Genomic DNA, 53,616 nt, shown 5'->3' on the forward strand with positions numbered 1-53,616 from the left:
CGAGTCGAGCATCGGCCACATCCGCGATCTGCCGGAGAAGGCCGACGACATCCCCGAGAAGTTCAAAGGGGAGTCGTGGGCACGCCTCGGCGTGAACGTCGAGCACGACTTCGAGCCGTTGTACGTGGTCAACCCCGACAAGAAGTCTCAGGTCAGCAAGCTGAAGCAGCTGCTGAAGGACGCCGACGAACTCTACCTGGCGACTGACGAGGACCGCGAGGGCGAGGCGATCGCCTGGCACCTGCGCGAGGTGCTCAAGCCGAAGGTGCCGGTGCACCGGATGGTGTTCCACGAGATCACCCCGCAGGCCATCCGCGACGCCGTCGCCAACCCCCGTTCGCTCAACCTGCGCCTGGTCGACGCCCAGGAGACCCGCCGCATCCTCGACCGCCTCTACGGCTACGAGGTCAGCCCGGTCCTGTGGAAGAAGGTCAAGCCGAGGCTGTCCGCCGGCCGCGTCCAGTCGGTGGCGACCCGGCTGGTGGTGGAGCGCGAGCGCGACCGCCTGGCCTTCACCGCCGCCCACTACTGGGACCTGCAGGCGCTGTTCGACAGCGGCAAGCCGGAGGAGCGGCCGCGCGACTTCAGCGCGACGCTGACCGGCGTCGACGGCAAGCGCGTGGCCCAGGGCCGCGACTTCGCCAGCACCGGGCAGTTGAAGAACGCCGACGTGCTCCACCTGTCGGAGCAGGCCGCCGGCGAGCTGGCCGCCAGGCTCGGCGACTCGTCGTTCGCCGTCAAGTCCGTCGAGCGCAAGCCGTACACCCGCAAGCCGTACGCGCCGTTCCGGACGACCACGCTGCAGCAGGAGGCCAGCCGCAAGCTGGGCTTCTCCGCCAAGTACACGATGCAGGTGGCGCAGCGCCTCTACGAAGAGGGCTACATCACCTATATGCGGACCGACAGCATCACGCTGTCGGAGACCGCCGTGCAGGCCGCGCGCTCGCAGGCGATCAAGCTGTACGGCGCCGCGTACGTCCCCGACAAGCCGCGCCTCTACAGCAGCAAGGTCAAGAGCGCGCAGGAGGCCCACGAGGCGATCAGGCCGTCCGGCGAGGAGTTCCGCACGCCGGGCGAGACCGGGCTGAGCGGCGACAGGTTCCGGCTCTACGAGCTGATCTGGCAGCGGACCGTGTCGTCCCAGATGAAGGACGCGGTCGGCGAGTCGATCCAGGTCAAGGTGGGCGGCCGGTCGTCGGCGGGCGAGGACGTCGAGTTCGCCGCCTCCGGCCGGACGATCACGTTCTACGGGTTCCTCAAGGCGTACGTGGAGGGTCACGACGACCCGGCGACCGACCGCGACGACTCGGAGAAGCGGCTGCCCAACCTGGCGGAGGGCGACGCGCTCACCGTCTCGCGGCTGGACGTCGCCGCCCACTCGACCAAGCCGCCGGCCCGCTACACCGAGGCGTCGCTGGTCAAGGAGCTGGAGGATCGGGAGATCGGCCGTCCGTCGACGTACGCGTCAATCATCGGCACGATCCTCGACCGGGGCTACGTGTTCAAGAAGGGCACGGCGCTGGTGCCGTCGTTCCTCGCCTTCGCCGTGGTCAACCTGCTGGAGCAGCATTTCGGCAACCTGGTCGACTACGACTTCACGGCCGACATGGAGAAGGTGCTCGACGACATCGCCAACGACCGGGCGGAGCGGGTGCCGGAGCTGCAGCGCTTCTACTACGGCGGCGACGGCGACGAGGGCCTCAAGGAGATGGTCACCGACCTGGGCGACATCGACGCCAAGGAGATCAGCTCCTTCCCGATCAGGGGCACCGACATCGTCATCCGGGTCGGCCGTTACGGCCCGTACCTCGACCGTGAGGGCACGCGCGTCAACGTCCCGGAGGACATGACCCCCGACGAGCTGACCGCGGAGAAGGCCGAGGAGCTGATCTCGCGCCCGACCGGCGACCGTGAGCTCGGGCCCGATCCGGTGACCGGTCACATGATCGTGGCCAAGGACGGGCGGTTCGGGCCGTACGTGACCGAGGTGCTGCCCGAGGAGGCGCCGCCCGCCGAGGGCGAGAAGAAGCGGCGCACGAAGAAGGCCGACGCGCCCAAGCCGCGCACGAGCTCCCTGTTCAAGACGATGTCGCTCGACACGATCACGCTGGAGGACGCGCTCAGGCTGCTGTCGATCCCGCGCGTGGTGGGCGAGCTCGACGGTGAGCAGGTGGTGGCGCACAACGGCAAGTTCGGGCCCTACCTGAAGAAGGGCTCCGACTCGCGGTCGCTCGGGTCCGAGGAGGACCTGCTCACGGTCACGATCGACCAGGCCAAGGAGCTGTTCGCGCAGCCGAAGCAGCGGGGCAGGGGGCGGGCCGCGGCCGCGCCGCCGCTGCGCGAGCTGGGCGATGACCCCCACTCCAAGAAGCCGGTGGTGGTCAAGGAGGGCCGGTTCGGTCCGTACGTCACCGACGGCGAGACCAACGCCTCGCTCCGCAAGGGCGACACGGTGGAGGAGATCACCATCGAGCGGGCGGCGGAGCTGCTGGCCGAGCGGCGCGACCGCGCGCCCGCTCCGAAGAAGACCTCCACCAGGAAGGCTCCGGCGAAGAAGCCGGCCGCGAAGAAGAAGCCCGCCACCAAGTCCTGAGAGGGTTCTCAGGGGGCGGACCGCGCCGGTTCGGGGCCGCTCATAGCATGACGGCGTGGCGTTCCTGTTCGTGGTCCTGGGCGTGTTAGCCGGGGTCCACTTCTACCTGTGGCATCGGCTGGTGCGGGCGACGACGCGGCCGGGGGCGGCGCGCGGGCGGCTGACCTTCGCGGTGGCCGGGCTGTTCGTGCTCGTGGTGGTCACGTTCGTGGCGCAGCGGGTGCCGTGGCTGTCGTGGCTGGCCTGGCCGGGCTTCATGTGGGTCGCGGTCATGTTCTACCTGTTCTGGATCCTGCTGGCGCTGGAGGTGCCGCGGGCGGTGCTGGCGGCGGTGCTGCGCGCGAGGGAGCCCGTGCCCGCGGGCGGAGCCGTCCTGGTCGCCGACGCGCCCGCCGACCCCGGCAGGCGGCTGTTCATCGGGCGGGCGACCGCGCTGGCCGCCGGGGTGGGCGCGCTGGGCACGGTCGGGTACGGGGTGACGCGGGCGCTCGGCGACCCCGTGATCGAACGCGCCTCGGTCACCCTGCCGGGGCTCGACTCCCGGCTGAGCGGCCTGCGGTTCGCCGTGGTGAGCGACATCCACCTGGGCCCGCTCACGGGAAAGGCGCACACCGAACGCATCGTCCGCATGATCAACGGGCTCGAGGCCGACGTGGTGGCGATCGTCGGCGACATGGTCGACGGCACGGTCGAGGCACTCGGGCCGCTGGCCAGGCCGCTGCGCGACCTGGAGTCCCGGTACGGGTCCTACTTCGTGACGGGCAACCACGAGTACTACACGGCCAACGGGCCGGGCGAGTGGGTCGAGGAGCTGAGCGACCTGGGGGTGCGCTCGCTGCGCAACGAGCGGGTGGAGATCCGCCACCAGGGCGCCGTGCTGGACCTGGCCGGGGTGAACGACGTCACCGGCACGGCCGGGGGCGACGGCCCCGACTACGCCGCGGCGCTCGGCGGCCGTGACGAGAGCCGCCCGGTCGTGCTGCTCGCGCACCAGCCCGTGCAGGTGGCCGAGGCCGCGCGTCACGGCGTCGACCTGCAGCTGTCCGGTCACACGCACGGCGGGCAGATGGTGCCGTTCAACCTGATCGTGCCGCTGCAGCAGCCCGTGGTGTCAGGGCTCGCCGCGGTGGACGGGGTCCAGGTGTACGTGACGCGCGGCGCCGGGTTCTGGGGCCCGCCGGTGCGGGTGGGGGCGCCGCCCGAGATCACGCTGCTGGAGATTCGCTAACCGGCTGCGTTCGGTCGGCTACATGCTGTAGTATCCCGGCGGATACTTCGGAGGTGGTCACTCATGTCTTCCCCCGGTGGAGGGCTGCCCGACGTCACTTTCTGGGCCGCTCGCGGCGCCCTGCTGCTGAAGCAGGCACGTCACGAGGCCAGCATGCGCCAGCAGCAGCTGGCGGGGGTGTGCGGCACGTCACGCACCACGCTGTCGGCCTACGAGCACGCCCGCAAGTCGCCCACGCTGGAGACCGCGGGCCGAATCCTCGACGCGGCGGGGTTCCGGCTGGCGCTGGAGCCGAAGGTGGAGTTCACCGGCGGCGTCCCCAACAGGCTGCCGCGGTTGCCGGTCGGCCAGGCGCTCGGCCGGGTGCGGGTGCGCGAGCGGGCCTACGACCTGTCCGTGCGCGAGCAGCGCCGCCAGGCATACTCGGCGCTGCTGCGCGACGGCGACTCCGAGCAGCTGCTCACGTACGTCGACGAGCTGCTGCTGGTCGACCTGTGGGACGAGCTCGACCTGCCGGCGGGCGTGCGGTCGCGCTGGGCGCCGGTCATCGAGCGGGCCAGGGCGCGGATGTGAAACGGCGGCGTGCCCCCGGCGATGTTGTTGGTGGGGCCCATTCGCCCGGTGTGCCATGCGCACCAGGCCATGGACGTACTACCCTCAGCGACGACCAGTCCGTTATTTCCGGACTCGTCGCTGTCATCCCACTCCCAGAACACCTGGATACGCTGACATCATGACCGCCATCGGCCGAAGCCGTCAGGCTCACGTGCTGGCCAACGCCCCCTTCCGCAGGTTGTGGGCGGCCATGTCGGTGTGCAGCCTGGGCGACTGGCTCAACCTCCTCGCGCTCACCGCGCTGGCGGGAAACCTCACCCAGGGCGACTTCCGCACGCAATCGCTCGCCATCGGCGGCGTGTTCGTCGCCAAGATGCTGCCCGCCGTGCTGCTCGGGCCGCTGGCGGGGGCCTTCGCCGACCGGTTCGACCGGCGGCTGACCATGGTGTTCTCCGACGTGGCCCGGTTTGCCGTGGTGCTGTCGATCCCGGTGGTCAACAGCTACCAGTGGGTGATCATCGCCACCGTCCTGGTGGAGTGCGTCAACCTCTTCTGGGTGCCGGCCAAGGACGCCACCGTTCCCAACCTGGTGCCCAAGCAGCAGCTCGAGTCGGCCAACCAGCTCAACCTGCTGGTCACGTACGGGAGCGCGCCGGTCGCGGCGGCCGTGTTCGCGATGCTGTCGGTGGTGGCCGACGTCGGCCGCAGCGTGGTGCCGCTCCTGGCCGGGCTCGACCCCACCGCCCTGCCGCTGATCGTGAACGCGGGCGCCTACCTCGTGTCGGCCGCCCTGATCTTCACGCTGCGCGACATCCCCAAGCGCGACGGGGCGATCTCCACGCCGTCGGTGCTCAGGCAGATCGTCGACGGGTGGCGGTTCGTCGGCGGCAACCGCCTGGTCCGCGGGCTGATCATCGGCATGCTCGGCGCGTTCGCGGCGGGCGGCGCGGTCATCGGCGTCGCCAAGCTCTACGTCGAGGACCTCGGCGGCGGCGACGCGGCCTACGGCGTGGTGTTCGGCGCGGTCTTCGTCGGCATGGCGCTGGGCATGTTCTTCGGGCTGCGGCTGCTCAGCGGCCTGTCGCGGCGGCGGCTGTTCGGGCTGTCGCTGGTCGTGGCCGGGTTCGTGCTGGCCGCCATCGCGCTGGTCCACAACCTGGTGATCGTGGTCATCCTGACCGTGATGCTCGGGGCGTGCGCCGGCATCGCCTGGATCATCGGCTACACGCTCATCGGCCTGGAGGTCGAAGACGGCCTGCGCGGGCGCACGTTCTCGTTCCTGCAGTCCACGGCACGGGTGACGCTGCTGCTGGTGGTCTCCGTGGCCGGTCCGCTCGCGGCGCTGTTCGGCCGGCGCGGCGTGGACGTGGGCGCGCTGAGCTACGAGTTCAACGGCACCAACCTGGTGCTCCTGCTCGGCGGCGTGCTGGCGGTGGTCGTCGGCGTGCTCAGCCTGCGCCACATGGACGACAGGAAGGGCGTGCCGATCCTGACCGATCTGATCACGGCCGTGCGGGGGAAGAGCTTCCGCGGCGAGCCGGCCGAGCGGATGCCGGGGCTGTTCGTGGCCTTCGAGGGCGGCGAGGGGTCGGGCAAGACCACCCAGGCCAGGATGATCGCCATCTGGCTGCGCGACCAGGGCTACGACGTGGTGCAGACCCGCGAGCCCGGCGCCACCAAGGTCGGCATGCGGCTGCGCGCCATCCTGCTCGACGCCGCCGAGCGCGGGCTGTCGGGGCGGGCCGAGGCGCTGCTCTACGCGGCCGACCGGGCCGAGCACGTCGAGAAGGTCATCCGGCCGGCGCTCTACCGGGGCGCGATCGTGGTGTGCGACCGCTACGTCGACTCCTCGCTCGCCTACCAGGGCGCGGGCCGCTCCCTCGACCCCGACGACGTCTCCAAGGTCAACGCCTGGGCGACCGGCGGGCTCGTCCCGCACCTGACCGTGCTCATCGACACCCCGCCACAGGTCGGGCTGACCAGGCTCGGCGGGGCGGCCGACCGGATCGAGTCGGAGCCGCTGGAGTTCCACGAGCGGGTGCGCAAGGAGTTCCGCGCGCTGGCCGCCGCCGCCCCCGACCGTTACCTGGTCGTCGACGGCACGCTGCCGCCGGAGCAGATCACCGCGGTCGTCCAGGACCGGGTACGCGAGATCCTGCCCGACCCGGTGCCGCGCGAGGCCGAAGACGTCACGGGCACGATGCCCGCCATCCGCGACTAGCCTTGTCGCGTGGGCGTCTTCGATGACCTGGTGGGGCAGGACCGGTCCGTCTCCGTGCTGTCGCGTGCCGCCGCGGCGGCGGCCGAGGTCGTGGCGGGCGGGCGCGGCGCGGGCATGACCCACGCCTGGCTGTTCACCGGCCCGCCGGGCTCGGGCCGCGAGGACGCGGCGCGGGCGTTCGCGGCGGCGCTGCTCTGCCCCGACGGCGGCTGCGGCCACTGCGACCAGTGCCACCAGGTGCTGATCGGCTCCCATCCCGACCTGGAGCAGGTCCGTCCCGCCGGGCTCTCCTACGGCGTCAAGCAGACCCGCGAGCTGATCCTGCGGGCGGCGGGCGCGCCGACGCAGGGCCGCTGGCGGGTGATCCTGTTCGAGGGCGCCGACCGGGCCACGGAGTCGGCGGCCAACGCCCTGCTCAAGGCCATCGAGGAGCCACCGCCGCGCACGGTGTGGCTGCTCTGCTCCCCGGCCCCCGACGACCTGATGATCACCATCCGGTCCCGCTGCCGGCTCGTCACCCTGACCACGCCGACCACCGAGGCGGTGGCGCACGTCCTGGCCACCCGCGACTCCGTGCCCCCCGACATCGCCCGCTTCGCCGCCCGCGCCGCCCAGGGGCACCTCCCGCGCGCCCGCGCGCTGGCGCTGGACGAGGGAGCCAGGGCCAGGCGCGAGGCCGTCCTGGCCATCCCGCGGTCGCTGACCGGCGTCGGCGAGTGCGTGACGGCCGCCGAACGCCTGGTCAAGACCGCCGAGGAGGAGGCCGCCGCGGCCACCGCCACGCTCAACGAGTCCGAGACGAGCGAGCTGCGCAAGGTCTACGGCGAGGGCTCCACGGGCAAGGGCCTCAACCGCGGCCTCGTACGCGGGGGAGCGGGCGCCCTGAAGGAGCTGGAGGACCGGCAGAAGTCCCGCGCCACCCGCATCAAGCGCGACTCGCTCGACGCGGCGCTGCTGGAGCTGGTGTGGTTCTACCGCGACGTGCTGGCCATGCAGCTCGGCGCCACGGTCGAGCTGGCCAACGACGACCTCCGCTTCGACCTCGACCAGCTCGCCCGTACGACCACGCCGGAGGAGACGCTGCGCCGCGTCGACGCGGTCATGCGCTGCCGCGAGCGCCTCGACCTCAACGTCAACCCGCAGATCGCCGTCGAGTCGATGATGCTGGCACTTCGCGTGTGAAGGCGTGTCGATTCCCCGTTCTCTCGTTCGACGCGTCGGTGAGTCGAATGAGAGGACGAGATCATGCGAAAGATCATCGAGCAGGGTGTCGTGACGCTGGACGGGGTCATCAGCACCCCGCAGGAGTGGGTCGTGCCCAACTGGTCCGGCGAATACGAGGCCATCTCACGGGACCTGCTGTTCTCCGTGGACGCCCTGCTGTACGGGCGCGTCTCGTACGAGGCGCACGCGCAGGTGTGGCCGGGCATGGAGGAGGGGTACGGCGAGTACGCCGTCAGGATGAACAGCCTGCCCAAGCACGTCGCCTCGCGGACGCTCCGCGAGACCACCTGGAACGCCACGCTGATCGACGGTGACGTGGCCGAGGGGGTCGCCAAGCTCAAGGAGCAGCCCGGCGGGACCATACTCAAGGTCGGCACGGGCGGCGAGCTGAGCCGCACCCTGCTCGAGCACCGGCTGGTCGACGAGTACCTGTTCTGGCTGTTCCCGACGATCGCCGGCGGCGGCGAGCGGCTCTACGACGGCATCCCCGCGACCCACCTGAAGCTGGTGGACGTCAAGCGGATCGACTCCGGCATCCTGGGGCTCACGTACGTCCCCAAGTGAGGCAGCAGATGCGGGGGTGAAGCGTCTCTGTGATGTGGAAGTCGAACTCGTCACCCAAGGAGAGGCGCTGACGCGCGAGCGGGTCGATGTGGCGGCGATCTTCGCCGAGCACCAGGTCGGCCTCGTCCGCCTCGCCTTGATCATGGTGGGGGATCAGGCGACGGCGGAGGACGTCGTCCAGGATGCCTTCGCCCGCACCCACGCCGGCCGCGCCCGGCTGCGCGATCCCGGCAGGGCGCTGGGCTACGTGCGCTCGGCCGTGCTCAACGGCTGCCGGTCGGTGCTGCGCCGCCGGGCGACCGTGTTCAGGCGGGCGGTCCCGTACGAACCGCCCGTCTGGTCGGCGGAGAGCGCCGTCATGCTCTCGGAAGATCGGCGTGCGGTGCTGGCGGCCCTGCAGGGGCTGCCGCGAAGGCAGCGGGAGGCGCTCACCCTGCGCTACTACCTGGATCTCACCGACCAGGAGATCGCCGAATCCATGCGGATCGGCGCGAGCACCGCCAGGTCGACGATCGCGCGAGGGCTGGCCGCCCTCGGCCGGGCTCTTGGGGAGGACTCATGAACAGCTCTGTGGAAGACCGTCTGCGCGGCGCGCTCGCGGAGGCCGGGGAGACGGTCCAGGTCGAGACGATCGCGCCGTTGCGCGGTGGCCGCCGGAGCCGGGTGCGCCCGCGCTGGATCGCCACGGGGATCGCGGTGACGGTCGGGGTGATGCTCGCCGTGATCATGGCCCCGCTTCTGCCAGGCGGCGACGGGCCCTCGGTGGCGGTGGCACCGCCCCGGGACCAGGCCGACCTGGCCGTCTACCTGTGCAGGATCGCGGCGGACCCTCAGTGTGATGCCGATGAACGGGTTGTCGAGAACGCGCTGCGCGGCATCCCGGGAGTGGACGAGGTCCACTTCGAGGACCGGCGCAGCGCCTACGAGGCTATGCGCGCCTTCTACTCGGACGACCCTTCCCTGGTCGAGGGCATCACCCCGGACGACCTTCCCCAGGCGTTCCGGCTGGTGACGCGGCCCGGAGCCGACATCGAGAGCATCTCCCGCCAGGTTGGGCAGGTGCCGGGTGTCGCCGAGGTGGTGGCCCTGGGCGAGCTCAAGGCGGCTCTGTCCGATGCCGACATGGAGCTGTCGGTCTTCCTGTGCACGTCCGAGAGGGAGCGTTGCGGCGGGAAGACCGCGAGCGGCGCGCAGAAGGCCGCGGTGTCGCGGGCGCTCGCGGCCCTGCCGGAAGTCCAGTCGGTCACCTTCGAGGACCAGGAGGCCGCGTTCGAGAACTTCCGTGAGTCGTTCGCGCACAACGAAGCGCTGGTTTCGGCGACTCGGATGAGCGACATGCCTGAGAGCTACCGGGCCGTCCTCCGGCCCGGCACGGAGTTCCGTACCAGGAGGAAACTCGCCGCCGAGCTTGGGCGCATGCCGGGTGTCTCGCAGGTCATCGACCAGAAGTGTCTCCTCGCCGAGCATGCCCTGCACGCCCGCTTCGGCATCCGCGCCGACGCGATCGAAGCCTGCGAATAGCGCCCTGCGCCCCTCACGCTCACGCGATCGCACACGTAATGTGTCAACGAAGGCCGTAAGAACCCCCGAGGCCGTCAGGAGGCGAGCACGAGCCCATGGGAATGATCATGGCCGTGAGCTTCACCCGCTACGGACGGCTCTACTACCTGGATCCCGGCGGGCACAGCCCGAAAGTGGGCGACAAGGTCCTGGTCCCGACCGACGCCGGGCCCGAGGTGGCGGAGTGCGTGTGGGCGCCGCAGTACACGAGCGAGGAGATCACCGGGCTGCCGGTGTGTGAGGGCATAGCGGGCGAGGAACACCTGACCCGCGACGAGACGAACAAGCGCCGCCGGGCCGAGGCCCGCAGCGTCTCCAAACGACTGATCAAACGCCACAGCCTGCCGATGAAGGTGGTGGGCGTCGACTTCCTGGACAAGGAGAACGTCTACACGGTCTATTTCTCCGCCCCGCACCGGGTCGACTTCCGCGCTCTCGTACGGGATCTGGCCCGCAACCTGCGGGCCAGGGTGGAGCTCCGCCAGATCGGCCCCCGCGACGAGGCCCGGCTCCAGGGCGGGATCGGGCCGTGCGGGCGGGACCTGTGCTGTGCGACCTTCTTGAAGGACTTCGAGCCGGTGTCGGTTCGCATGGCCAAGGACCAGGATCTTCCGGTCAATCCGCTGCGGATCGCCGGGGCCTGCGGGCGGCTGATGTGCTGCCTGAAGTACGAGCATCCGCTGTACGTCGAGACCCGGTACAGGATGCCTCGCTCCGGCAGCCGCGTGACCACGCCGCAGGGCGACGGAACCGTGATCGGGCACAACGTTCCGGCCGACACGGTCACGGTCCGTCTGGACGACGGGGGGCGGCGCTGCGCGTGCCCGTCGGCGTCCGTCTGCTCGCCGCGGCGGCAGCACGACAAGATGTACGGCGCAGGGGAGGATCTTACGGAGTAAGCGGCGTCACCGTTCGGTTACTGATTGTCACCCTCGGGTAGGCATGGCCTGTCGGGGGGTGAACGGTGAATTTCACGATGAGCGTGATCTTCCGCGCCATACCACTGGTCATGGGCGTCATCTGCGCCGCGTACGGCCTGTACATCTACGCGGGAGGCCCGGACTCCAACCATTTCGTGGCCGGTCACGTGGTCGTGGCCCTGGCCGCCATCTGCTACGCGCTCTTCACCACCGCGGCCACGATCATCCGCCAGCTGATCGACCGCTACAACAAGATCTGGCGCGTCGTCCTGCCCGTCAGCGGCTACGCGGTCGCCCTCTTCACGATCATCTACGGGATCGTCCTCATCACCCGAGGCGGGGAACCCCAGAACCTGGTGGCCGGCCACGTGGTCGCCGGCGTCGGCCTGATCAGCGTCTGCGTCAGCACCGTGGCCACCGCCTCGACCAGCTTCTCCCTCATCTCGGTCAACGACGCCCGGAAGCGGGAGGACGAGGCGCCCATGGAAGCCTATTCGGCGACCACGGGGAAGATCCTCATCGCGTTCCCTCTCGTCTGCGCCCTCATCGGGTTCATCTGGGCCTTCATCCTCATGGCCCAGCCCGACGCCGCCCACTACACGGCAGGCCACGTCGTCTTCGGCCTCGCCGCCATCTGCGCCAGCCTGATCGCCCTGGTCGCCAGCATCGTCCGCCAGGTGCGCAACGCCTTCGACGAGCCCGAACGCTTCCGCTGGAGCTGGCTGGTCATCGCCATGGGCACCATCAACATCCTCTTCGGCATCTACGTCCTCGCCGCCTCCGACGAGCCCTACCGCATCGCGCCCGGCTGCGTCCTCATCGGGCTGGGCCTGATCTGCTACAGCATCCTGTCCAAGGCCCTGCTCCTGGCCCTGGTCTGGCGCCGGTCCTTCCCGCTCGCCAACCGCATCCCCATGATCCCGGTGGCCACGGCACTGGCCTGCCTGTTCTTCGCGGCCTTCCTCTTCGAGGCGGAGGTCTCCGACGCTTCCTTCTTCGTGCCGGCCCGGGTGCTGGTGGGGCTGGGGGCCGTGTGCTTCACGCTCTTCTCCATCGTCTCGATCCTGGAGGCTGGTACGTCGGGGTAGGGGTGGATTGTCGGGAGCGAAGTACCCCGTGGCTCCTGTAGACTCTTGGCAGCCGTTCGCGGCATGCCGCCTTAGCTCAGTCGGCCAGAGCACTTCACTCGTAATGAAGGGGTCTCGGGTTCGAATCCCGAAGGCGGCTCCCAGGTGAAAGGCCCTCTCGGATGATCCGGGAGGGCCTTTTTCGATCTCGTACAGCAGCGCTGTACAGCAACCGTCTCTAGCGGTCTAGGCTCTCGTTGAGCTGGTCGAGCGCCTTGCGGGTCTCCGGGCTGGCGATCTGGGTGTAGACGTTCATGGTCACCGAGATCTGCGAGTGCCGCAGGATGCGCATAGCCACGCGCGGGTGTACGTCGAGGGCAGCCAGCATCGAGGCGCAGGTGTGCCGGGTGTCATGGACACGGATGCGCGGGACTCCGGCGGCCTTGCCGTGCAGTTCGAAGGATCGGTTGAAGTTCCGGGGTTCGACGGGTGTGCCGTACCGCGTGGTGAAGACGAGATCCGAGTCCTTCCACCTCTCGCCGGCCTCCTTGCGCGCGTCCTCCTGGACTCGGCGACGGTGCTTGAGCGCGGCGACGCAGAGGGCCGGGAGCGGGAGCGAGGCGTCCGAGTCGGTGGTCTTGGTGGTGTCGCGGTGGAGTAGCTTGCCGTGGACACGGTTGAGCTGGTGCGAGACCCACAGTTCCTGGCTGGTGAGATCGATGCTGCCCCAGGTGAGCCCGAGGACTTCACCACGGCGCAGGCCGAGGACGAGCATGAGCACGAAGGCCGCGTAGAGCGGTTCGTCGGTGGCCCGCAGGTGCTCCAGGTACTTCCGGGCGTCATCGACGTTCCACACGATGTGCTTGCGCTTCTTCGCGGCCATCTTGGGCAGCGTGGTCAGCGCCACGACGTTCTTGGAGATCAGTTCCTCGCGGATGGCGTGGGTGAGAGCCGAGCGGAAGACTCGGCGGATGCTCTCGATGGTGCCCCGTGATGGGTGGTCCTCGCAGCACTTACCGATGGAGCAGCACGGCTTTTTACGCTGCTTCTTCTGCGCACAGCAGGTGCATAGGGCCGGAAGGGTGTTGAGCCACGTCTGGACATCCCGGACGGTGAGCTTGTCGAGCCGCTTCTTGCCCAGGCCGGGGACGAGGTAGAGCCGAACGAGCGCCTCATAACCGGCGTAGGTCGTCGGCTCGCGGTTGGGCTGCACCACGTTGGCCAGCCAGCGGCTGAGGAAGGCGGCCACGGTTTCGTGCTTGGTGGCCACGGGTCCCTTGCGGGCCTGGTCGTGGAGCTTGAGCCACTTGTCGTGGGTTTCCTCGCGGGTCTTGCCGTAGGCCCATTTGCGGGTGCGCTTGCCCTCTGGGGTGGTGACCCATATGTAGCTTGCCCAACCGCCTTTGTACGGGAATATCGAACCTTCGCCGTTTGAGCGCTTGCCCATCAGGCGACCTCCTCGCACAGGCGGGTGACGTAGGCGTCCAGGGCGGACGACGGGATGCGGCGGCAACGGACGCCGACGACGATGGAGGGGAGTTCGCCGGAGCGGATGAGGTTGTAGAGGGTCCAGCGGCTGACCTTCAGCGCGGCCATGGCTTGGGGGACGGTGAGCAGTTCAGAGGTCATGTGGGCCTCCGAGCTGGTTTCCGGTCAGGGCGGCGGCGAGGAGTTGGTCTCCGAGGGAGTGGCCCTTGCCCGCGTACTCCCACTCACTGATCACGAGAACGGTGTCCTCCTCGAAGAGAGGAAGGCGTCCGTGGGTGACCTCTTCGGTGTGAACGAAGCGTTCTCTCGCTGCTCGGAGTTCGCCGAGGGTGGTGGAGTAGCGGCGGGAGCGGGTGGAGAAGTGGCCGCGGAAGCCGAGCATGTGCGCCCACTCGGCAAGCCGCAGTTCGGCCAGCTCCGGGAGGGCGCCGAGGTGCAGGCAGGTGGTGATGAGGCGGCGGGCGTGGTGGCGCAGGTTGAAGGCTTCCAGGGTGTCGGTTGAGTGGATGCGCCGGTCCAGGGTGCCGACGCATTCGGCGGCCTTGGTGGCGTACTTGGCGATGTAACCGGCGACGGCTTGTTCGGTGAGGTCGCCATCGAGGGTGATGGGGCGGATGTCGAGCTGATTGCCCCAGCGCAGGACGCGTTCGGGCTGGCCCTCGTGGGCGGGTGCGGTGGCCGAGACCGCACGGGCCGCGTGCTCGACGGCCAGGGCCAGGGCGTCGGCGGTGGCCCAGGCCGGTGGCGGCGCGGCGGGGCCGTTCGGGCCGTCGAGGCGGATGACGGCGTGGAAGTGGACGACGCCGCGCCGCTGGTATTCGGCGACCTTGGCGAAGGACAGCCTTAGGTGGTGGCGCAGGTCCTTGAGGACCAGGCCGCCGGCCTTCGCGAGGGCGCGGCGCAGGGAGTCGGCGAAGCGCTTCCACAGCAGCGGCGCGAGCGCGTTGAACAGGACGCTGCCGGTGTAGTCGTAGCAGTCCGGGCACAGCGGTTCGCCCAGACGCGGGTCATCCTTGCCGTGCCGTTCGGTGCAGGACATGACGCGACCGTGCGGGCAGGTCTCGGCGTTACGGCGGGCGTGGCAGGACTGCACCTTGCCGCCGTGCTCGCGGCGGGCGTGGACGGTGCCGAAGGACGGAGCCGTGAGCGTGACGAACAGCGTCGGATGCGCGGTGACGGTGTCCGGCACGCCCTTGCCGCCGATGAGACCCGCGCGGATGAGTTGGTAGGTGTCGGCGCGGTAGACCTCGGCGCAGGACGGGCACCGGGAGGCACGGCGGGTCTTGCACGGCACCCGCAGGACGCCGTCAGGCTCGCTGCGGGTGGTGTAGCGGTGGAGCAGGGCTCCGGTGGCGCGGTCGTAGTGTTCGACCTTGCCACGGAGGTGGATGGGCTGTCGGCAGCCGCCGGTGTGGCGGATCTGGGATGCCCAGCGGTCGTAGTCGTCTCGGTTGAGGCGCTTGATCATGCCGGGGATGGCGTGCGCGTTGGCATGGGTTGCGGGCAAGATGGAGACCTCCTCTCACTCGTTCGGGTGATGGGGATGGCCCCCGACCTGGCGTGTGTCTTGGCGGATGTGCGGCCAGGCCGGGGGCGCTGCGCTTATGCGCCGTGGTTGTCGATGCCGGTGCCGTCGCAGTCGCCGCACCGGTCGCCTTCGCCGGTCAGGCCGGTGCCGCCGCAGGTGCAGCAGCGGTAGCGGATCACCAGCGGGTCATCGGTCACGGCGTTACTTCCTTTCTCGCGGTCGGGTGGTGAGGTAGACGCGCCAGTGGTGGGGGCGGGCGCGGTCGGGGTAGGCGCGGGACACGGCGTAGACGGTGAAGTGCAGGCGCAGGCGGAACAGGGCGTCGATGATCTCGGCCCGGGTGCCGTCGATACGGATGCGCATGAGCGGTTCTCCTGGTCAGGTGGCGGGCGTGAGGTCGTCGGGCTGGATGCAGTCGCGGTAACTGTTCTGGGCGTCGTAGCGGGCACGAGCGGCTGTGAAGATGGCCACGGCGCGGTACTCGACGGGGCCGAAGAAGCGCGAGGTGGCGTAGTGGCCGTGCGGGAGGTCGTCGGAGTCGAGGAGCGAGCCAATGCGGGCGGCGATCTGGTCGATTTCGGCGCGGTTGTCGTCGTCGCTGGTGTGGCGCGGGAAGAAGTGCACGGTCGCGGTTCTGGCAGGGGGTTGGCCTCCAGGAACGTGGCGAGTTCGCGTAGGCCGTTGATGAGGGCGGCGCGGTGGTCGTGGGTCATCGGTGCGGGTCTCCCTTCAGGCGGTGCGCAGGGTGCGCAGCAGGTCGTCGGCGAGTTTGTGGGACACGCCCAGGTGGGCGCGGAGCGCGTCGCGGGTGACGGGTCGGCCGTGTTTGGCGTGGTGTTCGTCGGCGACGCGGCGGGCGAAGTCGACAAGGGCGGGCGCGAGATGCCCGTCTCGGTCGTCCTGCGGTTCGTCCTGGTCGCGGGTCTCATGCGGGATGAGTTGCGGGACCGGGGGCGAGGCAAGGACCGGCGCGGACGAGGACGAGGCCGCCGGGACGGTGGACGGCTCGGGACGGGTGGCGCGGCGTTCCAGCATCGAGACGGCGATGAGGAAGGCGGCGGCCGGGGTGGCGGCGGTGATCCAGCCCCAGACGGTTGGCTCTGCTTGGGCGAGGTTGGCGGCCAGCGATAGGACGATGCCGCCGGTCAGGACGAGGACGGGCCAGGTGATGCGGCCGGGCCGGCTGTTGCCGGTCTTCTTGTCTCGCTGGCGTTCGCGGGCGGCCATGACGCAGGTCAGGTCGATGCAGACGGCGACGGCCCAGGCCATCCAGCCGGTCTGGCCGTGCTCGGTGGCGGTGTCGCGGATGTGGGTGAACGATCCGGCACCCGCGATGACGGCCAGGACGAGAACCGGGCCAGTGTCGAGCAGCCAGCGGGCCAAGCGTCGCATCGTTCCTCCTTCATGAGTTCAGGCGGGATTCAGGCGGTGATGGATTCGGGCAGGTGGGCGGTGATCTCGTCCCAGGCCGGGGCGAGGTGCGCGTGTGTGTGGGCGGCGTGTTCGGCGGTGGCTTCGGTGACGTAGAAGGAGCGCGCCCGGTACCACTGGCCGTCCTGGCTCGCGACGATCGCCACGCCCGGCGTCTCGGAAGCGATGGCCCGCGCGGAGACGAGCGCAGCCGGGTCAAGGTCGCCGAGGGTCATCGTCGCGGTCTCGGGATCGTTGACCCGGTGGCAGATCCGGCCGGAACACTGGGCGCGCAGCGCGGTCACCCCAGGCCCGAGGTCGGAGCCGATGCGCTGGCCGCAGCAGAACAGGTAGAGGCCGAACGCCCGCCCGAGCTGGGCCACCCGCAGGAGCGCGGTCGAGGTCTTGGCGATCTCGTCCTTCTCGCTCTTGTCCGCCATCAGGTACAGCTCGGCCAGCTCGTCGATCAGGACCACGAGCGGGACGGGCCGGATGGCGGGCGGGAGTTGCCAGATGTTGCGGGCACCGGCCTGACGACACAGGCCCATGCGGTCGGTCATCAGCCCGACCAGATCGGCGAGCAGGCCGACCGACTCCGCGCGGGAGGTCGCCAGCGCCGACAGCCGTGGACTGTACGGGGTGAACTCCACCCCGCCCTTGAGGTCGAACCCGACCAGGGCGACCGGTTGCGGGGCCAGGCCGACGATGAGCGCGTTGGCGAGGTTCGACTTGCCGGACTGCGTCGCTCCGGCGTTGAGCCAGTGCGGCACCGTACGGAAGTCGATCACCCACGGCTGTCCGGTTTCCAACCGTCCGACCGTCACCTTCAGCAGCTCGGGCGAGGCCGGGAGCTGGGCGACGGTGACGAGCGGGTCGCGCATGGTGGCCATGAGCACGACACGGCCGGGCCGGGGCGAGGACACCCGCACCGCGTGCACGCCCCAGGAGTGCGCGAGGCGTTCGGCCGCGTCGGCGTAGTCGCCGGGGGTCTGGCCTTCGAGGGTGTGCAGGGTGACGCGCCAGCCGTGCCGGGTCGGCAGCGGGAGCCACATGAACGGTTTGGTGTCGACGGCGACCCGCTGGAAGCGGCGGCGGACCTTGACCAGGCCGGTGGAGGCGATCGCGCCGGGGACGGTGGTGAACCACCAGCGTTGCCGCTTCTTGGTCAGTCCGCAGCCGAGCGCCACCCGCCGCCACGAGGCGCGGACGGACAGGGCGACGATCGGGAAGCCGAGGGCGAGCCAGAAGGAGGGGTAGTGCCAGCGGCGCCAGGCCCACAGCCCCGCCACCATGACGGCGGAGGCCGTGAGCAGCAGGAGCGCGTCACGCATCGGCGGCCTCCCGCACGGGGAGCAGGGCGTTGGCGCGGTAGGCGATGCCCCACCGGCCGGCGATCTCCCAGACGTAGCCGAGCAGGCCGACCGCGTTGACCTGGTCGCCGACGCCGATGGGCGGTTCGCCGGTGATGCCGATCTTGACGAGTTCGATCCGGCCGAACTCGTCCTCGACCGAGACGGTGACTTCGTAGACGGTGTTGCCGTTCTTGTCGGTCTTGATCTCGCCGGTGTCGCGGTTGAGGACGCGCGGGCGGGGTGCTTTGACGCAGGTGATGGCGAGTTTGCTGACATCCACGGGGATGGGGACGGAACGCATGGGTGGTGACCTCCTCTTTCATCGTGAGCAACATAGTTAACCTAGTTGGCTCGGTTGTCAATGTTCCCTCGGTTGGCCAGGTCGAACATTCGTGGTGAGATAGAAGGGCGATGGTCAAAAACACCGGACGCCCCGCCTACCTCCAGATCGCCGACGACCTGCGCGCGCAGATCCGCGGCGGGTCCCTTGCGCCCGGAACCCCGCTGCCGTCCACCACTCGCCTTGCCGAGCAGTACGGCGCGTCCCTGTCGGTGGTGAAGCTCGCCGTGGGCGTGCTGCGTACCGAGGGCCTGGTGATCGGCCAGCAGGGCAAGGGCGTGTTTGTCCGCGAGGCCGGCGAACTTCCGCCGGACCCGAAGGCCGGTGACGAGCTGGCCGAGTTGCGCGCCACCGTCCAGGACCTGTCCGTCCGGTTGGCGAAGGTCGAAGAGCAGTTGGCTACGTCCACGACACGCCGCCCCGGACGTAGCAGCCGGTAACCCGCCGGGCCAGCGCCGCCGACGCCCCATCCGGGTTCTGCCGCAGGCTCAGCCGCTTGTCCTCCCGGCGGATGCCGACCAGCACCGCCACGTACCCGACCAGCAGCGCGACGCCGATGACTCCGGCGATAATCAGCGGGATCATGGTCATGACCAGATCACCCCCGCCGAGGCCAGGCCGCGCGGAGCGCGCGGGGGACGACGGGTCTCACCGCGCCGACCGGCACGCCGGGTGCGCTTGGCCGCCTGCTTCTTGATCCACCGCTCCCGCGCGTGGCACTTGCGGCACCGGCTCTGGCCCTCGTCGAGGTGTGCGCCGCAGGCGCAGATGGGCTCGGGGTAGATCTCGTGACTCATGTCCGATCGCCTCCTTCGGTTCGTTGTTCTTGCTTGCGAACCGAGAATGCGACGGAGTGTCAGGACGAGATCACTACACGACGGGACATGTTCAAGACGTCCGGCCTACGATGGCCAGGTCCCCGGACGTCCCATGGAGCGGGAGAGATGGCGAACGAACGGCTACGCGCGGCCCTGCTGCGAAAAGGCGTGTCCATCGCCGATCTGGCCCAGGCCATCCAAGTGGATCCCAAGACGGTCGAGCGGTGGGTGACCAAGGGCCGTGAGCCGTACCGAAAACACCGCTTTGCCACCGCTTCGTACCTGGGGGTGGACGAGGCGTACCTGTGGCCGGAAGCGCTCAGCCCCGAACAAGTGACCTCCGCCTCACGAAGCGAGATCATCGCCGTCTACCCGCACCGCTGGTCGGTACCCCGGGACATCTGGGGACGACTCTTCGCAGCCGCCTCACAGGAGATCGGCGTCCTGGTCTACAGCGGACTCTTCCTGGCCGACGACGGCGGCATGGTCCGGCTGTTCGGCGAAAAGGCCCGCGCCGGGGTACGGGTGCGCATCCTGCTCGGAGACCCCGACAGCGCCGAGGTCGCTCAGCGAGGCGCCGACGAGGAGAGCGGCGACGGTCTGGCCGCGCAGATCCGTAACGCCCTGGTGCTGTACCGGCCGATCAGCGGGCTGGACAACGTCGAGATCCGGATGCATCGCACGGTGCTGTACAACTCGATCTACCGTGCAGACGACGAGTACCTGATTAACACCCACGTGTACGGAACCCGCGCCGGCAACGCCCCCGTGCTGCACCTACGCCGGGTAGCCGGAGGAGACATGGTCGCCACCTACGCCGAGAGCTTCGACAGGGTATGGGACCAGGCCAAGCCGGTGGAGTCCTGACGATGGCACGACGCATCGACTTCCACCACGACCCCGACGCGCCCACGGCCAACAGCCTGGTTCCCTCGGTCAACGTCATCGTCACCAACGAGCACGGCGACGTGCTGATGATCCAGCGGTCCGACAACGACAACTGGGCCGTCCCCGGTGGGGCCATCGATCTGGGCGAGTCACTGCCGCAGGCCGCCGTACGGGAGACGCTGGAGGAGACCGGGATCACCTGCGAGATCACCGGCATCGTCGGCACCTACACCGACCCGGGTCATGTGATCCTCTACACCAGCAACGGCGAAGTCCGGCAGGAGTTCTCCATCGTCGTGACCGGCCGGGCGGTGTCGGGGACTCCGGCCACCAGCTCGGAGTCACGCCGAGTGCGCTGGGTGCCGCGTGACGAGGTGCTGGCGCTGCCCATGGCTGCGTCGATGAGGATGAGGATCGAGCACTACCTAGCCGGAACCGGCCTGCCGCACATCGGCTAGCGCCGCCTCCACCTCCCGCACCGACGACACGATGCACGGCGTCGCAGCAGTGATCGACCGGCTCACCACATGCTCGGGACCGTACCGGGAGTGAATCTCCGCCAGCCGGTCGCGCACATCCAGATGCCGCCCGTCCGGATCAGTGGTCATGTCGCAGTAAGTGAGCGCCCGCGCGAGATCGGGCCGCTCCTGGTCGAACTCCTTGGCCAGCACATCGAACAGGTCGCGTTGCCGGGCCTCGTTGTCCGCGCACGAGTGGTAGGCCACCAGGCGGCACAGCCGCTCATCAGCCCCGGCCACGTCACGCAGGTAGCGGGCGCCGTCGAGTTGATGCATGCCGGTGTCGACCAGATCCGGGGCGTAGCCGATGTCATGCAGCAGACACGCGGCGATCAACGTGTCGGCGTCCGCGCCGAGGATCGGAGCCAGGCGCTCGGCCTGCTCGGCGACCCCCTGGGTGTGTGCCCAGCGCCGGGGCAGCTTCGCCTTCAGCAGGTTCTTGGCCAGGCCGTAGGCCCACTCAACTTGTCCCACGTGGTTCACGATAGGCGGCAAGGCCGCCCGTGAATCCAGTGGGCGAGGCGAGACGTCCCCGGACGTCTCGCCAGAGGGTGTGTCAATCGCGGACGAAGCGGCCCCGGCCATGTTCGGCCACGATCAGCCCCTCGTGCTCTAGGACGGCCAGGGCTTGCCGCACGGTGTTGCGCGAGGTGGTGAAGCGGCGGCGTAGCTCGGCCTCACTTGGCAGCGCCGCACCGGGGGCGAGGTCGCCGGACTGGATTTGCCCGCGCAGTGTCGAGGCGATCTCCTGGTACCGGTACGAGGTGGTTCCGGGTTGCCCGGCGACCACGTGGCCCTTGGACGGGACGGTGACGATGAGCCCTTCCTTCTCCAGGAGGGCCAGGCCGCGCCGGACGGTGTTGCGGGCGACGCCGAAGGTCCGGGACAGCTCCGCTTCAGAGGGCAGGACCGTGCCGGGCGGGAACTGACCGGTGTGGATCTGGTCGCGGATGCGGCCGGCGATCTGGGGGTAGGCGCGCCCGCCGGTCAGCCATCGGCGCTCGGCCATCGTCTCAGCCGCGGTGGGCATCGAGGATCTGGTCCAGATTGATGCTGAGCTCGCCCTGCTCGCCGTCGTGCCAGCCGTCGCGGGCAGCCTGCTCGATCCGCTCCACCGCGCCGGCCATCTGGAGGAAGGAGACCCGTTCGTCGTTCTGGTCGCCCCAGTAGAACCAGCAGAACGACAGGTGCACGAACACCCGCCGCATCCGGCCCCGGCGGTCGGTCACGTCGAGGGCGGGGCGGCCGTCTGCGGTGATGATGAGCACCGCCGTGACGTCCCGTGCGGACAGGTGCTTGCCGAGGGCGGCCAGCAGCCGTTGGGCGTAGGCGCGTTGCTGGTCCTTGATGGTCTTGCTGGTCTGCATGGCGAGTCTCCCTGACGTCGGTGCGGGGTTCGTGTGCTGTGGGTCGAGGTTCGCCCCGGCGGGCGGGGCGGGAACACCGCAACTTGGGGACGTCTAGGGACGTCTGATGTTAACGTCGCAGCACAGGTCACCTTCCGGAAGGGGCAGGCGGTCGTGAACGACAACCTCCGCTACGCACTGGCCGCCGCCCGGCTCACCGCCACCGATGTGGCCGCCGCCTTGGCCGTCGACCCCAAGACCGTCAGCCGATGGCTTCAGGGACGTGTCCCGTACCCGCGCCACCGCTGGGCCGTCGCCGATCTCCTGCACGTCGACGAGGCCGACCTATGGCCGGAGATCGCGCCACGACACCAGGCACTCGCCGAAGGCGTTAGGGCGATCTATCCCCACCGCTGGGCCGTCCCCCAAGCGGTCTGGCGTAATCACTTCAGCGCGGCCCGACGCGAGATCGGGATCCTGGCTTACAGCGCGTTGTTCCTTGCCGAAGACCGGGCAGTCCTCGACGCCCTCACGGCCCGAGCCAAGGCCGACGTGAAGGTCCGCATCCTTCTGGGTGACCCCGAAGGGGAGGCCGTTGCCCAGCGTGGAGCCGACGAGGGCATCGGCGCCGAGGTGATGGCAGCCAGGGTCATGAACGCGCTGGCGCTGTTCCGGCCCCTGCTCCGGGTCCAAGGGGTGGAGATCCGGCTTCACCGCACCGTGCTCTACAACTCCATCTACCAGGCCGACGACGAACTGCTCGTCAACACCCACGCCTACGGCACGCCAGCAGCCGACACCCCGGTCATGCACCTCACCGGCACTGCCGACGAAGGGCCAGCAACGACTTACCTCACGAGCATGATCCGGATTTGGGCCACCGCCTCGCCCTGCCCCCAGTAGCTCAAGTACCACCAGACACAGCGGCGGACAGCCCAGAAAGCAACTTATCTGCACGTCATCAAGGGCAGTCCGCCTGCGGCGGCCTGCCGCGCGTTGGGCGGTCGCTGGCCGCGCTGCGGCTCTCCGGCCGGTCGCGGCCAGCACCGCCACGCGCTCAACCACCGCAGTCACAGTGGGTAGGCGCACGATCGTGGATTTCATGAACGAGAACGGACTACACCACGCTCCATAGTCGTATATGCCTAGAGCGGATCGTAGGCCACTGTCAATCGCCGTTTGCAGCCTCGTCCTTCAGCCTCTGAATAAGCTCGGTAGTGAAGCCCGGTCGCTTCAATCGATCCCGAGTAGGGATCGATCCCCCCGCCGAGGTTTCAATGAACTCAGCTGCTCTCTTAAATAGTTCTACGTGTTGCGGAGCGCGAAGTTCGGCAATGATTTTGTTTGCCTGTTTTTCGCTCGTGGGCGTGTGTAGCTGAGCAGGCGGCTCGCCCAGGATCTGATACGCAACAACCATAAGTATGTGGTATCTGATTACCTTGAAGCGTGAGTCGAGTCCACCTCTGAAGGCATTCTCTAGTCGATACGCCGCATAGGCGGCGACCACGTAGGGGAGGATTTTGTGCTCGTCTCGGAAAACAGAGTCGCCCGCCTCGGCATAAAGCTTACTGGGATATCTTGATGCGAGATGAGGGCGGTTGAGTAGCATCGCAGATACAGACTTAAGTTGGTCGGCGACGCTGACCAGGCGAGTTTTAGTTACAGTTAGTCCATAGAATTGGCCCGCGCGGCGCTCGTAAGTGAGGCCAATCTCGGCCGAGTCCATGCGGTAAAACTCTTCCAGTCGCTTCTGAAACTTGCTCAAAGCAACTAGGTCGTCCTCTTTGACTTCAGTTTGAGAATTAGTTGCTCTGATGATGCTGATTGCGACATCATCATCGTCTGTTATGACTAGACGAAGTGGGACAAACACGTTCTCGGCGTCGGCGCCCAGTTCGTCCTTGGCTATATAGGCACAATGGCTTGTCTGGCACCCGTTGACTATTTGATAACCCTCAACGAGAAAGTGGTCTGCGGGCAACGGGGTGTAGCTCTGGGCCACGACGGTGACCCCATTATTAAGGACAGGAAGCAGGCTCCTAGCATCCGATCCCAGCGTCTCGACGATCTTTCTGTTTACGGGGTTAGCGTCTCCTTGGAAGCCACGTACATTATCGAAGAAGACCTGTTCGTCGAGAGAGCCGTCTGGTCGACATATCATCTTCAGGAGCTCGGCGACAGATATCAGTCCCACGAACGCCTGCTTGATTCCGGGCATGGCTGGAAGGGAGACGCTTTTGGGAATTAGAAGGTCAACCTTGTTGGCATGAAACTGCCTTACGTGGAGGTCGTGTAGATCATCCGCACCAAAACAGCGCGCTGTGACTTCGCCAACGAAACCCACACTCTTAACCAGCTCCTTGGCGGATTCCAGTCGTTGGGTCACCGTCTTATCTGTGATCGTCTTCTGTGGTGCTGTAGTAACAAAAGACATGTGCACAGATGGTTGGGATCGAAGTTTTTGTGCGTGAGTGCTGAAAAGGTGATGAAGGGCTTCGGAGAGGCTTTCAAGTTTTGGTGAATCTGCGAGGTCCTCCTTTTGGAGGAAGCGCTTCACAGCCTCCCCGAGCGCCAATATGTCAGTAGAGTTTATGTGTTCCGACTGCTTGGCCTGCAAAGTGTGAATAGATACTTCTATGTGGGCCGCGCCATCACACACGTCATCCACATCATCTCGGTCCCATACGAGCTGGCCGTTGACTTCGATGGCTACGACATCGAGCCCAATCGTGTGCTTGTCAAGGAGGAGATCCGTGAGTTCCACTTGGCTTACAAGCTGATCGCCGAGAACTAGCGAGGCAGCAAATAGCTCAAAGACGTCACTACTGGACAGATCGCCTATCTCGTTGCTTGCACGGAAGCCTTTGACCAGGCCGTCAATCAAGGGATTCACGCTGCAAACGTAGCACCGCCGGAAGCTAGGAGGGAGGGGGAAGGCTTGAGCGGTCCTACTGGTCCACGCAGTGCATGCTGGGGCAAGGTTGTAGCCACGCAGTAACGACAGCGAAGCCTGCCAGCAGCGATCGCGGTCCTACGCGTGGCGTCCCTGATCTTGTTCGAGAGGCTGAGCAGGTTTCTTGCGCAAAGCGAGGCTGCCGCGCCGCTTCCGGTGCTCGGGCCTGGCGGCCCTGCGCTCCGGGTCGGCTTGCCACCGGACACGCGGGTTGCTGCGGTCTGCTGTACAGCAGGGAAGTACAGCAACGCCGCCTCACACAGCCTGATCGTCTCGTACAGCGTCACACGGTTGAGCAGCGGCGCAGGCCTCTCGACCACGGCCCTCCGCTTGACTCGTAATGAAGGGGTCTCGGGTTCGAATCCCGAAGGCGGCTCCCAGGCAAAGGCCCTCCCGGATAATCTGGGAGGGCCTTTTGTGTGGGCCTCAGCAGCGCCGTACGGAACAGGGAGTGATTCCTACTCGAAGAGGTCCTGACCTTCGCGACCCGAGGGATCCATGGCGAGCAGGCTCTCGTGGAGCCATTGGATTGGGCGGCCGGTGAGTTCGCCCGCCGCTGTGGTCTCCATCAGTCGCCAACCGGGAGAGCCGTCCGGTGCTTCATCATCCTGGCCAAGGGATCAGGCCAGGCCACGATGGTGGACCGGGTTGAGACCGGCGGCGGTGGCCGGGTACTCCGTTGATTGTCAGCCGCCGGGGCCCATGTCGGGTCAGGGCGGGTCGGCTCGGCGAGCCGACCGTGTGGCGGTGTCCGTCAGGGCTGGGATGGGAGGAGGGCTCGCAGGGCGATGTCGACGGAGGCCTGGAGGTCTTCACGGCTGGTGCCGGAGGCGGCGTGGACGGCGAATCCCTCGCTGAGCGCCATCACGAATCGTGCCAGTGCCCGGTGGTCCACGCCGGGTGGGAGGTCTCCTTCTCTCGCCGCGCGAGACAGCCGTTCTGCGACGGCGGCTTCGTTGGCGGCCCGGCCGGCGGCCAGGACCTCGGAGATGCGGGCGTTCTCGGGCGAGCAGGCCAGGCCTCCCTGGATGGAGAGGCAGCCCAGGGGGTGGTCGTCGGCGGTGAGGCCGTCGGCGCTGGAGCGCAGGAACGCTTCGATGGCGGCGTAGGCGGTGGGTTGGTCGAGTGCGGCGCGGACCTGGGCCAGCTGGGTCTCGCGGTAGCGCGCGAAGGCGCGCTCGAACAGTTGCTCCTTGCTGCCGAACGTGGCGTACAGGCTCGGTCGGTTGATGCCCATCGCGCTGGTGAGGGTGGTCATGGACGCACCCTCGTAGCCGTGTCGCCAGAAGACCTCGGCGGCCCGGTCGAGGACCGCCTCCTCGTCGAACGCCCGCGGTCGTCCAATGGTCGGCGTCTCGGTGCTCATGAGCCCATCGTACCGATCGGTAGAGATGACGACCCGGCCGCGAACCGATCGGTACAAAACGTGCTATGGTTGCTTCTTAACCGAGCGGTACAAAACATCCGCTCCGGTCGAACAGCCATCCCGGGTCAACCGGTCGGCATCGACACAATGGGAAAAAGATCATGAGCTCCGATGCGACGCGTTCGGGTATGTCGACCGAGGAACTGCGGGACTTCTACCTGCGGTACGTCGATCTGGCGAACAAGCGCGAGTTCCACCGCATGGCCGATTTCGCTCATGACGAGGTGATCATGGGCGGCACCCCGGTCAAGAGGGACGACATGGTGGCCGAGTTCTACAAGCACGTTGAAGCGGTGCCGGACTTCCATTGGGAGATCCAGGAGCTCGTCGTCGACGGTGACCGGGTGGCCGCCCGCCTGGTCGACACGGGAACGCCGGTCAAGGAGTGGAACGGTCTGGCCCCCACCGGGGCGTCGGTGTCGTTCGCCGAGACCGCCTTCTACCGGGTCGAGGACGGCCGGTTCAAGTCCATGTGGTACCTGATGGACGCCGACACGGTGCGGCGGCAGCTCGCCGGCGGACCGGCCGACTGAGCAGTGCATCGCGATGACCGCCGCTGACCTTTCCTCATCGAGGTCGGCAGCGGTTCCGCAGTCCGTGGAACGCGGGACGCGGCCTGCGATGCCAGTTCACCTACCTGGCAGGTAATCGCGCCGCTTACGAGGAGCTGTCAGGATCGGCAGCGCACCGAACACGACTTCATCGGGAGGACACCGTGCCGGCTTACGTCATCGCCCACCTGCAGGAGGCGGCTCCGCACCCGGAGATCGCCGAGTACATCGAGCGGCTCCCCGGGACCTTCGAGCCGTACGGCGGTCGCTACCTCGTCCACGTCACCCAGCACGAGGTGAAGGAAGGCAGCTGGCCCGGACATGTCGTGATGATCGGGTTCCCGGGGATCGCCGAGGCGCGGGCGTGGTGGGATTCGCCCGCGTACCGGGAGATCGCGCCGCTGCGCTCGCGGCACATCGAGGGCGACATCATCATGGTCGACGGCGTGCCCGAGAACTACAACCCGACGGCGGCCGTCACCGCCATCCGGGAGGCGGCGGGTCTGCCCGCGTAGGTCAGCGCCTGGGACAACGACGCCGTGTCTCAGTCCTCGTCGCGATCGACGTGGTAGGCGCGCAGCTTACGGCGCGCCTGGTGGCGGCTGCGGCGGCGCTCCTCGCGACGGAAGTGGTGCCACTCCCGGTGCCCACCTCTGGTTTCGTGAACGAGCACGTGGAAGCCGGGGGCGCCCCAGTAACAGCCGCCTCGGCGCCAGTTCGCGCTGTCGGCGGTGATCTCGTCCGGCAGCGTGCACGGGCCGAAACGGTGGTCATGCACGGGCACACAGGTGGTCAGCGGCGCGTCGGCCATCCGCACCCACCAGGGCCGGGTCTTGTCGGTCCTGCTCATACGGTCACCTTTCGGCTCCGTGACGCCCCTGACTGGGGCCGTCGCTAGACCGGGTGCACCGTGATCACCTCCGACTTCGCACACGACACAAGAGACCGAAAACCTGATCTCCACACTACTGCGGACCGCGGCCGGGGGCGCTGTCTCTTGTTGTCCGCTCATTCATCGTTCATCGTCGATTGACGATTAATGAGCGTACGGGCCGCGTCTGATGGACACGGACGACGTCATCGCGAAGTGCGGCGAGCCGGCCAAGGCGGCCAGGGCCGGGGAGCAGGTGATCGACTGCGGGTCGGCGGAGTTCGCGGCGGGATGCTTCGGCACGGGCCACCAAAGCGGAGTGACGGATCGCCTGGGACGCCTTCGGCGCTCGGTCATCGGCGTACCCGATACCGCAGGTGGAGCACCCGGTTGCCCTGGATCACCACGTCCGGGTCCTCCAGCAGATGCTGTGCGTCGTCCGACCCGAAGTAGCGCTTGCCGGACCCGAACACGACGGGTACGACGTCCATGCGCACCTCGTCGATCAGGCCCGCGGCGAGCATCTGGCCACCGACATCGCCGGCGGCGACCTCGACCACGCGGTCACCCGCGAGCTCCCGCGCCTTGGCCACGGCTGCCTCGACGCCGTCGACGAAGTGGAACGGCGCCTCGGGGTCCCAGCCCTCGGGCTCCGGCCGGTGCGTCACGACGACCACGTGGTCGACCCCGCTCGGAGGCTTCCCGTCCCAGCCGTCCGTCAGGTCGAAGACGTGGCGGCCGGCGATCGTGACTCCGATCTGGTCCCAGTACGGCCGGGTGTAGTCGTAGGACGTCCGCGACACCTTCAGCTCGCCGCTCTCGTCCAGCGGGACGTCACCGCTGGTCAGCCATTCGAACAGCGGTCCGGGCTGGTCATTCTCGTCCGCGACGAAACCGTCCACCGACACCGAGCCGTACATGACCACCTTGCCCACGGGGCTCTCCTCTGCTTCGGGGTGCCCCAAATTAGCGTGTCGTGAGCTGCCGCTCTTGTAAGAAATCAATCGGCCGGCAGCGGCCAGCCGTCAAGCGCGTGGCCGGGATGTTCGCGCAGGAACCGCCGCCGGACCTCGACGTACCGGGTCGGCGTGAGCCCGGTGAACGCCCGGAACTCGTGGCCGAAGTGGGCCTGGTCGAAGTAGCCCGCGCCACCGGCGAGGTCGCCCCAGTCGATCGGTCCGGCGGGGTTGATCGCGAACACGGTGGCGGTGAAGCGGTAGGCGCGGGCCAGCCGCTTCGGCGTGACGCCGATGAGCTCCTTGAACCGCTGTGCCAGATGAGTGCTGCTGACACCGGCCGCCACGCTCAGGCCGCCGATCGCCACCGCCCCGCTGGCCGCCGCGATGACGCTGCTTGTATGGCGGACCAGCCCCAGGCCGGTGGTCTCGCACAGCCGTCGCATCAGCTCCTCCTCGAGCAGCGTCAGCATCTCGTGCGGTCCGTCCGCCGTGGCCAGCCGGTCTCGCAGCTCAGCGACGGCGGGCTGGCCCCACACCTGCTCCACCGTCACCGGCCGATCACACAACTCGGCCGCGGGCATCGGCAGGAACGGCGCCAGCCCCCACGGCTTGACGTGCACGCCGACGGACCGGGTCCGGAGTGGGTAGCCGAACTCCCACGCGCGGGTGGGCATGGTGACCACGCAGCCGTCGGCGTACTCGGCCGTCTCGGTGCCGGTGCCGGCGCGGATGCGGAACGGCGCCCCGAGGTTGACGATGAGCAACGCCGACGGCGCCGGCGGCAGCGTCAGCCGGGGGTACGGCGGCTCGCCCTCCAGGTAGTAGAGGTCGTCGATCAGCCCGTCCAGCGGCGGTCGCGGGACTCTGGACACGTACTCCACGCGTCACAGCATCGCCGATGCGCGGGCGGGCCACCAGATCGGCTCACTGGCGCCGGCCTACTCCGATCGGGCCGTACGCGCAGATCGGATCGTTGTGATCGTCTGCTCGAAGGGGACCTCTTTCAACGCCGGGTCGCGGTGGCATGCCTGTTGTCGGAGCTCTCCCGTACGGCATCATGACGCGATGAGCGTGCGCTACGACGAGGTGATCGGTCTCCTCCGGGAGGCGTACGACGGCGGTGCCGAGCAGCGGGATGCCGCCACGAAGTCCGCGTGGAAGCTCGCGGAGCGTGAGGCGTTCCTGGGCTGGCTGAAGGGGCACGGTTGCCGGCGACTGCTGGAGGTCGGTGCTGGGACGGGTCAGGACAGCGCGTACTTCCAGGAGAACGGGCTGGACGTCGTGGCCGTCGATCTGTCGCCTGCCATGGTGGCCCTCTGCCGGGAGAAGGGCGTCGAAGCCCATGCCATGGACTTTCTCAGTCTCGACTTCGAGCCCGGTTCGTTCGACGCGGTGTACGCGCTGAACTGCCTCCTGCATGTGCCCGACGGTGACCTGCCGGCGGTGCTGGGCGCGATCCACACGGTGATGCGGCCCGGTGGGCTGTTCTTTCTCGGTGTGTACGGTGGGGGCGGGCTGACGGGGGAGAGCACTTTCGAGCAGGATGATCATTATCCTCCTCGGTTCTTCTCCTTCCGGGATGACGAGCGGCTTCAGGAGTACGCGCGCGAGTGCTTCGAGATCGTCGACTTCCACGTCGTGGGGACTCATGGATGGCGATTCCAGTCGCTGACACTCCGCCGTCCGGCGTCAAGCCCTGACCTGGATCAGCGCGCCGGGGGCGGGGGCCCGTAGGATCCGGCCATGAGGATCATCGGCGTCCCCGTACAGGTGTGGGGCGCGATCGCGTTAGTCCTGGCCGTGGTGTGGGTGTTCGTGTGGCCGCAGCGCGAGGTCGACGGGGTGGCCTATCTGATCCTGCGGTGGGGTCATGCGCTGGTGTGGCTGCTGCTGGGGATCGCGGCGTTCCTGGCGCCTGTGGCGTCGACGGCCGCGAAGGGGACGGGCATGGCCGCCGGGCTGGTCTACCTGGCGTTCCTGGTCACCGTCAGCATCAACGGCTGAAATCGGCATGGTCGGATCCGGCGGCCGGGGTAGGCTCTGAGCAGCTAGGCAAATTTGGTTAGCTGGAGATGGAGAGACCATGGCCAACGAGATCACCGTGCCGCTGCTGCCCTGCCCGTCCATCGACGAGATCGCCGACTTCTACACCATGCTGGGCTTCACCCGGACCTACTACCAGGTGCGGCCGAACCCGTTCGTGGCACTCCAGCGCGAAGACCTGCGGCTGGGCTTCTTCGGCATCCCGGGCTTCAACCCGGAGGACTCCTACGGAAGCTGCTCCGTCATCGTGTCCGACACCGGGAAGCTCTTCGAGGCGTTCGCCGCGGGCATGCGCCGGACTCACGGCAAGATCCTGGTCTCCGGGATCCCTCGGATGACCCGTCCACGCAAGCGCAAGAACGACGGGAACCACACCGGATTCGCGGTCATCGACCCCGGCGGGAACTGGATCAGGTTCTCGGCCGCCCAGCCGGAGCCTGAGGAGGAGGCCGGCGGAAAGCTCACCGCGACGCTGCACAAGGCCGTGGTGATGGGCGACTCGCACGGCAAGCACGTACGGGCGGCGCAGATCCTGGACGCGGCCCTGGAGCGGGACAAGGACACCGCTACGGCGGCCGAGCTGCTCGAAGCGCTGGCCTATCGCGCCGAGCTCGCGCTCCGCGCCGAGGATCCCGCGGCTGCCGGCGACGCCCTCGGGCGGGCCCGTGCGCTGGCCCTTTCCGAAGCCGATCGTGACAGGCTCGCCGGGACCCTGGAAGCCCTCGCGGACGTGGAGGCCGTTCTCCGGCCCGGAACATAGGACGTGTGTGTGGTCAGGAGGGGCTCGTTCTTCCGGTCGGGGGTCCGGGGACGGTCATGGCGCGGGATATCTCGGCCAGTGCCCACTCTCTCGGTTGGGGGGTGGGCAAGGTGTGGGCCAGGTCGGTCGCGCGGGTGAACTCGCCGGTCCGGGCCATGGTGATGATGACGGTGGCTGCGGTCTGCGGGTCGGTGGTGAGGGCGAGGGCGCGGTCGTACTGGCCGAGTGTGGACAGGGCTTGGGCCAGGTCAGCCGTCGCCTGTGGGGGAAGGGAAGCGCTTTCGGCGAGCAGCTCGTCGATCGTGCGTTCGGCCCGGTGGGTGTCGCCGGTCGCGGCCCAGGCCCGCGACAGGCGAGCCCGGAGCCGGACGCGGAGGGCTGGATCGGTGGCCTGGGCGGCTGTCGCGTCGGCGTGGAGGAGTACCTGCGAGACGCGGCCTGGCGGGGCGTCTGTGGCTGCCAGCGCTTCTGCCACCGAGGACAGCGCGCCGCACTGTTCCAGCGTGTCTCTGACGTCCAACGCCGTCCGGAAGGCGCGGTCGAGCTGCCCGGACGCGATCAGGACGGCGGCCAGTGCCGCGGGAGTGTGCGCGGCGGCTTCGGCCTGGGCGAGTAACTCGGCCGCCTGGTCGAGCCGGCCGGTCGCGAGCAGGGCGTCGACCAGTTCGCGGAGCAGGCGGTCGTGATCGCGGGAGGAGGTCACGGATCGGGCTGCGGTCTCGGCGTCCCGCAGTAGTGCGACGGCGTGGTTGAGCTGGCCTGACCGCGTTCGGGCCTTGGCCACCGACAGGAGCGCCTCCGCCCGGGGCGCTGCCTCCTCTATGGCCAGCGCGATGGATTCGGCCTGGTCGAGCCGTCCGGCCTGCGCGTGCCCGGCGGCCACGCGTTGTAGTGCCCAGGACCGTTGGCCCGGGTCGGGGATCGACGGGGTTCTCTCGTACGCGTCGTCGTATGCGCCGATGTCGCACAGTGCCCGTACGAGGTCGGGCCACGGCGACGGCCATCGGGCGGCGGCGATCACGTCGGCGCGGTCGAGCAGGCCCGCCCGTCCCAGGGCGGCCGCCAGCAGCCGCCAGGCCTCGAACCGCTCCTGCTCCTCGTAGAGGGTGTGGACCAGGAGCTCGGCGCGGCGCAGCAGCTCGCCCGCCTGTTCCCGGCGGCCCGCGTGGGCCAGGGCGTCGGCCAGCTCCGCCAGACCGCGGATGTGACGGATGTCGTCAGTGCCGTCTACGGCCAGGGCAGCGGCGGCGGCCTCGTCCAGGATCTCGCCGGCGCGTTCGGGCCGGCCGGCCTCGATCGCCGAGCGGGCTATCCGCGCGAGGGCCTGCTCACGCCGGAAGCGGTCGGCGATCGCGCGGGCGAGCGCCACCGCACGGTCGATCCGACCGGCCTGCGCCATCGTGACCGCAACGTCGACCTGCAGGCCGCCGTCCAGGGCACGGACGTCGCCGAGCACCGCCGCGAGGCTGACGTCCGGGGTTTGGGCGTTGCGGAGCGTCGCCGCGTCGCCCGCGTGCATGTCGCTGTCCGGGTCCTGGGCGTTGTGGAGCGTCGCCGCGTCGTCGGCGTCCCGGGGCTGGGCGTGGTCGAGTAGTGCGGCTGCCTGGGCTTTTCTTCCTGAATGGAGGAGTTGACGGGCCAGGGTGATGCGGCCGGCCCAGTCGGGGGTGGTGAGGGCGCGGGTGAGGTCTCCGCGTTCGGCGCAGGCGAGGGCGAGGGCGCGCAGTTCGGCCTGACGGGTGCCGGGGTTGGGGATGGCTCTGGCCGCCGTCTCGGCTCGGCGCAGCAGCGCCGCCGTACGGTCTGGATCGTCGAGGGCCAGGGCGGCGGCGCGCAGTGCCTGGGTGCGGCACGATGGGTCGGCGATGTGCTCGGCGACCTCTACGGCCTGGTCGCCGCGCCGGGATGCGGCGAGTGCCTCGGCGACCACCAGCAGTGCGATATCGCGTCGCGGCCGGTCGGTGACGAGGAAGAGCGCGGTGGCGTAGGCCTGATCGAGCCGGCCGGCCCGGACGAGGGCGCGCGCGAAGGCGTCCCACCCCCAACTGGGATCGGGATCCCGCCCGGCCACTGTCACCGCGCGGTCGATGTCGCCGGCCATGACCAGCGCCTCGGCCAGGGCTCTCAGGCCCGTGGGGGAGAGCTCGGCTTCGGTAATGGGGGCGAGCGCTTCGGTGGTCCGGCCTGCCCGGGACAGGGCGGCGGCCACCGATCCGAGCGCGCCGATGCGGTCTTCCACCCGCTTGATGGCGTTCGCCGCGCGCAGTGCCTGTTGGAGCGGGCAGACCGTGGCCATGCCCGCGGCTACCGCGATCAGGATCCGCTCCTGCGGGCCGGTCGCGTCCTGGGCGATCCGCAGGGCGCGGTCCATCGCGTCGGCGGCTCCGTCGAGGTCGCCCTTCAGGGCCATCACCTCGGCGGAGGCTCCCAGCGTGCGGATCGATGTCTCCAGCACAGGGTCCAGCCTAATGAGGAAAGCGGTGGCTTCCCCGGGATCGCGGGGTGCGGGACGATGGGAGTTCCAGCCTTAACATGGCGGTGGATGGCGATGACTGCGTCCGAGATGGTGCTCGCCGGGTTGTCGGCGGTGGTCGTGGTGGCGGTCGTGGGGTGGCGCGGGCTGGTGAGGGCCCGGCTGCGGGCCGAGGTACGCAGTCGTCGAGCGGCGCTCCGGTCGCGGTCCGGGACGGCGCGTTACTTCTTCGACCGTGAGCGCGGGCGCTGGAGGCCGGAGCTCGACGCGGCGATGGCGGGCAAGCTGGAGGAGCTCGACCGGCGTGAGGCGGAGGTCGGCGCGCTTGCGGCCGGTGATCCAGGGCTGGGCGACGTCGCGAGCCGGCTGGGCGGTGACTACGAGAGCTTCGGCAACCTGGTCAGGGCGCTGTCTGAGTGCGAGGCCGCCGCGTCGGGGCCGCATCCGGATATCGACGAGCTGCTGCCGGAACGCGCTTCTTCGGAGGCGGTCGCCGCCCTCCGCAGCCGATGGGACGGGCTGGAGGAGCGCCGCGTCCGGCTCGTCCACCGGATACGGGACTCGTCTCCGGACGCCTGGGCGAAACTGGCGAGCAGCGCCACCTCGCTGGGTGCCGACTGCATGCGGCTGACCGCTGACGTCACCCGGGCCTGGGAGCGGATGTTCCCGGACCGCGCCGCCGCCAGGGCCGCCGAGGAGCAGGCGGTGTTCGAGCACATCCTGGACGACATCGCCCGCCGGGGCCGGGCCACTACCCGACGGCCGGATCGCTCCCGCGCCCATGTCTCCGACCCTCGCCAGTACGGCGATCAGGCGTGATATTGCGGAACCGGATGTTCCGCGATGGTCTCTAGCTTGGTCCGCATGACACATGACGTTCGCCCGTTCCGTATAGAGATCCCCCAGGCTGACCTGGACGACCTGCGCGACCGCCTGGCCCGTACCCGCTGGCCCAGCCGGCTGCCGGGAGCCGAGTGGAGCCGGGGGGTTCCCGTCTCGTACCTCAAGGAGCTGGTGGAGTACTGGGCGGGTGCGTACGACTGGCGGGCGCAGGAAGCGAAGCTGAACCGGTTCCCGCAGTTCACGACCGAGATCGACGGGCAGACCGTGCATTTCTTCCACGTACGGTGCGCCGACCCCGGCGCGCTCCCGCTGGTCATCACGCACAGCTGGCCGAACTCGATCGTGGAGTTCACGGAGCTTCTCGGCCCGCTGTCGGAGACCTTCCACGTGATCGCGCCCTCGCTGCCGGGGTTCGGGTTCTCCCCGTTCCCCGAGCCCGCCGACGAGCGGCCGTGGAGCGTCGAGCGGGTGGCCCGGACGTGGGCGGAGCTGATGGGCGGGCTGGGTTACGAGCGCTACGGGGTGCACGGCAACGACGCGGGGGCGCTGGTCTCGCCGCGGCTCGCCGCGCTGGCCCCGGAGCGGGTGGTCGGGGTGCACATCACCGGCGGCGTCGGCATGCCGACCGGGGATCCGGCCGAGCTGGAGGGGCTGTCGCAGGAGGATCGGGCGATGGTCGAGCACGTGGCCGGGATGCTGAGCGGTGAGGGCGGCAGCGGGTACGCGCCGTACCTGGCCGCGCGGCCGCAGACGCTCAGCTACGGGTGGGCGGATTCGCCGGTGGCCCAGCTGGCCTACCTCGTGGAGCGGTTCAAGGAGTTCGACGGCTGGCCCGACGGGGAGGCGCCGCGGGAGCCGGTCGACCGCGACCTGGTTCTCGGCAACGCGAGCCTCTACTGGCTGACGGGCACCGGCGGGTCGTCGTCGTGGACCTACTACGAGGGCGCGGCCGGCATGCCGATCGACCAGAAGGCGGTGCCGACGGGCGTCTCGCACGGCGGCCCCGACGCCTTCCGCCGGCTCGCCGAGCGCGGGAACGCCATCGTGCACTGGGAGGACCACGAGCACCCCAGCCACATGCTCGCGATGGCGGCGCCCGGCCCGCTGGCGGCCGACATCCGCACGTTCTTCTCGGGCCTGGGTAAACCCGTCGATCTCGGGCGGTGATCGGGCCTACCCTGATCGTATGGCCCATGCGAAGACGTCCTTCGTCTGCCTGCCCTGCCGCGCCTCGTACAAGCAGCCTTACGATCGCGGCCGCGACGCCCGTCCCTGCCCTCGCTGCGCGGGGCCGCTGATCCACGTCGGTTCCGCGTTCGCGGCCCCTCCCCGGCGGGACGCCGCGGCCTGGCGGGTGCTCTCTGTGCTGCTGCACGCGGGCGTCCGCTTCCACAAGAGCTGCTGCGGTGGTCCCGGTTACCGTCCGCGCACCCTCGGCGAGGTGCGTGCGCGGATGGCGTACGCCCGCGCTACCGGTGAGCCGTTCGCCAAGGCTCTCGTACGGCACGAGCTACCGTGAAGCGCAGCCGCGTCCAGGCTTGAGACGTCCTCTACGGTGTATCCCGGATGAGGAACTCGACATCTCGCCAGAGTTTGTCGAAGGACGTCGCGTTCGCGCGGGCAAGACGAAGGTCGAACTGAGCGGCCAGGCTGGTCTGGTGCTTGGTCGGACTGTACGGGCGGTTGTCGGTGCGGCGATGGGAGAGCCATTCCTTGCAGCCTCGCGGCTGCTCAGGATCGGCCGGTACTTCGAGGTCGGCAGCCATGCCCGCGCAGTTGCGCAGTGAGCTGGCCGAGGCCAGGAACCAGGCCTCGAACTCGCGGTTCGCGAGCACTACCGCGCTGCGTAGATCGGGCCTGGCGTCCTGGGCGCGGCCGAGTAGCCGGGGGCCGAGTTCGGCGGGACAGTCGTCATCGGCGTCGAGGAGTACGAGCACCCCGGTAAGGGCGTTCTGGCCGGCGGTAGCCCGATCGATTTCGGACTCGATGCCGCCCTTGGAGATCAGCGAGTTGCGGCTCACCCGCCACGGCCGCGGGACGTCCACACAGAGGTCAGGGGCGATCTCGGCGACGAGCCTGCGAAGGAGGACCGGCAAGGCCTGTACCTCGCCGTCGCCCTCGACGAGGGTGACGATACGGAGAGGCGCACTGGTCAAGCTCCCTCCTCCTCATCGGAGCGCAACTGCCCGTGGCGGTGGTAGTCCGCCAAGTAGGACGGGTTCTCTCGCAAGACCTGGAGCGTCTTACGGCTCAGTTCGCCGATCCTGCTGACACCGGCGGCCATTTCCACCAATCGCAGACTCGACGGCTGGAGTTCCTCTGCCGTGAGCAGGTCCGAGCTCTGCGTGGTCGCGATCACCTGAGTCCAGTGGGAAGCCTCCGCCATCGCCGCCAGGAGCCCGGAGACCTTGGCGGGGTGAATGGCGAGCTCCGGCTCCTCGATCGCCAACAGGGGAATGCCGCCCGCGAGAGCGTCGGGCTGGTTCAATGCCGTCAGCACACCCGTACCGCGGACGGTTCCCTCGGAGAGTTGCTCACGCTGGAACACCTGGACGTGCGGGTCGCCTGCGTGCACGGTCCCGGCGTTCACCGCTTCCCAGAAGGGCACGATCGGATCCCCGTTCCAGAATCGGGCCTCGATGGTGGCGAAGTCGCCCTGCATTCGGCGATCCACGCCGAGCAGCGACGGGACCAGCCAGCGCATCCAGCCGTCCACGGACTCCTTGGCCTCGGGATGCTGATCGGCCAGGAGTCCCAGCACCTGGCCCAGGTGTTCTCCTCGCTCGCCGAGTTGTGTCTGCCTGACCCTGGTGTCGTCCAGTTCGCGCAGCGTATTGGTGTCGAGGTCGTAGAAGCGCATCGAGGTGAGCGCCCGTAGCACTGTGTCGTAAGGAGTGAGGCGCCCTACGACAGGGAGCAGAAGCTCGTCCGGGCCCAGCCGGGCACCGGGTAGGTCGTCTCCGCGGACTATCCGCTCCCCGCTGATCGCGTCGATGGAGTATTGAGCGTGAGCTTCCCGCGAGATGAGCCGCAGCTTCTCCGTGAGCACGAGGAGCGGACGCTCCTGGTCCGGATCTCGGCCGATCTGGATCTCGTACGTAGCCTCGCCTTGGACAGAACTGAAGGCGAGATGCAGTTCGATGAGGAAAGAGGGCGCGGCTCGACCTGTTGACGTGTTCCTGTGCAGGAGCGAATCGAGGCTGCCGCGTTCCGCCACCGCGCGGGAGGGGGACAGCACGAGCGCGTCGCGTACGAAGCGAAGCGCGTCCAGAAAGTTGGACTTCCCCGACGCGTTGAAGCCCGCGAGAATCGTGAGTGGCTCCAGACGGACGTCGCACGTGGCGATCGAGCGGAAATCACGCACCCGGACCCTCGTCACGAACGGAGCCGCATCCCGGTGGATCTTCTCGTTCATGACATATCAGCCCCTGGTATCTCCGTACGGAGTGCTTCGTCTCGGTTCTCCGAGGCGGGATCGTGCATGGACTGACAGTAGCTGTGATGGATGCCGGTGAGTGACTGACCGGAGAACGTCCAGGCCGGCCGTGCGGGCCGGCCTGGACGGTCGGATCAGGACAGGTCGAACCGGTCGAGGTTCATGACCTTGTCCCACGCCGCGACGAAGTCGTTCACGAACTTCTCCTTCGCGTCGTCGCACGCGTACACCTCGGCGAGCGCGCGCAGCTCGGAGTTCGAGCCGAAGACCAGGTCGGCGCGGCTACCGGTCCACTTGACCTCGCCCGTCGCGGAGTCGCTGCCCTCGAACGCGTTGGCGTCGCCGGCGACCGGCTTCCACGTCGTGCCCAGGTCGAGCAGGTTGACGAAGAAGTCGTTGGTCAGCTGGCCCGGGGTGTCGGTGAGGACGCCGAGCTGCGACTGCCCCTGGTTGGCGCCCAGGACGCGCAGGCCGCCGACGAGGACCGTCATCTCGGGGGCGCTCAGGGTGAGCAGGTTGGCCCGGTCGAGCAGGAGGTACTCGGCCGGCAGGCGGTTGCCCTTGCCCAGGTAGTTGCGGAAACCGTCGGCGGACGGCTCCAGCACGGCGAACGACTCGACGTCGGTCTGCTCCTGCGACGCGTCGGTGCGGCCCGGCGTGAAGGGCACCTGGACGTCGTAGCCGGCGTCCTTGGCGGCCTTCTCGACGGCGGCGGCGCCGGCGAGCACGATCAGGTCGGCGAGCGAGATCTGCTTGCCGCCGGTCTGGGAGCCGTTGAACTCCTTCTGGATCCCCTCCAGGGTGCCCAGCACGTTCGCGAGCCGGTCGGGGTCGTTGACCTCCCACCCGATCTGCGGCTGCAGGCGGATGCGCGCGCCGTTGGCGCCGCCGCGCTTGTCGCTGCCGCGGAAGGTCGAGGCCGAGGCCCACGCGGTGGACACCAGCTCGGACACCGACAGGCCCGAGGCGAGGACCTTCGCCTTGAGCGCGGCGACGTCCTCGTCACCGACCAGCTCGTGCGTCACCGCCGGCACCGGGTCCTGCCACAGCAGCGTCTCGGCCGGGACCTCCGGGCCGAGGTAGCGGGAGGCGGGGCCCATGTCGCGGTGGGTCAGCTTGAACCAGGCGCGGGCGAAGGCGTCGGCGAACTCCTCGGGGTTCTCGTAGAAGCGCCGCGAGATCGGGCCGTAGATCGGGTCCTCGCGGAGCGCGATGTCGGTGGTCAGCATCGACGGCGCGTGGCGTTTCGACGGGTCGTGGGCGTCGGGGATCGAGTCCTTGCCGGCGCCGTGCTTCGGCCGCCACTGGTGGGCGCCGGCCGGGCTCTTGGTCAGCTCCCACTCGTAGCCGAACAGGTTCCAGAAGAAGTTGGTGGACCACTTCGTCGGCGTCGAGGTCCAGGTGACCTCCAGGCCGCTGGTGATGGTGTCGCCGCCCTTGCCGGTGCCGTAGGTGCTCTTCCAGCCCAGGCCCATCTGCTCGATGGGGGCGGCCTCGGGGTCGGGACCGACGTGGTCGGCGGGGCCGGCGCCGTGGGTCTTGCCGAAGGTGTGACCGCCCGCGATCAGGGCGACCGTCTCCTCGTCGTTCATCGCCATCCGGCGGAACGTCTCCCGGATGTCGCGGGCCGCGGCCAGCGGGTCGGGGTTGCCGTTCGGGCCCTCGGGGTTGACGTAGATGAGGCCCATCTGGACGGCGCCGAGTGGGTTCTCCAGCTCGCGGTCGCCGGTGTAGCGCTCGTCGCCCAGCCAGGTGGACTCGGGGCCCCAGTAGACGTCGTCCTCGGGCTCCCAGACGTCCGCACGGCCGCCGGCGTAGCCGAACGTCTTGAAGCCCATCGACTCCAGGGCGACGTTGCCGGCCAGGACCAGGAGGTCGGCCCACGAGAGGTTCTTGCCGTACTTCTTCTTGACCGGCCACAGCAGGCGGCGGGCCTTGTCGAGGTTGGCGTTGTCGGGCCAGCTGTTGAGCGGCGCGAAGCGCTGCTGGCCGGCTCCGGCGCCGCCGCGGCCGTCACTGATGCGGTAGGTGCCGGCGGCGTGCCAGGCCATCCGGACCATGAACGGGCCGTAGTGGCCGAAGTCGGCGGGCCACCAGTCCTGCGAGGTCGTCAGCAGCTCGGCGATGTCGCGCTTGACGGCCGGGAGGTCGAGGCTCTTGAACGCCTCGGCATAGTCGAAGTCCTCGCCGAGAGGGTTGGCCACGGCGGGGTTCTTGGCAAGGATCTTCAGGTTGAGGCGGTCCGGCCACCACTGGTGGTTTCCGCCACCCTGCGTCGGGTGCGGCGCGCGGTGTGCGACCGGGCAGGCGCCTTCGCCCTCCGTCTTGGGGTCGGTGACGATCGCATCATGGTTCTCGGTCATGGGAGTCCTTCGGATCAGGCGGTGGAACAGTCGGGGCACCGGCCCCAGAAGATGACCTCGGCTTCGTCGATCGAGAAGCCGTGGTCGTCGGACGCGCTCAGGCATGGCGCGTGGCCGACCGTGCAGTCGACGTCGGCGACGGCGCCGCACGAACGGCACACGATGTGGTGGTGGTTGTCCCCCACGCGCCCCTCGAACCGGGCCGCGCTGCCGGCCGGTTCGATGCGCCGTACGAGCCCGGCGGCGGTGAGTGCGTGGAGGGCCTCGTAGACAGCCTGGAGGGAGATGTGGCCTACACGATCGCGCACCCCCGAGGCGATGGTCTCGACATCGAGATGGTCACCGTCCCGGACGGTCTCGAGCAGTGCGACCCGGGCGGCCGTGACCCTCAGGCCGGCCCCGCGCAGCTCCTCGGCGGTGGTCTTGGGTGCGGTCATGGTGGTCAACCTACTGACTAAACCTGAACGATACAAGTTAATGAAGGACCCAAGTTTGGTGAACTTCCGGTCATGAGCGCTTCCGGAGGCGTCCGGTCGTCAGGTCCAGGGCGTGGACGCGATCACTGGTGTCGCGGACGAGGAATCGCCCCTTCTCGGTCCAGCCGAGACCGGCGGCGAGGTACTCGTCACCGAATTCCGGCTCGACGCTGGACACGCGCGTGCCGGTGTTCGAGTCGTAGGTCTCGACGCGTATCAGGCCCCGGACGATCACGAGGCGGCGGCCGTCCGGAGAGAGGTGGTACGTGTCCCCGACGAAGTTCTTGCCGAGCTTCCGGGCAGGGAGGCGCATCCGCGTCCTGCCCCGGTGGTCGAGGACGAGCACTCCGGCCGGTGTCGTGGCGACGATGCCGCCCAGGCTGAGGTCGTGCACCCGCCGAACTCCGGGGATCGACACCGTGGTCCAGGTCTGGGTGTCGATGATGCGTGCGCCTTCCTTGACCAGGGCGACATATCTGTTCTGGCGGGCGAATGTGGCCGTGGGCACCGCGGCGTCGGCGAGAGGGCCGGTGAGAGGGCGGATGTTCTCGGCGTCCTGGTAGACCATCCGGCGATCGCGCCTGCCCAGGTAGACGACGGCCTTTCTGTTCTGGCTGCGGGCGAAAGGCGGCTTCGTGGGCGCCTTGCCTTTCCTGCTGATGTACGGGGCGGCCTGGGGAAATGGCTCACCGTTGACTTGCCATGACTGGCAGGGGTCGTCCAGCAGGTCGTTCAGCGCGCAGGTGGGAGCGGTCAATTTCCGTGCTGTCGTGAATGCGGCCGTCCCGTCGGGAACCGATTTCTGCACGGTGTATTCGGGCAGAATCCGTTCCGGTGCCTGGCCGGGGGTGAGCAGCGCGCCCGACAGGACGATCGCGGTTCCCGCGAGGTAAAGAGAGCGGGTCGACCAGTGGCCGATGGCCAGTTCGGCGGGGGACGCCCCGGCCGGTGGGCGAGGGGCGGGTTCACGGGTGAGGTGCCGCACGGCCAGCGCGACGGCGAGGACGGCGGCCGTGCGGGCCAGGACTTCCGCCGTGAACTCCCGGTCCACCACGAAATAGGCGCATACCGCGAGGGAGCCCGCCAGGCTGAGCTGCCAGGTCGTCCGATAGATCTCCGTCTGGAGCGCGGGTTGTCGCGCGTGGCACAGAACGCTGACCGCACACCAGCCCAGCACCAGATAGAACGGGTCATCGGTGAGGAGGACCAGTGGGACGGCGGGAACGAGAGTGATCAGCCGCCACCGCCGCCGCTCGGCGAAATGGTCGATGATCCGGCGGGCGTCGGCTGATGTGACGGTCAGGCCGGTCAGTTCGGCGAACCTGCTGAGCCGCTCCCGGGTGACCGGCGCGAGCGCCACCAGGATGGCGATCGTCGTGACTATCCAGGTGATCATCGGCGGTGTCGTCACGACTTGCCACCATATAAGGTTCTTTCTCGTGGGTTCGGATGAAATATGGGAGCGATTCGGTATCGCCTCGTGGCGTGCCCATCTGGCGCGATTACGACTCGTCGTCGCCGCAGGACTTTCGCTCACCGTTTTCGCCGCGGCCTTCTGGTGGTCGGGGGCGATAACGCCGCGCATCACCTGGGAACCTGAGCCGTTTTTTGCCAGGGCTCACGTGGATGAGCGCGGCATCCTGAGCATCAGGCTCGAAATCGCGGTGGAAAACGAGGGAATAACCCCCTTCGTCCTCACAGGTTTGTCGATGAACATTCCCGGCCTGCGCCTTCTTCCCGCGGAAGAGACGGAAGAGATCGAAGTGGATGCCGGAGGCCGGGAGTGGCTGACCAGGCAGATCGCCATCACCGACTGCGCGGCGGTGCCGCACGAGCCTCGGCCGGTCAGCTTCACCTATAGCACCTGGATGGGCTCTGGTTCGGCGGAGGCGATGTGGGGCCCCTGGTGGATGTCGAACACCGCCGGAGGAGTGCCTGTCGCCTGGCAGCGAGCACTCGCTATAGACGCCTGCAGCAAGGCGGTGAGCGGGGAATGGTTCTGACGCTCCCGTACGAGGAAGGTCCCGCGGGTCTCCGCCCGCTCAAGCGGATCGTCGCCGGTCTCGTCATCGTGTACTGCGCCCTTCGCGTCAACGACTTCGACCTGCTGCTGAACCCTCTCGGCTGGGCGATGTGCGCGACCCCGCTGCTCCTGCTGCGGCGATCGGCCGGGGACCCCTTCGACCTGGCCAGGACCTCGGTCCTGGCCATGGTCTGCCTGTCGGCGGTCGCCGTGTTCGCCGGCTGGGTGGGGCCGAGCCTCGGGACCACGCCCTCTCCCGTCGTCGAACTGATCGGCGTCGCCGAGGGAGTGGGCGGGCTGGTCGCCGTCTGGCTGATCACCGACGCCGTCATCAGGAGGATCCGGTCGTACGGGATCGCCTCCGGGGTGGCGGTCCTCGACGTGCTGCGCTGGGTCGTGGTCGGGCTGGGCGCGCTCGGCACGCCGGCCGGTCTCGGTTACACCGCGCTGGGGCCCGTCGTGGCGGTCGGCTGGTTCGCGTGTCTCGCCGCGTTGCTCGTGATGCTCTACCGGTCGGCCAAGCTTCCGTACGCGGCATCCGTACGGAAGCTCGGCGAATGATCCGAAGGTCTCACGGCCAGTACGGGGCGAGGATGTCGAACTTGTTCGGCAGGCCCAGCTGGTAGCGGATGTCGTCCAGGTCGTAGAGGGACTTGAACTCCTTCGGCAGGTAGAGGTCGTACAGCCTGGCCTTGGTCGCCGAGGAGCCGGCGGCGTCGAGGATGGCGTTGGCGGTCTTGCGGCCGGCCTCGTTGCCGCCCTCCATGGTCGCCAGGTTGATGTTGTTGCGGACGTAGTCGGCGGCCAGGTAGAAGTTCGGGATCCGGGTGGTGGCCTCGGGACGGTTCGCCCAGGAGCTCGGGGAGTTGATGAGCAGCGGCTCGTCGTTGGCCACCGCGGGGGTGCCCTCGCCGGTGATCGCGGGGTCGACGAACCAGCTGTGTACGAGCGAGTCCGGCAGCAACTGGTTGCCGTTGGGGGTGACGGCGCGGATCTGGGCCAGCACCTCCTGGACGATCTCCGGGCGGGTGCACTGCTTGGCGGTCTTCCCGAACAGGATGCCCGGACTGTTCCAGTCGGACAGGTCGATCGACAGGCAGTCCTTGGCCACGCCGTCTCCGTAGGCGGCGGGGAAGTCGGTCGTCCAGAACTGCGCCTGGCTGATCGAGGTGAGCGCCCACGGGGTGCCGGCGTAGACCAGGTGGCCCTCGACGATCGGCGTGGGCTGCTTGAGGTAGATCATGACGCCGTTCATCCAGTCCGTCTCCAGGTGGCTCAGGCGGGCCAGCTGGGGGTCGGCGGACTTCATGGAGGACGACAGGAGCGGCATGACCCGCTCGATCGGCATCGCGGCCACGTAGTGGTCGGCGGTGACGGTGCCGGCGGCGCCGGTGGGGTCGGTCACCCGCGCGCCGGTGATCCGCCCGCCGGAGTGGTCGAAGCCGGTGGCGGACCAGCCGACCTTGAACTGGACGCCGAGCCCGGTCAGGTAGTCGATCCAGGGGTTGATCCACACGTCGTTGGACGGGCCGTTGAGCACCTGGTCGGGCGGGCCGTACGGGCCGAGCCCGAGGCCGCTGTAGAGGAGCGCCTCGAACATCATCGCGATCGTGCGGGTGTTGGCCCTGTCGGGCTGGGCGGCCACCAGGGAGGCGGTGAACATCCTGGTCAGCAGCTCGCGGTACTCGACCGACATGATGTCGGACTTGGTGAAGTCGGAGAAGCTCATGTTCTCCCACTGGCCGAGCTTCCGGCGGGGGCCGCTGGTGATGAACGTGATCATCTTCGACAGGAAGAAGTTGATCTGCGTGAGCGGGATGGTGGTGCCCGCGATGATCGCGCTCCGTAAGAAGTCCTGGATGACCTCCGGGGTGAGCCCGTTGCTCAGTTCGCTGGGGATGGGGACGCGCAGGAACTTCTTCCGGTAGGCGATGGCCGTGAGGCTGGCGGCCACCAGGTTGTCGCGCACGGTGCCCGAGCCGAACGGGATGCGGCTCATCGTGTCCGGCAGGTTCTGGTAGAAGCCGGGGAAGAAGCGGAAGCCGTGCTCGCCGGGCAGGTCCTTGCGCCCGCCGGTGGCGGTGCCCGGCACCGGGATGCTCCTGGACTTGCCGCCGAGGACCTTGCGTTCGTACACCGTGACCTGGAAGCCGCGCTCTGCCAGCTCGTGGGCGGTGCTCAGGCCGCCCATGCCGGCGCCGAAGATCGCCACGTTGCGGCCGGTGACACTGCTCTTGAGCAGGGCGGGGGCGGCCGCTCTGGCGCCTTCGGCGCCCCATAACGGCCCGGCCGCCGCTCCTGCTGTCGCGGCCAGCGCGCCGGTGACGAACCTCCGCCGGTTGATCCCGCCCTGACCGTTGTCCCGGGTCTCCTGCTCTGCCATGGTGCGGCCTCCGCTCACCGTTTAGCTAACCGACACAGCTGTTGGTTCAGCTAGGCGAGACGATGAACGCGTGGATCACTCTTGTCAAGACGCGGATGTGCGCCCGGGTGTGTGGGAGAGACCGTTCCACAGCACGAGCATGGCGGCGTCGACGAGTTGCTCGCGCGGCATCTGCGGGTTTCTTGCCCACCACTGGGCGAGGCCGTCGGTGCCGGAGATGAGCAGCTCGACCACGGCGTGGGCCGCGTCGGTGTTGGGGTCGAGGCCGAGGTTGCGCAGGTCGCGGCCGAGCATGACGGCGACCGAGCGGGTGCGGGCCTCGCGGATGCCCCAGCGCACGGCCTTGATCTCCGGGTCGTCCTCGTCGGTGTGGTCGAACAGCAGGCGGCGCGCAGCCGGCCAGTCCTCGGAGAAGCTGAAGTAGGCGTCGAGCGTGGCGCGCAGCCGGCGGCCGGGAGAGCCGGTACCGGTGATGCGGGCGCCGATGTGTTCGACCAGGCGCGCGTTCTGTTCCTGCAGGACCGTGATGAGCAGCACCCGCTTGGACGGGAAGTGGTCGTAGAGGACCGAGCGGGTCACCCCGGCCGCGGCCGCGATCTCTTCCATGGCGGTGGCGTGGTAGCCGCGGGCGGCGAAGACCTCCAGAGCCGCCTCGGTGATGCGGGCCCGACGGGCCGAGCCCCGCATGCGTTTCTTCGGCTCCTGGATCGCCATGCCCGGCAGCCTACCCCCGACCCGTTGACGCCGCGCCGCTGCGGGCATAAAACCGACACTAGAGTCGGTTAGCGCGCCAGGAGGCCCGATGCCAGAGCATGCGGACGTCGTCATCGCCGGAGCACGCTGCGCGGGTTCTTCCACCGCGGCAGCCCTGGCGCGGCGCGGATGCAAGGTGATCGTCGTGGACCCGGCGCGGTTCCCCTCCACCACGGTCTCCACCCATCTGCTCTTCGCGTCGGGGGTCGCCGAGTTATCCAGGGTCGGCGCCCTGGAACGGGTGGAGAAGATCGGCGCGCCCAAGCTCTCCCGTGCCTTCGTCGGCGGCCCCGGCCACGCCGCCTCCGGCCGCTACACCCCGATCGACGGCATCGACTACGGGCTGTGCGTGCGGCGGACCGCGCTGGACGCGGCCCTGGTCGAGACGGCCCGCGAGGCCGGCGCCGAGGTCAGGGAAGGTCACCGCGTCGTCGACCTCCTGTGGGAGGGAGGCCGGGCCGTGGGCGTCAAGGTCAGCGAGCGCGGCGGCCGGGAGTACGAGGTGCGCGCCAACCTGGTCGTCGGCGCCGACGGGCGCCGCTCCACCGTCGCCCGGCTGGCGGGCGCCGAGCGGCCGCGCGCGTTCCACGCCAACGGCCGGGCCTGCTACTACGCGTACTACGAGGACCCGCGGGAGGAGTGGCGCACGACCGCGGCGATGTGGCTGACCGGGCGGGAGCTGGGCAACGCCTTCCCGTGCGACGGCGGGCTGACGATGGTGTTGCTGATGCCGCCGGCCGAGCGGGCCGCCGACTTCAGGGGCGACCTGGAGGCGGAGTTCGCCCGTACCGTCGGTTTGGTGCCGGGGCTGGCGAAGCGCCTGGAGGGGTGTACGAAGGCGACGAAGATCGTCAGCTCGGCGGCGCATCCGTCGTACTTCCGGACCTCGGCGGGGCCCGGCTGGGCGCTGGTCGGCGACGCCGGGCACTTCAAGGACCCGGTGACGGCCCAGGGCATCCGCGACGCCCTCAGGTTCGGGAGGCTGCTGGGCGAGCGGGTCGCGGGCGTGGTGGACGACGCGGCGGCCGTCGACGAGGCGACCCGGGCCTGGGAACGGTCGCGTGACGCGCAGTGCCTGATCATGTATCACTGGACGAACCTGCTCGGGCGCGGCGACGGGCTCGCGTACGTGCAGATAGAGCTGCTGCGAGGGCTGACCGAGGGGCCCGGCGGGGTCCGGCGGATCCTGGAGGTCTACTCCAGGATCCGCGACCCGCGCGAGACGCTGGCCATGGGCGGCATGATCAAGGCGGTCGCCCGCGCCCTGCGCGACAACCCGCGCTCCCGCCTGGCCGTGCTGAAGGCGACGGCCGAGACGCTGCGCGAGATCGCCGGGCATCACGACGAGGCAAGGCGGCTGCTCCGCCCCGCCTCATGACCGCCCAGCGGGGTCCGACGCGCTGACCGGTGCCGTCCCGGCTTGTGAAGGGTGTCCGGTGGTCATCGGCTCGGCCCCGCCCTGTGAGGGGTGGGCGATCAGCACGTAGCGTTCGTCGCTGATCGGGCGGCCCCACAGCGCCGGGTCGGTGAGCTGTTCGTGGTGGACCACCCGGGCGATCGGGGCGAGCGCCTGGGCGAGCCGCTCGGCGGGGACGCCGCCGAGCCAGGGCAGCGGGGGCGACGGCGACGCGTACGGGGTCTGCCCGGGGGCGTCCCAGCGGCCTTCGACCAGCACCAGCCGGCCGCCCGGCCGGAGCAGCCCCAGCCAGCGGCGCAGCGCGTCCTCGGGCGCGGGCAGGGTCCACATCAGATGGCGTACGAGGATCGCGTCGTAACGCGCGCCGGCCTCCACGGGCGGGTCGGCGGCGTCGCCGACGTGCAGGGGTACGCCGAAACCCGCCTGCTCCAGCTTCAGGCGGGCCTGGTCGATCATGCGCGGGGAGAGGTCGACGCCCGTGGGGCGGTGGCCCTGCCGGGCCAGGAGAAGGGTCAGCGAGCCCGTGCCGCAGCCCAGGTCGAGGATGTCGGAGGCCGCGCTGGGCAGCCACTGGGTGAGCCTCAGCCACCAGGCCGCGCGGACGTGCGGGCTGCGGAGACCGTGGTCGGGCTCCTGGTCGAAGGCGTCGGCTGATGAGTCCCAGTAAGTCGAGATGGGAGCGAGATCGGGTGTCGGCACCCGCGCAGTCTCGCAGCGGGCGCCGACAGTTTCCGCGCGGCGTTCAGGCGGCCGGGACGGCCCGGGTCCACCAGGCGTTCCAGCGCGCCTCCAGGTCCGCGAACTCCTCGTTGGTCCGCCCGTACGTGGTCAGGATCATCATGGCGACGCCCTCGGGGTGGACCGGGACCGGCGGGGTGTGGGCGACCACGAGGAGACCGTCGCCCCAGCCGTCCACGGTGAGGCCGAGCTGGTGGTCGGAGCGGAACCAGACCGTGCCCGCGAGCGGCTCGCCGGTGGGGGCGGCGTGCTCGTACGGGGTGCCGGGGGCGAGGCCCGCGAGCGCGTCGAGGCCGGCGGCGGCCAGCGGTGGGGTGGTGCCGTGGCCCGAGAGGAAGACGGTGCGCCGGTCGGCGCCGGGGTGGCGCTCCAGGGCGAACTTGAGCTGGTGGATGAAGGTGACCCAGCCCTCGTTGACGTCGTCGTAGTAGGCGTCCCACTCGGTGTCGCCACTGAGCGGGGCGCGGGTCATGCGCAGGTGGGTGCGGCCCTCGCCGGCGTCGGTCAGCTCGAACCTGTCGCCGCCCTGGACCTCCATCCAGTGCTCCTGCGGCGACTCGGTGACGTGCTCGGCGTAGATGAAGTCGATCTCCTTGTCGAGGCCGTCGAAGTGCCAGCCGTGCCAGCGCCGGATCTGCTCCGGGTCGCGCAAGGCCCGCCACACCTCCCCGACCGGCGCGGAGATGGTGACCTCGACGGTGAACCGCTCTTCCGTCATCTGCCTGGCTCCTTGTGTGGGGTGGGATGGCCGCCGGCGGTGAGGCGGTAGGGCCTGCCGCCGGCGGTGTCGTAGCGGGCCGCGACGCGGGAGACGGCCTCCGCCAGCTCGTCGGTGAAGCGGTGCACGTCGCCGGGCTCGGCGAAGCGCACCTCGGCCTCCAGCGTGAAGGTCAGCAGGCGGACGCCCTGCCGGTCGGCCTCCGCGGCCATCCGGGTGACGTCGCGTACGGTGCCCGCGGCGACCTCGACCAGGTGCTCGGCGGCGTGCCGGTCGGCGATGCGGGCGAAGCCGGCGTCGACCTCGGACGGCTCGGCGGGGGAGCCGAGCACGCCGGGGTCGACGAGGAAGGCCTTGGCCGTGGCGCGCATGACGCGCTCGACGCAGCCGCGGCGGCGGCGCTCCTCGACGAGCTCGACCAGCTCCTCCTGCTCCAGCACCTTCAGGTGGTAGCCGACCCGCTGGCGCGGCATGTCGAGCTCGGCCGCGAGCTGCACCGCCGACGCGGGCTCGCGCAGGCGGGCGAGGAGCTGCCTGCGGATGGGCGTCAAGGCGACGCGCAGGCGCTCGGGCTCGTCCATGAGCGACATCTCGGTGGCTGCCATACGGCGATGAAACCATTGGACAGTTTTTCCTGTCAATTGGACGAGTGTGCATTTTTCGCGATTACGCCTGATACGTGGAGTTATGCACGGTAATGAGCAGGCCGCTGCCGCACCGTAGGGGACGAACATGAGCGGCGCTCGACCGATCGCCGCCGGAGATCTCATACGGGGTGAAATCCATGAACAGCATCAAGCGTGGCGTGGCTCGCGTGTCCCTGCTCGGCGGCCTGGCGGCCGGCGTGCTGGCCGCGACGCCCGCCGCGGGCAACGCCGTGGCCGGTGAGCCGACAGTCACCAGGAGCGGCGTCACCGTCACCATCACGGCGCCGAACATCGCCAGGGCCGACAACGTGACCGTCCAGGAGGTGAGCGGCCGGCTGCACGTGTTCGGCGCGGTCGTCGCCGGGACCGGCTGCACCACGGTCTCCGCCAACGAGGTGAACTGCGGCTCCGGCGTCACCACGGTCAACGCCGCCCTGGGCGCGGGCAACGACCGCTTCTCGTCGCTGGTCGGCGTGCGGGGGACCGTGGACGGCGGCACGGGCGGCGACGTCTTCCTCGCCGGGCGCGGCTTCCGCGGCACCGGTCTGACCTACGTGGGCGGCGGCGGCGCCGACACCGTCGACTACGGCTCCAGCGGCACTCCCGTGAAGGTGAGCAAGAACGGCGCCGCGGACGACGGCCGGCCCGGTGTCGACCTCGACAACGTCGCCTCCGACGTGGAGACCGTCCGCGGCACCGTCGGCGCCGACACGCTGATCGGGCACTCGGGCGCCGACACGCTGATCGGCGACCAGGGCGCGGACACCCTCGACGGCAAGGGCGGCGACGACGTGATCGACGCCCGCGACGTCCAGGGCACCAAGGACACCCTGGTCGACTGCGGCACCGGCACCGACCAGGCGTTCGCCGACCAGGCGGACGCCCCGGTGTCCTGCGAGACCGTCTCCAAGTAGAGAACCCGGAGCCCGGCACGAGAACTCCCGTGCCGGGCTTCGTCACATGATCCATTAAGTCGCTATATTTCGCCCATGCCTCCCCAGGACGAGACGCACGACGAGGTGCTCCCGAGCATGGACGACCCACCGGCAGGGGAACGGTGGCTCGCGCCCGCGCTCAGGGAGCAGCGGCTGTACGAGCTGTGCCGCGACGGCGGCGACGAGGCGCACCTGGCCTACCTGAGGATCGTCGCGGCGGAGGGGCTCTACCGGCCGGTGGCTCTCGGGCAGGCCGTGGGCAGCGACGGCGCCGCGCCGCTGCACGTGACCACGCTGCCGGACGGACGCCGGCTCGTGCAGGTGTACACGGTGGGCGTGCTGCCCCGGCCGCATCCCGACGTGGTGTACGAGTTCATCACGCTGCGGGGCCTGATCTCGCTCTGGCCGCGGGACGTACGCGTCCTCCTGGTCAACGGGGCGACGCCGTGCGCGCGGGCGTTCCTGGCCGGGGAGGACGAGCGGGAGACCTGGCTCGGGCTGCACGACGAGCTGTTCGAGCCCGACGGCACCTGCGACCGCATCGAGACCCGCCGCACCGGCATGCCGCACGACGAGGGCCTGCTGCGCGGCCTCGCGTGCGGAGCCCACCTGTGTTACGGCAACGGCGACGCCTGGAACACGCTGGACTGGCACGGCGCCGGCTACAGCAGCGAGGTCGAGCGGCTGGCCGGAAGCTGGGGGATCGACGGCCACGACAGCTGGCTGGACACCACGGAGCTGCTGCTCGCCGCCGAGCTCAGCCCGTGGGTGTGGGACTACGTGCTCGGCGCCCGCCTCTGGCTGGCCCAGGAGACGGGCGAGCGGCGCGTCGACCCGGTGGTGTGGCGCGACTGCGTCGAGCAGAGCATCCGCTCGCAGCTCCAGGACGAGGTCTCCGGCGAGGAGCTGGACGACCTGGCGGCGAGCCTGCGCGGGCTCGCGGGCAAGATCATGCGGTACGAGTCGCGCTTCCGGGCCGACGGCCTCCTCCCGCCCGACGGGTACGTGCGCACCGTCGCCGCCTGGGACCTGGGCCGCGCCACGATGGTGGCCCGGTGGGGCCGCGGCGCCCGTTACGCCGGCGAGCAGGAGCTGCACGCCGCGGTCGAGCGGGCGGGCAAGGCGGTGCAGGCCGCGTACGGTTCGTGGCCGGAGTTCTCGGCCGGCTACATCCTCGGCCGCTGCCTGCACTTCGACGAGGAGACGTTCGGCGACTGGTACACCACGGTCCTGGACGCCCACCGCGCCCTCCTGGCCGCCCCCGACAGCCCGTGGAACACGGTCCCCCTGCACTGACGGCTAGCCGCGGCCCGCGCCCCCGGCGCCGCTCGCGCACACGGTGGACCGGGTGTGGAAGAGGCCGTAGTGCTTGCCCCAGTAGATGCGGCCCGTCGCCATGACGCAGCCGCGCGAGATCTTCAGCCGGGCGGTGTCGGTGCGGCCGGTGTACCAGCCGCGCCTGGCCGTCGACTGCAGCTGGCCGTCACACCGGCCGAAAGCGCTGCTGGGGCGGGCACAGTGCTTCAGCATGATCGTCATGTGCTTCCTGGTGCCCCAGGTGGCGTTCGTGGAGTTGAGGTACGCGCAGGCGGTCGAGGTGCGGGAGTCGTAGAACACGTGGATGTACGCCGCCTTCAGGAACTCCCGCGTGTGGACCGCCTCGCGCATCACCCGCTTGCCGGAGCAGGTCGGCAACTGAGTGGACGACTGGGCGGACGACTGGGCGGACGCGGCGGCGGGCAGACCGGTCAGCGCGGCGGCGGCGACGAGCCCGACGATCAGGGATCGCATGATGTCTCCTCAAGGCTGCGGCTCGCACTGCTGTGCGAGCATGAGTGGTTCGCAAGACGCAGGTTGACCCCGGGCCGGCGGCGAGGCCAGAGGGTGCATGGCGTGCAATCGTGCGCGGCCTTGCACCCCTGGCTTCACCTGCGGTTCCACGCTCCGGTGAACAATTGCGGGAAGGGGGTGCGCGCCGGGATGGGGACGTTCGAGGAGCTCGTGGACCGGCTCGCCGCGGCGCTGGACGAGGCGGCGGAGGGCATCAGGGAGGCGCTGCGCTCGCGGGGACGCCCGCAGAAGTACCTGGCGAACCGGGTCGCCGACGCCAGCCCTTCGCTCATCTCCCGCTGGCTGTCGGGAGCCCGCCAGCTCGCCGACCGCAACCGCCTGCCCGGCGAGGAGGCGATGCGGCAGATCGCCACCGCGCTGGAGCTGCCTCCGGAGCGGGCCCGGACGCTGATCGCGCTCGGCCGCGGCATCGACGAGCTGCGCAAGCGGCTGGAGGGCGAGGAACGCGGCTGGCGGGCCAGGGCCGCCGAGCGCCGCGGCCGCGAGGCCGCTCTCCAGCCCGCCCCGTCCCCCCGCAGGTCGGTGCCGCTCCTGACCGCCGCCGTCGCCGCCGCGACGGTGGCGGTGATCTCCTTCCTGGGCGGGGTGCTCGCGGGCCGGAGCTGGGGCACCGAGCCGCCGCCGTCCGTCGCCGCCACCGTGACGGCCGGGCAGGGCGCCGGGGACCGCTGCAGCACGTGGGCCGACGCGGGCGACGGCGTCCAGCTGGAGGCGTGCGTACGGATCCGCGAGGGCCGCATGCTGATCAGGAGCCGGCTGCGCGGCCCGGTCGGCACCCGCGCGGACATGGTGGTGCAGGCGTATGACACGTTCCTGGAGAAGCCGGTCACCAAGGAGCTGAAGTGTCACCGGATGCACCTCACGTCGGAGGGCCAGATCCAGACGTGCGGCTGGCACGAGATCAGGCCGCCGTACGGGCCGGAGTACGCGGCGCGGGCCGGGTGGCGTGAGGCCGGTGACGGCCCGTTCGGCGGGCACGTGCTGAGCTCGGGCCTGCGCTGGTGAGGGCGGCGGGGCGCGTCCCTTGACGCACCGGGTTGGTATGCCCAAACCTGGGGAGGTTTCTTCTCCTAGCCAGGGGAGCGCCGGTGGGCGAGAGCACGATCCGGGGCCGCGGGGTGGCGCGCTGGCTCGCCGCCCTGGCGCTCCTGCTGGTGGCCGCCTGCGGGTCCGGCGACGCCGGTGAGCCACCGGTGAACGCCGACGACGTGATGTTCGTCCAGATGATGGTTCAACACCACCGGCAGGGGATCGAGATGGCCGGGGTGGGCGCCGAGCGGGCGACCACGGAGGAGCTGAAGACGCTGGCGGCGGCCATCGTGAGCACGCAGCAGAGCGAGGTCGAGATGATGCTGCGCTGGCTGCACGCGTGGGGGC

Annotated in this window: 61 protein-coding genes and 1 tRNA gene (2 of these 62 running past the window's edge); 30 read left to right on the plus strand and 32 right to left on the minus strand. The window is 69.4% G+C overall.

The features are described from left to right. From topA to ABD999_RS09105, 11 genes are all read left to right on the plus strand, one after another. Window positions 1-2,593, plus strand: partial view of a type I DNA topoisomerase gene (gene topA, locus ABD999_RS09055; RefSeq protein WP_271275247.1) — the 3' portion only. 104 nt of this gene lie to the left of the window's left edge; the window shows 2,593 of its 2,697 coding nt (coding positions 105-2,697); its start codon lies beyond the left edge, outside the window; it ends in the stop codon at window positions 2,591-2,593. A gap of 55 nt (window positions 2,594-2,648) precedes the next feature. Further along, window positions 2,649-3,821, plus strand: coding sequence for a metallophosphoesterase (locus ABD999_RS09060; RefSeq protein ID WP_271275248.1), 1,173 nt, complete (start codon window positions 2,649-2,651; stop codon window positions 3,819-3,821). 63 nt (window positions 3,822-3,884) lie between these two features. After that, a complete protein-coding gene (locus ABD999_RS09065) occupies window positions 3,885-4,394 on the plus strand; it encodes a helix-turn-helix domain-containing protein (RefSeq protein WP_148035683.1) in 510 nt (169 codons plus the stop codon). 160 nt (window positions 4,395-4,554) lie between these two features. Then, window positions 4,555-6,597, plus strand: coding sequence for a dTMP kinase (tmk, locus tag ABD999_RS09070; RefSeq protein WP_148035682.1), 2,043 nt, complete (start codon window positions 4,555-4,557; stop codon window positions 6,595-6,597). Between the two features lie 9 nt (window positions 6,598-6,606). Beyond that, window positions 6,607-7,779, plus strand: coding sequence for a DNA polymerase III subunit delta' (locus ABD999_RS09075; RefSeq protein WP_271275249.1), 1,173 nt, complete (start codon window positions 6,607-6,609; stop codon window positions 7,777-7,779). A gap of 63 nt (window positions 7,780-7,842) precedes the next feature. Then, window positions 7,843-8,385 (plus strand): dihydrofolate reductase family protein, encoded by a 543-nt coding sequence (locus ABD999_RS09080; protein WP_271275250.1) that lies wholly within the window; start codon window positions 7,843-7,845, stop codon window positions 8,383-8,385. Window positions 8,386-8,419: 34 nt separating this feature from the next. After that, window positions 8,420-8,947, plus strand: a complete 528-nt coding sequence (locus tag ABD999_RS09085) for a sigma-70 family RNA polymerase sigma factor (protein ID WP_261808962.1) — start codon at window positions 8,420-8,422, stop codon at window positions 8,945-8,947. Beyond that, on the plus strand, window positions 8,944-9,906 hold the full coding sequence (locus ABD999_RS09090; protein WP_271275251.1) for a permease-like cell division protein FtsX: 963 nt from the start codon (window positions 8,944-8,946) through the stop codon (window positions 9,904-9,906). Before ABD999_RS09085 ends, ABD999_RS09090 begins: the two co-directional genes overlap by 4 nt. Window positions 9,907-10,001: 95 nt before the next feature. Next, on the plus strand, window positions 10,002-10,844 hold the full coding sequence (locus ABD999_RS09095; protein WP_378525211.1) for a PSP1 domain-containing protein: 843 nt from the start codon (window positions 10,002-10,004) through the stop codon (window positions 10,842-10,844). A gap of 77 nt (window positions 10,845-10,921) precedes the next feature. After that, entirely contained in the window at window positions 10,922-11,953 is a 1,032-nt protein-coding gene (locus ABD999_RS09100) for a DUF2776 family protein (RefSeq protein ID WP_271275252.1), read from the plus strand. Window positions 11,954-12,018: 65 nt separating this feature from the next. Next, a tRNA-Thr gene (locus ABD999_RS09105) sits at window positions 12,019-12,092 on the plus strand. A gap of 78 nt (window positions 12,093-12,170) precedes the next feature. Here the strand turns inward: ABD999_RS09105 and ABD999_RS09110 are convergent. The 9 genes from ABD999_RS09110 to ABD999_RS09150 form a co-directional block, all read right to left on the minus strand. Beyond that, window positions 12,171-13,379 (minus strand): site-specific integrase, encoded by a 1,209-nt coding sequence (locus tag ABD999_RS09110; protein WP_271275253.1) that lies wholly within the window; start codon window positions 13,377-13,379, stop codon window positions 12,171-12,173. After that, entirely contained in the window at window positions 13,379-13,561 is a 183-nt protein-coding gene (locus tag ABD999_RS09115; protein WP_271275254.1) for a helix-turn-helix transcriptional regulator, read from the minus strand. Before ABD999_RS09115 ends, ABD999_RS09110 begins: the two co-directional genes overlap by 1 nt. Further along, entirely contained in the window at window positions 13,551-14,888 is a 1,338-nt protein-coding gene (locus ABD999_RS09120; RefSeq protein WP_271275312.1) for a replication initiator, read from the minus strand. The genes ABD999_RS09115 and ABD999_RS09120 overlap by 11 nt, the downstream gene beginning before the upstream one ends. Before the next feature lie 134 nt (window positions 14,889-15,022). Then, window positions 15,023-15,145 (minus strand): hypothetical protein, encoded by a 123-nt coding sequence (locus ABD999_RS09125; protein ID WP_271275255.1) that lies wholly within the window; start codon window positions 15,143-15,145, stop codon window positions 15,023-15,025. 4 nt (window positions 15,146-15,149) lie between these two features. Then, complete coding sequence (locus ABD999_RS09130) at window positions 15,150-15,311, minus strand: hypothetical protein (protein WP_271275256.1); 162 nt, start codon at window positions 15,309-15,311, stop codon at window positions 15,150-15,152. A gap of 15 nt (window positions 15,312-15,326) precedes the next feature. Then, window positions 15,327-15,572, minus strand: a complete 246-nt coding sequence (locus ABD999_RS09135; protein ID WP_271275257.1) for a hypothetical protein — start codon at window positions 15,570-15,572, stop codon at window positions 15,327-15,329. A gap of 105 nt (window positions 15,573-15,677) precedes the next feature. Further along, a complete protein-coding gene (locus ABD999_RS09140) occupies window positions 15,678-16,340 on the minus strand; it encodes a DUF2637 domain-containing protein (protein ID WP_271275258.1) in 663 nt (220 codons plus the stop codon). A 29-nt stretch (window positions 16,341-16,369) separates the two neighbouring features. After that, complete coding sequence (locus ABD999_RS09145) at window positions 16,370-17,689, minus strand: FtsK/SpoIIIE domain-containing protein (protein WP_271275259.1); 1,320 nt, start codon at window positions 17,687-17,689, stop codon at window positions 16,370-16,372. Next, entirely contained in the window at window positions 17,682-18,011 is a 330-nt protein-coding gene (locus ABD999_RS09150) for an SCO3933 family regulatory protein (RefSeq protein WP_271275260.1), read from the minus strand. The genes ABD999_RS09145 and ABD999_RS09150 overlap by 8 nt, the downstream gene beginning before the upstream one ends. Before the next feature lie 110 nt (window positions 18,012-18,121). Between ABD999_RS09150 and ABD999_RS09155 the strand changes: the two genes are divergently transcribed. After that, the gene (locus ABD999_RS09155) at window positions 18,122-18,490 is read left to right on the plus strand and encodes a winged helix-turn-helix domain-containing protein (RefSeq protein WP_271275261.1); all 369 of its coding nucleotides are present in this window, start codon (window positions 18,122-18,124) and stop codon (window positions 18,488-18,490) included. Here the strand turns inward: ABD999_RS09155 and ABD999_RS09160 are convergent. Both ABD999_RS09160 and ABD999_RS09165 read right to left on the minus strand, forming a co-directional pair. Then, the gene (locus ABD999_RS09160) at window positions 18,450-18,635 is read right to left on the minus strand and encodes a hypothetical protein (RefSeq protein ID WP_271275262.1); all 186 of its coding nucleotides are present in this window, start codon (window positions 18,633-18,635) and stop codon (window positions 18,450-18,452) included. The two genes, ABD999_RS09155 and ABD999_RS09160, sit on opposite strands and share 41 nt — an antisense overlap. A gap of 2 nt (window positions 18,636-18,637) precedes the next feature. After that, window positions 18,638-18,847: a hypothetical protein gene (locus ABD999_RS09165; protein WP_271275263.1), complete on the minus strand. Its 210-nt coding sequence runs from the start codon at window positions 18,845-18,847 to the stop codon at window positions 18,638-18,640. Window positions 18,848-18,994: 147 nt separating this feature from the next. On the opposite strand from ABD999_RS09165, the gene ABD999_RS09170 reads away from it, so the two are divergent. Further along, window positions 18,995-19,735, plus strand: a complete 741-nt coding sequence (locus ABD999_RS09170) for a helix-turn-helix domain-containing protein (protein ID WP_271275264.1) — start codon at window positions 18,995-18,997, stop codon at window positions 19,733-19,735. A 2-nt stretch (window positions 19,736-19,737) separates the two neighbouring features. Next, window positions 19,738-20,214 (plus strand): NUDIX hydrolase, encoded by a 477-nt coding sequence (locus ABD999_RS09175; RefSeq protein ID WP_271275265.1) that lies wholly within the window; start codon window positions 19,738-19,740, stop codon window positions 20,212-20,214. On the opposite strand, the gene ABD999_RS09180 is transcribed toward ABD999_RS09175, so the two are convergent. From ABD999_RS09180 to ABD999_RS09190, 3 genes are all read right to left on the minus strand, one after another. Continuing rightward, window positions 20,182-20,748 carry an HD domain-containing protein gene (locus ABD999_RS09180; protein ID WP_271275266.1) on the minus strand — a complete coding sequence of 189 codons (567 nt, stop codon included), beginning with the start codon at window positions 20,746-20,748 and terminating at the stop codon, window positions 20,182-20,184. The two genes, ABD999_RS09175 and ABD999_RS09180, sit on opposite strands and share 33 nt — an antisense overlap. An 82-nt stretch (window positions 20,749-20,830) precedes the next feature. Further along, the gene (locus ABD999_RS09185; RefSeq protein ID WP_271275267.1) at window positions 20,831-21,304 is read right to left on the minus strand and encodes a GntR family transcriptional regulator; all 474 of its coding nucleotides are present in this window, start codon (window positions 21,302-21,304) and stop codon (window positions 20,831-20,833) included. After that, window positions 21,288-21,641 carry a hypothetical protein gene (locus tag ABD999_RS09190; protein WP_271275268.1) on the minus strand — a complete coding sequence of 118 codons (354 nt, stop codon included), beginning with the start codon at window positions 21,639-21,641 and terminating at the stop codon, window positions 21,288-21,290. Before ABD999_RS09190 ends, ABD999_RS09185 begins: the two co-directional genes overlap by 17 nt. Before the next feature lie 153 nt (window positions 21,642-21,794). On the opposite strand from ABD999_RS09190, the gene ABD999_RS09195 reads away from it, so the two are divergent. Then, complete coding sequence (locus ABD999_RS09195; protein WP_271275269.1) at window positions 21,795-22,523, plus strand: XRE family transcriptional regulator; 729 nt, start codon at window positions 21,795-21,797, stop codon at window positions 22,521-22,523. A gap of 265 nt (window positions 22,524-22,788) precedes the next feature. Here the strand turns inward: ABD999_RS09195 and ABD999_RS09200 are convergent, their stop codons facing one another. After that, window positions 22,789-24,513, minus strand: a complete 1,725-nt coding sequence (locus ABD999_RS09200) for an AIPR family protein (RefSeq protein ID WP_345482649.1) — start codon at window positions 24,511-24,513, stop codon at window positions 22,789-22,791. Between the two features lie 814 nt (window positions 24,514-25,327). Beyond that, a complete protein-coding gene (locus ABD999_RS09205; RefSeq protein ID WP_271275271.1) occupies window positions 25,328-25,939 on the minus strand; it encodes a TetR/AcrR family transcriptional regulator in 612 nt (203 codons plus the stop codon). Window positions 25,940-26,100: 161 nt separating this feature from the next. On the opposite strand from ABD999_RS09205, the gene ABD999_RS09210 reads away from it, so the two are divergent. Beyond that, entirely contained in the window at window positions 26,101-26,532 is a 432-nt protein-coding gene (locus ABD999_RS09210; protein ID WP_271275272.1) for an ester cyclase, read from the plus strand. Window positions 26,533-26,714: 182 nt separating this feature from the next. Continuing rightward, window positions 26,715-27,065: a DUF1330 domain-containing protein gene (locus ABD999_RS09215; protein ID WP_219545028.1), complete on the plus strand. Its 351-nt coding sequence runs from the start codon at window positions 26,715-26,717 to the stop codon at window positions 27,063-27,065. Between the two features lie 29 nt (window positions 27,066-27,094). Here ABD999_RS09215 and ABD999_RS09220 read toward each other — a convergent pair whose 3' ends face one another. The 4 genes from ABD999_RS09220 to ABD999_RS09235 form a co-directional block, all read right to left on the minus strand. Continuing rightward, window positions 27,095-27,400 carry a hypothetical protein gene (locus ABD999_RS09220; RefSeq protein WP_271275273.1) on the minus strand — a complete coding sequence of 102 codons (306 nt, stop codon included), beginning with the start codon at window positions 27,398-27,400 and terminating at the stop codon, window positions 27,095-27,097. Between the two features lie 186 nt (window positions 27,401-27,586). Continuing rightward, window positions 27,587-27,724, minus strand: coding sequence for a hypothetical protein (locus ABD999_RS09225; RefSeq protein ID WP_271275274.1), 138 nt, complete (start codon window positions 27,722-27,724; stop codon window positions 27,587-27,589). 50 nt (window positions 27,725-27,774) lie between these two features. Further along, the gene (locus ABD999_RS09230; RefSeq protein WP_271275275.1) at window positions 27,775-28,356 is read right to left on the minus strand and encodes a dihydrofolate reductase family protein; all 582 of its coding nucleotides are present in this window, start codon (window positions 28,354-28,356) and stop codon (window positions 27,775-27,777) included. Window positions 28,357-28,421: 65 nt separating this feature from the next. After that, window positions 28,422-29,261, minus strand: coding sequence for a helix-turn-helix domain-containing protein (locus ABD999_RS09235; protein WP_271275276.1), 840 nt, complete (start codon window positions 29,259-29,261; stop codon window positions 28,422-28,424). 184 nt (window positions 29,262-29,445) lie between these two features. Here ABD999_RS09235 and ABD999_RS09240 point away from each other — a divergent pair, with 184 nt between their 5' ends. The 3 genes from ABD999_RS09240 (at window position 29,446) to ABD999_RS09250 (ending at window position 31,183) form a co-directional block, all read left to right on the plus strand. After that, window positions 29,446-30,114: a class I SAM-dependent methyltransferase gene (locus ABD999_RS09240; protein ID WP_271275277.1), complete on the plus strand. Its 669-nt coding sequence runs from the start codon at window positions 29,446-29,448 to the stop codon at window positions 30,112-30,114. Between the two features lie 9 nt (window positions 30,115-30,123). Next, the gene (locus ABD999_RS09245; RefSeq protein ID WP_219545034.1) at window positions 30,124-30,384 is read left to right on the plus strand and encodes a hypothetical protein; all 261 of its coding nucleotides are present in this window, start codon (window positions 30,124-30,126) and stop codon (window positions 30,382-30,384) included. 79 nt (window positions 30,385-30,463) lie between these two features. Then, complete coding sequence (locus ABD999_RS09250) at window positions 30,464-31,183, plus strand: VOC family protein (RefSeq protein WP_271275278.1); 720 nt, start codon at window positions 30,464-30,466, stop codon at window positions 31,181-31,183. Between the two features lie 13 nt (window positions 31,184-31,196). Here the strand turns inward: ABD999_RS09250 and ABD999_RS09255 are convergent, their stop codons facing one another. Next, window positions 31,197-33,638: an ATP-binding protein gene (locus ABD999_RS09255; RefSeq protein WP_271275279.1), complete on the minus strand. Its 2,442-nt coding sequence runs from the start codon at window positions 33,636-33,638 to the stop codon at window positions 31,197-31,199. A gap of 87 nt (window positions 33,639-33,725) precedes the next feature. Between ABD999_RS09255 and ABD999_RS09260 the strand changes: the two genes are divergently transcribed. From ABD999_RS09260 to ABD999_RS09270, 3 genes are read left to right on the plus strand one after another with little or no spacing between them, the layout of a single operon-like run. Beyond that, window positions 33,726-34,475, plus strand: coding sequence for a hypothetical protein (locus ABD999_RS09260; RefSeq protein WP_271275280.1), 750 nt, complete (start codon window positions 33,726-33,728; stop codon window positions 34,473-34,475). Between the two features lie 45 nt (window positions 34,476-34,520). Next, window positions 34,521-35,666 (plus strand): epoxide hydrolase family protein, encoded by a 1,146-nt coding sequence (locus ABD999_RS09265; protein WP_271275281.1) that lies wholly within the window; start codon window positions 34,521-34,523, stop codon window positions 35,664-35,666. Window positions 35,667-35,685: 19 nt separating this feature from the next. Further along, the gene (locus ABD999_RS09270) at window positions 35,686-36,018 is read left to right on the plus strand and encodes a hypothetical protein (RefSeq protein WP_271275282.1); all 333 of its coding nucleotides are present in this window, start codon (window positions 35,686-35,688) and stop codon (window positions 36,016-36,018) included. Window positions 36,019-36,049: 31 nt separating this feature from the next. Here the strand turns inward: ABD999_RS09270 and ABD999_RS09275 are convergent, their stop codons facing one another. The 5 genes from ABD999_RS09275 to ABD999_RS09295 form a co-directional block, all read right to left on the minus strand. Continuing rightward, window positions 36,050-36,655 carry a DUF4276 family protein gene (locus tag ABD999_RS09275; RefSeq protein WP_271275283.1) on the minus strand — a complete coding sequence of 202 codons (606 nt, stop codon included), beginning with the start codon at window positions 36,653-36,655 and terminating at the stop codon, window positions 36,050-36,052. Further along, a complete protein-coding gene (locus ABD999_RS09280) occupies window positions 36,652-37,914 on the minus strand; it encodes an AAA family ATPase (protein WP_271275284.1) in 1,263 nt (420 codons plus the stop codon). The genes ABD999_RS09275 and ABD999_RS09280 overlap by 4 nt, the downstream gene beginning before the upstream one ends. A gap of 155 nt (window positions 37,915-38,069) precedes the next feature. After that, the gene (katG, locus tag ABD999_RS09285) at window positions 38,070-40,298 is read right to left on the minus strand and encodes a catalase/peroxidase HPI (RefSeq protein WP_271275285.1); all 2,229 of its coding nucleotides are present in this window, start codon (window positions 40,296-40,298) and stop codon (window positions 38,070-38,072) included. A 14-nt stretch (window positions 40,299-40,312) separates the two neighbouring features. Next, a complete protein-coding gene (locus ABD999_RS09290) occupies window positions 40,313-40,735 on the minus strand; it encodes a Fur family transcriptional regulator (RefSeq protein ID WP_148035661.1) in 423 nt (140 codons plus the stop codon). A gap of 70 nt (window positions 40,736-40,805) precedes the next feature. Then, window positions 40,806-42,170 (minus strand): hypothetical protein, encoded by a 1,365-nt coding sequence (locus ABD999_RS09295; RefSeq protein WP_271275286.1) that lies wholly within the window; start codon window positions 42,168-42,170, stop codon window positions 40,806-40,808. On the opposite strand from ABD999_RS09295, the gene ABD999_RS09300 reads away from it, so the two are divergent. Together ABD999_RS09300 and ABD999_RS09305 are read left to right on the plus strand one after the other, a co-directional pair. Beyond that, complete coding sequence (locus ABD999_RS09300; RefSeq protein WP_271275287.1) at window positions 42,139-42,777, plus strand: hypothetical protein; 639 nt, start codon at window positions 42,139-42,141, stop codon at window positions 42,775-42,777. The genes ABD999_RS09295 and ABD999_RS09300 overlap by 32 nt on opposite strands. Then, the gene (locus ABD999_RS09305) at window positions 42,768-43,358 is read left to right on the plus strand and encodes a hypothetical protein (protein WP_271275288.1); all 591 of its coding nucleotides are present in this window, start codon (window positions 42,768-42,770) and stop codon (window positions 43,356-43,358) included. Before ABD999_RS09300 ends, ABD999_RS09305 begins: the two co-directional genes overlap by 10 nt. 10 nt (window positions 43,359-43,368) lie before the next feature. Here the strand turns inward: ABD999_RS09305 and ABD999_RS09310 are convergent, their stop codons facing one another. Beyond that, window positions 43,369-45,180 carry a hydroxysqualene dehydroxylase gene (locus ABD999_RS09310; RefSeq protein WP_271275289.1) on the minus strand — a complete coding sequence of 604 codons (1,812 nt, stop codon included), beginning with the start codon at window positions 45,178-45,180 and terminating at the stop codon, window positions 43,369-43,371. Window positions 45,181-45,264: 84 nt separating this feature from the next. Further along, complete coding sequence (locus ABD999_RS09315) at window positions 45,265-45,894, minus strand: TetR/AcrR family transcriptional regulator (RefSeq protein WP_271275290.1); 630 nt, start codon at window positions 45,892-45,894, stop codon at window positions 45,265-45,267. 88 nt (window positions 45,895-45,982) lie between these two features. On the opposite strand from ABD999_RS09315, the gene ABD999_RS09320 reads away from it, so the two are divergent. Then, a complete protein-coding gene (locus ABD999_RS09320) occupies window positions 45,983-47,311 on the plus strand; it encodes an NAD(P)/FAD-dependent oxidoreductase (RefSeq protein WP_148035656.1) in 1,329 nt (442 codons plus the stop codon). Here ABD999_RS09320 and ABD999_RS09325 read toward each other — a convergent pair. From ABD999_RS09325 to ABD999_RS09335, 3 genes are read right to left on the minus strand one after another with little or no spacing between them, the layout of a single operon-like run. After that, entirely contained in the window at window positions 47,306-48,049 is a 744-nt protein-coding gene (locus tag ABD999_RS09325) for a class I SAM-dependent methyltransferase (RefSeq protein WP_271275291.1), read from the minus strand. The genes ABD999_RS09320 and ABD999_RS09325 overlap by 6 nt on opposite strands. Window positions 48,050-48,092: 43 nt before the next feature. Then, complete coding sequence (locus tag ABD999_RS09330; RefSeq protein WP_271275292.1) at window positions 48,093-48,806, minus strand: SRPBCC family protein; 714 nt, start codon at window positions 48,804-48,806, stop codon at window positions 48,093-48,095. Continuing rightward, window positions 48,803-49,411, minus strand: a complete 609-nt coding sequence (locus ABD999_RS09335) for a helix-turn-helix domain-containing protein (RefSeq protein ID WP_271275293.1) — start codon at window positions 49,409-49,411, stop codon at window positions 48,803-48,805. Before ABD999_RS09335 ends, ABD999_RS09330 begins: the two co-directional genes overlap by 4 nt. Window positions 49,412-49,590: 179 nt before the next feature. Here ABD999_RS09335 and ABD999_RS09340 point away from each other — a divergent pair, with 179 nt between their 5' ends. Beyond that, a complete protein-coding gene (locus ABD999_RS09340) occupies window positions 49,591-50,367 on the plus strand; it encodes a calcium-binding protein (protein ID WP_271275294.1) in 777 nt (258 codons plus the stop codon). Window positions 50,368-50,442: 75 nt separating this feature from the next. Continuing rightward, window positions 50,443-51,684 (plus strand): DUF1266 domain-containing protein, encoded by a 1,242-nt coding sequence (locus tag ABD999_RS09345; protein ID WP_219545050.1) that lies wholly within the window; start codon window positions 50,443-50,445, stop codon window positions 51,682-51,684. A 3-nt stretch (window positions 51,685-51,687) separates the two neighbouring features. On the opposite strand, the gene ABD999_RS09350 is transcribed toward ABD999_RS09345, so the two are convergent. Then, window positions 51,688-52,179, minus strand: coding sequence for a hypothetical protein (locus ABD999_RS09350; protein ID WP_271275295.1), 492 nt, complete (start codon window positions 52,177-52,179; stop codon window positions 51,688-51,690). A gap of 189 nt (window positions 52,180-52,368) precedes the next feature. Between ABD999_RS09350 and ABD999_RS09355 the strand changes: the two genes are divergently transcribed. Both ABD999_RS09355 and ABD999_RS09360 read left to right on the plus strand, forming a co-directional pair. Next, window positions 52,369-53,244: a helix-turn-helix domain-containing protein gene (locus ABD999_RS09355; RefSeq protein WP_271275296.1), complete on the plus strand. Its 876-nt coding sequence runs from the start codon at window positions 52,369-52,371 to the stop codon at window positions 53,242-53,244. Between the two features lie 83 nt (window positions 53,245-53,327). Further along, window positions 53,328-53,616, plus strand: the 5' portion of a protein-coding gene (locus tag ABD999_RS09360) for a DUF305 domain-containing protein (RefSeq protein ID WP_271275297.1). It continues 275 nt past the right edge of the window; only the first 289 of its 564 coding nucleotides appear in the window; it begins with the start codon at window positions 53,328-53,330; its stop codon lies off the right edge, out of view.

The organism is Nonomuraea ferruginea (assembly GCF_039540635.1).
GTDB classification, from domain to species: domain Bacteria; phylum Actinomycetota; class Actinomycetes; order Streptosporangiales; family Streptosporangiaceae; genus Nonomuraea; species Nonomuraea ferruginea.

What these genes read in the sequence shown, in the direction of transcription:
- ABD999_RS09175 (WP_271275265.1), top strand. Translation starts at nt 19,738, where the DNA reads ATGGCACGACGCATCGACTTCCACCACGACCCCGACGCGCCCACGGCC.
- ABD999_RS09065 (WP_148035683.1), top strand. Translation starts at nt 3,885, where the DNA reads ATGTCTTCCCCCGGTGGAGGGCTGCCCGACGTCACTTTCTGGGCCGCT.
- ABD999_RS09345 (WP_219545050.1), top strand. Translation starts at nt 50,443, where the DNA reads ATGCCTCCCCAGGACGAGACGCACGACGAGGTGCTCCCGAGCATGGAC.
- ABD999_RS09250 (WP_271275278.1), top strand. Translation starts at nt 30,464, where the DNA reads ATGGCCAACGAGATCACCGTGCCGCTGCTGCCCTGCCCGTCCATCGAC.
- ABD999_RS09120 (WP_271275312.1), bottom strand. Translation starts at nt 14,888, where the DNA reads ATGATCAAGCGCCTCAACCGAGACGACTACGACCGCTGGGCATCCCAG.
- ABD999_RS09165 (WP_271275263.1), bottom strand. Translation starts at nt 18,847, where the DNA reads ATGAGTCACGAGATCTACCCCGAGCCCATCTGCGCCTGCGGCGCACAC.
- ABD999_RS09300 (WP_271275287.1), top strand. Translation starts at nt 42,139, where the DNA reads ATGGCGATCGTCGTGACTATCCAGGTGATCATCGGCGGTGTCGTCACG.
- ABD999_RS09240 (WP_271275277.1), top strand. Translation starts at nt 29,446, where the DNA reads ATGAGCGTGCGCTACGACGAGGTGATCGGTCTCCTCCGGGAGGCGTAC.
- ABD999_RS09330 (WP_271275292.1), bottom strand. Translation starts at nt 48,806, where the DNA reads ATGACGGAAGAGCGGTTCACCGTCGAGGTCACCATCTCCGCGCCGGTC.
- ABD999_RS09205 (WP_271275271.1), bottom strand. Translation starts at nt 25,939, where the DNA reads ATGAGCACCGAGACGCCGACCATTGGACGACCGCGGGCGTTCGACGAG.
- ABD999_RS09350 (WP_271275295.1), bottom strand. Translation starts at nt 52,179, where the DNA reads ATGCGATCCCTGATCGTCGGGCTCGTCGCCGCCGCCGCGCTGACCGGT.
- ABD999_RS09170 (WP_271275264.1), top strand. Translation starts at nt 18,995, where the DNA reads ATGGCGAACGAACGGCTACGCGCGGCCCTGCTGCGAAAAGGCGTGTCC.
- ABD999_RS09110 (WP_271275253.1), bottom strand. Translation starts at nt 13,379, where the DNA reads ATGGGCAAGCGCTCAAACGGCGAAGGTTCGATATTCCCGTACAAAGGC.
- ABD999_RS09270 (WP_271275282.1), top strand. Translation starts at nt 35,686, where the DNA reads ATGGCCCATGCGAAGACGTCCTTCGTCTGCCTGCCCTGCCGCGCCTCG.
- ABD999_RS09095 (WP_378525211.1), top strand. Translation starts at nt 10,002, where the DNA reads ATGGGAATGATCATGGCCGTGAGCTTCACCCGCTACGGACGGCTCTAC.
- ABD999_RS09355 (WP_271275296.1), top strand. Translation starts at nt 52,369, where the DNA reads ATGGGGACGTTCGAGGAGCTCGTGGACCGGCTCGCCGCGGCGCTGGAC.
- ABD999_RS09210 (WP_271275272.1), top strand. Translation starts at nt 26,101, where the DNA reads ATGAGCTCCGATGCGACGCGTTCGGGTATGTCGACCGAGGAACTGCGG.
- ABD999_RS09190 (WP_271275268.1), bottom strand. Translation starts at nt 21,641, where the DNA reads ATGCAGACCAGCAAGACCATCAAGGACCAGCAACGCGCCTACGCCCAA.
- ABD999_RS09245 (WP_219545034.1), top strand. Translation starts at nt 30,124, where the DNA reads ATGAGGATCATCGGCGTCCCCGTACAGGTGTGGGGCGCGATCGCGTTA.
- ABD999_RS09265 (WP_271275281.1), top strand. Translation starts at nt 34,521, where the DNA reads ATGACACATGACGTTCGCCCGTTCCGTATAGAGATCCCCCAGGCTGAC.
- ABD999_RS09160 (WP_271275262.1), bottom strand. Translation starts at nt 18,635, where the DNA reads ATGATCCCGCTGATTATCGCCGGAGTCATCGGCGTCGCGCTGCTGGTC.
- ABD999_RS09185 (WP_271275267.1), bottom strand. Translation starts at nt 21,304, where the DNA reads ATGCCCACCGCGGCTGAGACGATGGCCGAGCGCCGATGGCTGACCGGC.
- ABD999_RS09305 (WP_271275288.1), top strand. Translation starts at nt 42,768, where the DNA reads ATGGTTCTGACGCTCCCGTACGAGGAAGGTCCCGCGGGTCTCCGCCCG.
- ABD999_RS09150 (WP_271275260.1), bottom strand. Translation starts at nt 18,011, where the DNA reads ATGCGTTCCGTCCCCATCCCCGTGGATGTCAGCAAACTCGCCATCACC.
- ABD999_RS09280 (WP_271275284.1), bottom strand. Translation starts at nt 37,914, where the DNA reads ATGAACGAGAAGATCCACCGGGATGCGGCTCCGTTCGTGACGAGGGTC.
- ABD999_RS09090 (WP_271275251.1), top strand. Translation starts at nt 8,944, where the DNA reads ATGAACAGCTCTGTGGAAGACCGTCTGCGCGGCGCGCTCGCGGAGGCC.
- ABD999_RS09340 (WP_271275294.1), top strand. Translation starts at nt 49,591, where the DNA reads ATGAACAGCATCAAGCGTGGCGTGGCTCGCGTGTCCCTGCTCGGCGGC.
- ABD999_RS09295 (WP_271275286.1), bottom strand. Translation starts at nt 42,170, where the DNA reads ATGATCACCTGGATAGTCACGACGATCGCCATCCTGGTGGCGCTCGCG.
- ABD999_RS09130 (WP_271275256.1), bottom strand. Translation starts at nt 15,311, where the DNA reads ATGCGCATCCGTATCGACGGCACCCGGGCCGAGATCATCGACGCCCTG.
- tmk (WP_148035682.1), top strand. Translation starts at nt 4,555, where the DNA reads ATGACCGCCATCGGCCGAAGCCGTCAGGCTCACGTGCTGGCCAACGCC.
- ABD999_RS09220 (WP_271275273.1), bottom strand. Translation starts at nt 27,400, where the DNA reads ATGAGCAGGACCGACAAGACCCGGCCCTGGTGGGTGCGGATGGCCGAC.
- ABD999_RS09310 (WP_271275289.1), bottom strand. Translation starts at nt 45,180, where the DNA reads ATGGCAGAGCAGGAGACCCGGGACAACGGTCAGGGCGGGATCAACCGG.
- ABD999_RS09335 (WP_271275293.1), bottom strand. Translation starts at nt 49,411, where the DNA reads ATGGCAGCCACCGAGATGTCGCTCATGGACGAGCCCGAGCGCCTGCGC.
- ABD999_RS09155 (WP_271275261.1), top strand. Translation starts at nt 18,122, where the DNA reads ATGGTCAAAAACACCGGACGCCCCGCCTACCTCCAGATCGCCGACGAC.
- katG (WP_271275285.1), bottom strand. Translation starts at nt 40,298, where the DNA reads ATGACCGAGAACCATGATGCGATCGTCACCGACCCCAAGACGGAGGGC.
- ABD999_RS09290 (WP_148035661.1), bottom strand. Translation starts at nt 40,735, where the DNA reads ATGACCGCACCCAAGACCACCGCCGAGGAGCTGCGCGGGGCCGGCCTG.
- ABD999_RS09080 (WP_271275250.1), top strand. Translation starts at nt 7,843, where the DNA reads ATGCGAAAGATCATCGAGCAGGGTGTCGTGACGCTGGACGGGGTCATC.
- ABD999_RS09320 (WP_148035656.1), top strand. Translation starts at nt 45,983, where the DNA reads ATGCCAGAGCATGCGGACGTCGTCATCGCCGGAGCACGCTGCGCGGGT.
- ABD999_RS09140 (WP_271275258.1), bottom strand. Translation starts at nt 16,340, where the DNA reads ATGCGACGCTTGGCCCGCTGGCTGCTCGACACTGGCCCGGTTCTCGTC.
- ABD999_RS09100 (WP_271275252.1), top strand. Translation starts at nt 10,922, where the DNA reads ATGAGCGTGATCTTCCGCGCCATACCACTGGTCATGGGCGTCATCTGC.
- ABD999_RS09145 (WP_271275259.1), bottom strand. Translation starts at nt 17,689, where the DNA reads ATGCGTGACGCGCTCCTGCTGCTCACGGCCTCCGCCGTCATGGTGGCG.
- ABD999_RS09115 (WP_271275254.1), bottom strand. Translation starts at nt 13,561, where the DNA reads ATGACCTCTGAACTGCTCACCGTCCCCCAAGCCATGGCCGCGCTGAAG.
- ABD999_RS09315 (WP_271275290.1), bottom strand. Translation starts at nt 45,894, where the DNA reads ATGGCGATCCAGGAGCCGAAGAAACGCATGCGGGGCTCGGCCCGTCGG.
- ABD999_RS09260 (WP_271275280.1), top strand. Translation starts at nt 33,726, where the DNA reads ATGGCGATGACTGCGTCCGAGATGGTGCTCGCCGGGTTGTCGGCGGTG.